At 36.7% G+C, this 57671-nt stretch carries 59 protein-coding genes and 1 pseudogene (2 of these 60 cut by a window edge); 22 read left to right on the top strand and 38 right to left on the bottom strand.

Annotated features, from left to right (window positions below; all coding sequences use genetic code 11):
- The 5 genes from ACS604_RS06515 to accC all read left to right on the top strand — a co-directional run.
- Positions 1-332, top strand: the 3' end of a protein-coding gene (locus tag ACS604_RS06515; RefSeq protein ID WP_474770859.1) for a TonB-dependent receptor. It extends 1939 nt beyond the left edge of the window; only the last 332 of its 2271 coding nucleotides appear in the window; its start codon lies off the left edge, out of view; it ends in the stop codon at positions 330-332.
- A 263-nt stretch (positions 333-595) separates the two neighbouring features.
- Positions 596-1921, top strand: coding sequence for a Y-family DNA polymerase (locus ACS604_RS06510; protein WP_474770857.1), 1326 nt, complete (start codon positions 596-598; stop codon positions 1919-1921).
- Between the two features lie 235 nt (positions 1922-2156).
- Positions 2157-2612, top strand: a complete 456-nt coding sequence (aroQ, locus tag ACS604_RS06505; RefSeq protein WP_004791768.1) for a type II 3-dehydroquinate dehydratase — start codon at positions 2157-2159, stop codon at positions 2610-2612.
- Positions 2613-2629: 17 nt separating this feature from the next.
- Positions 2630-3049: an acetyl-CoA carboxylase biotin carboxyl carrier protein gene (locus tag ACS604_RS06500; protein ID WP_004791766.1), complete on the top strand. Its 420-nt coding sequence runs from the start codon at positions 2630-2632 to the stop codon at positions 3047-3049.
- A 17-nt stretch (positions 3050-3066) separates the two neighbouring features.
- Complete coding sequence (gene accC, locus ACS604_RS06495) at positions 3067-4437, top strand: acetyl-CoA carboxylase biotin carboxylase subunit (protein ID WP_004791764.1); 1371 nt, start codon at positions 3067-3069, stop codon at positions 4435-4437.
- Between the two features lie 47 nt (positions 4438-4484).
- On the opposite strand, the gene ACS604_RS06490 is transcribed toward accC, so the two are convergent.
- The 7 genes from ACS604_RS06490 to ACS604_RS06460 all read right to left on the bottom strand — a co-directional run bounded on the left by ACS604_RS06490 (position 4485) and on the right by ACS604_RS06460 (position 12530).
- Positions 4485-4988 (bottom strand): hypothetical protein, encoded by a 504-nt coding sequence (locus tag ACS604_RS06490; RefSeq protein ID WP_004791762.1) that lies wholly within the window; start codon positions 4986-4988, stop codon positions 4485-4487.
- A 155-nt stretch (positions 4989-5143) separates the two neighbouring features.
- The gene (locus tag ACS604_RS06485; RefSeq protein ID WP_474770852.1) at positions 5144-6310 is read right to left on the bottom strand and encodes an MFS transporter; all 1167 of its coding nucleotides are present in this window, start codon (positions 6308-6310) and stop codon (positions 5144-5146) included.
- Between the two features lie 466 nt (positions 6311-6776).
- Complete coding sequence (locus ACS604_RS06480; protein ID WP_174730808.1) at positions 6777-7805, bottom strand: Csu type fimbrial protein; 1029 nt, start codon at positions 7803-7805, stop codon at positions 6777-6779.
- A complete protein-coding gene (locus tag ACS604_RS06475) occupies positions 7796-10204 on the bottom strand; it encodes a fimbria/pilus outer membrane usher protein (RefSeq protein WP_474770990.1) in 2409 nt (802 codons plus the stop codon). Before ACS604_RS06475 ends, ACS604_RS06480 begins: the two co-directional genes overlap by 10 nt.
- Before the next feature lie 40 nt (positions 10205-10244).
- Positions 10245-10952 carry a fimbrial biogenesis chaperone gene (locus ACS604_RS06470; RefSeq protein WP_474770849.1) on the bottom strand — a complete coding sequence of 236 codons (708 nt, stop codon included), beginning with the start codon at positions 10950-10952 and terminating at the stop codon, positions 10245-10247.
- An 83-nt stretch (positions 10953-11035) separates the two neighbouring features.
- Positions 11036-11563: a Csu type fimbrial protein gene (locus tag ACS604_RS06465; protein ID WP_004791753.1), complete on the bottom strand. Its 528-nt coding sequence runs from the start codon at positions 11561-11563 to the stop codon at positions 11036-11038.
- 535 nt (positions 11564-12098) lie between these two features.
- Positions 12099-12530 carry a hypothetical protein gene (locus ACS604_RS06460; protein ID WP_174732958.1) on the bottom strand — a complete coding sequence of 144 codons (432 nt, stop codon included), beginning with the start codon at positions 12528-12530 and terminating at the stop codon, positions 12099-12101.
- Positions 12531-12999: 469 nt separating this feature from the next.
- Here ACS604_RS06460 and ACS604_RS06455 point away from each other — a divergent pair, with 469 nt between their 5' ends.
- The 3 genes from ACS604_RS06455 to ACS604_RS06445 all read left to right on the top strand — a co-directional run bounded on the left by ACS604_RS06455 (position 13000) and on the right by ACS604_RS06445 (position 16497).
- Positions 13000-14673, top strand: coding sequence for an FMN-binding glutamate synthase family protein (locus ACS604_RS06455; RefSeq protein WP_474770846.1), 1674 nt, complete (start codon positions 13000-13002; stop codon positions 14671-14673).
- Positions 14674-14884: 211 nt separating this feature from the next.
- Positions 14885-15940, top strand: a complete 1056-nt coding sequence (locus ACS604_RS06450; protein ID WP_004791748.1) for a linear amide C-N hydrolase — start codon at positions 14885-14887, stop codon at positions 15938-15940.
- Between the two features lie 62 nt (positions 15941-16002).
- Positions 16003-16497, top strand: a complete 495-nt coding sequence (locus tag ACS604_RS06445; RefSeq protein ID WP_174741055.1) for a hypothetical protein — start codon at positions 16003-16005, stop codon at positions 16495-16497.
- A gap of 54 nt (positions 16498-16551) precedes the next feature.
- On the opposite strand, the gene ACS604_RS06440 is transcribed toward ACS604_RS06445, so the two are convergent.
- The 5 genes from ACS604_RS06440 to ACS604_RS06420 form a co-directional block, all read right to left on the bottom strand.
- Positions 16552-17580, bottom strand: a complete 1029-nt coding sequence (locus ACS604_RS06440; RefSeq protein ID WP_004791742.1) for an alpha/beta hydrolase — start codon at positions 17578-17580, stop codon at positions 16552-16554.
- Entirely contained in the window at positions 17580-18701 is a 1122-nt protein-coding gene (locus ACS604_RS06435; protein ID WP_174741053.1) for a YdcF family protein, read from the bottom strand. The genes ACS604_RS06440 and ACS604_RS06435 overlap by 1 nt, the downstream gene beginning before the upstream one ends.
- Positions 18702-18705: 4 nt before the next feature.
- Positions 18706-19740 (bottom strand): UDP-N-acetylmuramate dehydrogenase, encoded by a 1035-nt coding sequence (murB, locus tag ACS604_RS06430; protein ID WP_174745115.1) that lies wholly within the window; start codon positions 19738-19740, stop codon positions 18706-18708.
- 19 nt (positions 19741-19759) lie between these two features.
- Positions 19760-20263 carry a low molecular weight protein-tyrosine-phosphatase gene (locus tag ACS604_RS06425; protein ID WP_005306419.1) on the bottom strand — a complete coding sequence of 168 codons (504 nt, stop codon included), beginning with the start codon at positions 20261-20263 and terminating at the stop codon, positions 19760-19762.
- Between the two features lie 326 nt (positions 20264-20589).
- On the bottom strand, positions 20590-20817 hold the full coding sequence (locus tag ACS604_RS06420) for a tautomerase family protein (RefSeq protein WP_004791732.1): 228 nt from the start codon (positions 20815-20817) through the stop codon (positions 20590-20592).
- Between the two features lie 62 nt (positions 20818-20879).
- Between ACS604_RS06420 and ACS604_RS06415 the strand changes: the two genes are divergently transcribed.
- Positions 20880-21350 carry a winged helix-turn-helix transcriptional regulator gene (locus ACS604_RS06415; protein WP_474770841.1) on the top strand — a complete coding sequence of 157 codons (471 nt, stop codon included), beginning with the start codon at positions 20880-20882 and terminating at the stop codon, positions 21348-21350.
- Between the two features lie 63 nt (positions 21351-21413).
- Here the strand turns inward: ACS604_RS06415 and ACS604_RS06410 are convergent, their stop codons facing one another.
- Positions 21414-21725 (bottom strand): YcgJ family protein, encoded by a 312-nt coding sequence (locus tag ACS604_RS06410; protein WP_474770988.1) that lies wholly within the window; start codon positions 21723-21725, stop codon positions 21414-21416.
- 349 nt (positions 21726-22074) lie between these two features.
- Here ACS604_RS06410 and ACS604_RS06405 point away from each other — a divergent pair, with 349 nt between their 5' ends.
- Together ACS604_RS06405 and ACS604_RS06400 are read left to right on the top strand one after the other, a co-directional pair.
- On the top strand, positions 22075-23232 hold the full coding sequence (locus ACS604_RS06405; protein WP_312823982.1) for an iron-containing alcohol dehydrogenase: 1158 nt from the start codon (positions 22075-22077) through the stop codon (positions 23230-23232).
- A complete protein-coding gene (locus tag ACS604_RS06400; RefSeq protein ID WP_474770837.1) occupies positions 23232-23666 on the top strand; it encodes an acyl-CoA thioesterase in 435 nt (144 codons plus the stop codon). Before ACS604_RS06405 ends, ACS604_RS06400 begins: the two co-directional genes overlap by 1 nt.
- Before the next feature lie 46 nt (positions 23667-23712).
- Here ACS604_RS06400 and ACS604_RS06395 read toward each other — a convergent pair whose 3' ends face one another.
- The 5 genes from ACS604_RS06395 to amvA form a co-directional block, all read right to left on the bottom strand.
- A complete protein-coding gene (locus tag ACS604_RS06395) occupies positions 23713-25941 on the bottom strand; it encodes a phosphocholine-specific phospholipase C (RefSeq protein ID WP_312823978.1) in 2229 nt (742 codons plus the stop codon).
- Between the two features lie 324 nt (positions 25942-26265).
- Complete coding sequence (locus tag ACS604_RS06390; RefSeq protein WP_474770834.1) at positions 26266-28392, bottom strand: DNA polymerase III subunit gamma/tau; 2127 nt, start codon at positions 28390-28392, stop codon at positions 26266-26268.
- A gap of 123 nt (positions 28393-28515) precedes the next feature.
- Positions 28516-29148, bottom strand: coding sequence for a metalloprotease secretion chaperone CpaB (gene cpaB / locus ACS604_RS06385; protein ID WP_174740548.1), 633 nt, complete (start codon positions 29146-29148; stop codon positions 28516-28518).
- 21 nt (positions 29149-29169) lie between these two features.
- On the bottom strand, positions 29170-30951 hold the full coding sequence (gene cpaA, locus ACS604_RS06380) for a metalloendopeptidase CpaA (protein WP_312823972.1): 1782 nt from the start codon (positions 30949-30951) through the stop codon (positions 29170-29172).
- Between the two features lie 267 nt (positions 30952-31218).
- Positions 31219-32697 (bottom strand): multidrug efflux MFS transporter AmvA, encoded by a 1479-nt coding sequence (amvA, locus tag ACS604_RS06375; protein WP_312823970.1) that lies wholly within the window; start codon positions 32695-32697, stop codon positions 31219-31221.
- Positions 32698-32822: 125 nt separating this feature from the next.
- Here amvA and ACS604_RS06370 point away from each other — a divergent pair, with 125 nt between their 5' ends.
- A complete protein-coding gene (locus ACS604_RS06370; RefSeq protein ID WP_474770832.1) occupies positions 32823-33401 on the top strand; it encodes a TetR family transcriptional regulator in 579 nt (192 codons plus the stop codon).
- A 47-nt stretch (positions 33402-33448) separates the two neighbouring features.
- Here the strand turns inward: ACS604_RS06370 and ACS604_RS06365 are convergent, their stop codons facing one another.
- The 3 genes from ACS604_RS06365 to ACS604_RS06355 form a co-directional block, all read right to left on the bottom strand.
- Complete coding sequence (locus tag ACS604_RS06365; RefSeq protein ID WP_474770829.1) at positions 33449-34708, bottom strand: serine hydrolase domain-containing protein; 1260 nt, start codon at positions 34706-34708, stop codon at positions 33449-33451.
- Between the two features lie 71 nt (positions 34709-34779).
- Positions 34780-35634, bottom strand: a complete 855-nt coding sequence (locus ACS604_RS06360; RefSeq protein ID WP_474770826.1) for a MaoC family dehydratase — start codon at positions 35632-35634, stop codon at positions 34780-34782.
- Between the two features lie 74 nt (positions 35635-35708).
- Complete coding sequence (locus ACS604_RS06355; protein ID WP_474770824.1) at positions 35709-37100, bottom strand: 3-oxoacyl-ACP reductase; 1392 nt, start codon at positions 37098-37100, stop codon at positions 35709-35711.
- A gap of 235 nt (positions 37101-37335) precedes the next feature.
- On the opposite strand from ACS604_RS06355, the gene ACS604_RS06350 reads away from it, so the two are divergent.
- Positions 37336-38907 (top strand): acetyl-CoA C-acetyltransferase, encoded by a 1572-nt coding sequence (locus tag ACS604_RS06350; RefSeq protein WP_474770822.1) that lies wholly within the window; start codon positions 37336-37338, stop codon positions 38905-38907.
- Positions 38908-38972: 65 nt separating this feature from the next.
- On the opposite strand, the gene aceI is transcribed toward ACS604_RS06350, so the two are convergent.
- A complete protein-coding gene (gene aceI / locus ACS604_RS06345; protein ID WP_005073799.1) occupies positions 38973-39407 on the bottom strand; it encodes a chlorhexidine efflux PACE transporter AceI in 435 nt (144 codons plus the stop codon).
- A 90-nt stretch (positions 39408-39497) separates the two neighbouring features.
- Here aceI and aceR point away from each other — a divergent pair, with 90 nt between their 5' ends.
- The 3 genes from aceR to leuE all read left to right on the top strand — a co-directional run bounded on the left by aceR (position 39498) and on the right by leuE (position 42236).
- Positions 39498-40391 carry an HTH-type transcriptional regulator AceR gene (gene aceR / locus ACS604_RS06340; RefSeq protein WP_004791696.1) on the top strand — a complete coding sequence of 298 codons (894 nt, stop codon included), beginning with the start codon at positions 39498-39500 and terminating at the stop codon, positions 40389-40391.
- Positions 40392-40522: 131 nt separating this feature from the next.
- Entirely contained in the window at positions 40523-41512 is a 990-nt protein-coding gene (gene tal, locus ACS604_RS06335; RefSeq protein WP_238612943.1) for a transaldolase, read from the top strand.
- A 73-nt stretch (positions 41513-41585) separates the two neighbouring features.
- Complete coding sequence (gene leuE / locus ACS604_RS06330; protein ID WP_174739738.1) at positions 41586-42236, top strand: leucine efflux protein LeuE; 651 nt, start codon at positions 41586-41588, stop codon at positions 42234-42236.
- 49 nt (positions 42237-42285) lie between these two features.
- Here the strand turns inward: leuE and ACS604_RS06325 are convergent, their stop codons facing one another.
- On the bottom strand, positions 42286-42759 hold the full coding sequence (locus tag ACS604_RS06325; protein ID WP_474770819.1) for an Lrp/AsnC family transcriptional regulator: 474 nt from the start codon (positions 42757-42759) through the stop codon (positions 42286-42288).
- 186 nt (positions 42760-42945) lie between these two features.
- Between ACS604_RS06325 and ACS604_RS06320 the strand changes: the two genes are divergently transcribed.
- Positions 42946-44121 carry a benzoate/H(+) symporter BenE family transporter gene (locus tag ACS604_RS06320; RefSeq protein WP_474770816.1) on the top strand — a complete coding sequence of 392 codons (1176 nt, stop codon included), beginning with the start codon at positions 42946-42948 and terminating at the stop codon, positions 44119-44121.
- A gap of 56 nt (positions 44122-44177) precedes the next feature.
- On the opposite strand, the gene ACS604_RS06315 is transcribed toward ACS604_RS06320, so the two are convergent.
- From ACS604_RS06315 to ACS604_RS06305, 3 genes are all read right to left on the bottom strand, one after another.
- Positions 44178-44621: an RDD family protein gene (locus tag ACS604_RS06315; protein ID WP_174739733.1), complete on the bottom strand. Its 444-nt coding sequence runs from the start codon at positions 44619-44621 to the stop codon at positions 44178-44180.
- A gap of 261 nt (positions 44622-44882) precedes the next feature.
- A complete protein-coding gene (locus tag ACS604_RS06310) occupies positions 44883-45056 on the bottom strand; it encodes a hypothetical protein (RefSeq protein ID WP_312823948.1) in 174 nt (57 codons plus the stop codon).
- 175 nt (positions 45057-45231) lie between these two features.
- Complete coding sequence (locus ACS604_RS06305) at positions 45232-45459, bottom strand: hypothetical protein (RefSeq protein WP_312823946.1); 228 nt, start codon at positions 45457-45459, stop codon at positions 45232-45234.
- 290 nt (positions 45460-45749) lie between these two features.
- Between ACS604_RS06305 and ACS604_RS06300 the strand changes: the two genes are divergently transcribed.
- Positions 45750-46193: a universal stress protein gene (locus ACS604_RS06300; protein ID WP_004791681.1), complete on the top strand. Its 444-nt coding sequence runs from the start codon at positions 45750-45752 to the stop codon at positions 46191-46193.
- A 261-nt stretch (positions 46194-46454) separates the two neighbouring features.
- Positions 46455-48041, top strand: coding sequence for an ATP-binding cassette domain-containing protein (locus tag ACS604_RS06295; RefSeq protein ID WP_174732565.1), 1587 nt, complete (start codon positions 46455-46457; stop codon positions 48039-48041).
- Positions 48042-48106: 65 nt separating this feature from the next.
- Here the strand turns inward: ACS604_RS06295 and ACS604_RS06290 are convergent, their stop codons facing one another.
- The 3 genes and pseudogenes from ACS604_RS06290 to ACS604_RS06280 all read right to left on the bottom strand — a co-directional run bounded on the left by ACS604_RS06290 (position 48107) and on the right by ACS604_RS06280 (position 49817).
- Complete coding sequence (locus tag ACS604_RS06290) at positions 48107-48535, bottom strand: DNA breaking-rejoining protein (RefSeq protein ID WP_151963069.1); 429 nt, start codon at positions 48533-48535, stop codon at positions 48107-48109.
- Positions 48536-48557: 22 nt separating this feature from the next.
- Positions 48558-48656 (bottom strand): annotated as a pseudogene (locus tag ACS604_RS06285) (hypothetical protein); the annotation flags it as partial.
- Positions 48657-48704: 48 nt separating this feature from the next.
- Complete coding sequence (locus ACS604_RS06280; RefSeq protein WP_174732789.1) at positions 48705-49817, bottom strand: OmpW/AlkL family protein; 1113 nt, start codon at positions 49815-49817, stop codon at positions 48705-48707.
- A 382-nt stretch (positions 49818-50199) separates the two neighbouring features.
- Between ACS604_RS06280 and ACS604_RS06275 the strand changes: the two genes are divergently transcribed.
- The gene (locus tag ACS604_RS06275; protein ID WP_443273182.1) at positions 50200-50706 is read left to right on the top strand and encodes a GNAT family N-acetyltransferase; all 507 of its coding nucleotides are present in this window, start codon (positions 50200-50202) and stop codon (positions 50704-50706) included.
- Positions 50707-50793: 87 nt separating this feature from the next.
- Here ACS604_RS06275 and ACS604_RS06270 read toward each other — a convergent pair whose 3' ends face one another.
- From ACS604_RS06270 to ACS604_RS06250, 5 genes are all read right to left on the bottom strand, one after another.
- The gene (locus ACS604_RS06270; protein ID WP_107880893.1) at positions 50794-51156 is read right to left on the bottom strand and encodes a NirD/YgiW/YdeI family stress tolerance protein; all 363 of its coding nucleotides are present in this window, start codon (positions 51154-51156) and stop codon (positions 50794-50796) included.
- Positions 51157-51266: 110 nt separating this feature from the next.
- Positions 51267-51698, bottom strand: a complete 432-nt coding sequence (gene alaE / locus ACS604_RS06265; protein ID WP_474770811.1) for an L-alanine exporter AlaE — start codon at positions 51696-51698, stop codon at positions 51267-51269.
- An 87-nt stretch (positions 51699-51785) separates the two neighbouring features.
- Positions 51786-52073 carry a hypothetical protein gene (locus ACS604_RS06260; protein ID WP_049836941.1) on the bottom strand — a complete coding sequence of 96 codons (288 nt, stop codon included), beginning with the start codon at positions 52071-52073 and terminating at the stop codon, positions 51786-51788.
- Between the two features lie 269 nt (positions 52074-52342).
- Positions 52343-52474, bottom strand: coding sequence for a hypothetical protein (locus tag ACS604_RS06255; protein WP_004643213.1), 132 nt, complete (start codon positions 52472-52474; stop codon positions 52343-52345).
- A gap of 152 nt (positions 52475-52626) precedes the next feature.
- Entirely contained in the window at positions 52627-53496 is an 870-nt protein-coding gene (locus ACS604_RS06250) for a LysR family transcriptional regulator (RefSeq protein ID WP_474770807.1), read from the bottom strand.
- Between the two features lie 225 nt (positions 53497-53721).
- Here ACS604_RS06250 and ACS604_RS06245 point away from each other — a divergent pair, with 225 nt between their 5' ends.
- Positions 53722-54576, top strand: coding sequence for a DMT family transporter (locus ACS604_RS06245; protein ID WP_151963071.1), 855 nt, complete (start codon positions 53722-53724; stop codon positions 54574-54576).
- Positions 54577-54629: 53 nt separating this feature from the next.
- On the opposite strand, the gene ACS604_RS06240 is transcribed toward ACS604_RS06245, so the two are convergent.
- The 4 genes from ACS604_RS06240 to ACS604_RS06225 all read right to left on the bottom strand — a co-directional run bounded on the left by ACS604_RS06240 (position 54630) and on the right by ACS604_RS06225 (position 57489).
- A complete protein-coding gene (locus tag ACS604_RS06240; protein ID WP_004791659.1) occupies positions 54630-54893 on the bottom strand; it encodes a hypothetical protein in 264 nt (87 codons plus the stop codon).
- A 161-nt stretch (positions 54894-55054) separates the two neighbouring features.
- A complete protein-coding gene (locus ACS604_RS06235; RefSeq protein WP_174731725.1) occupies positions 55055-56161 on the bottom strand; it encodes a minor capsid protein in 1107 nt (368 codons plus the stop codon).
- 159 nt (positions 56162-56320) lie between these two features.
- Positions 56321-56563 carry a hypothetical protein gene (locus ACS604_RS06230; protein ID WP_174731728.1) on the bottom strand — a complete coding sequence of 81 codons (243 nt, stop codon included), beginning with the start codon at positions 56561-56563 and terminating at the stop codon, positions 56321-56323.
- A gap of 611 nt (positions 56564-57174) precedes the next feature.
- Positions 57175-57489 carry a winged helix-turn-helix transcriptional regulator gene (locus ACS604_RS06225; protein WP_174731731.1) on the bottom strand — a complete coding sequence of 105 codons (315 nt, stop codon included), beginning with the start codon at positions 57487-57489 and terminating at the stop codon, positions 57175-57177.
- Between the two features lie 110 nt (positions 57490-57599).
- Here ACS604_RS06225 and ACS604_RS06220 point away from each other — a divergent pair, with 110 nt between their 5' ends.
- Positions 57600-57671: the 5' end (the start) of a carboxymuconolactone decarboxylase family protein gene (locus ACS604_RS06220; protein ID WP_174731734.1), read on the top strand. The gene runs 345 nt beyond the window's last position; 72 of the gene's 417 nt are visible here — the first part of the coding sequence; the start codon lies at positions 57600-57602; its stop codon lies beyond the right edge, outside the window.

Below are 57671 nucleotides of genomic sequence, written 5' to 3'. Positions count from 1 at the left end.
GTATTCCACCATTAAAACTAACAGCTTATGTTTCTTATAGCCCAACTGAAACTTGGACCAACCGCCTACAAGCAACTTACTTCGGCTCAGAAGATTACCGCTTAAATGGTGTAAATGGTTTTGGTCGCTACGATGTAAAAACGTATACAACAGCTGATTTAATCAGTAGTTTTGCACTTAACAAAAAAGACACTGTGACGATTGGTTTAGAGAACATGTTTAACCGTAAATACTATCCTCTTTATAGCCAATTATTAAGATCGGGTGATAACACTAGCCATTTGGTGGCAAATGGTGCAACACTTAAAGTGACTTATAGTCACAAGTGGTAATCAAAGCTGACATAGAATGATTCACAAAAAAGGAGATCAGCGCGATCTCCTTTTTTAATAAAAAAATAAAGTTTTATTTTCTTTGCTTTATTAGCTAAAAGTCGGCTGTCGGAACTCCCCTAGCTTTCCCCTAGAAATTTTGTTAACTTGATTTCGTTACATATTCAAAATACAGTTTTCTAACCAACATTCCTCACTAGATTGTTAATGAAAGCTAATACTAATATGTAGTTTTACCAATATTTTTAATGGGGCAAGTCAGAATGGACATCTCCCACCGCGAAATTTACGCGCTTGTAGACATTAATAACTGTTATGTCAGTTGTGAGCGACTATTTGACCCCAAACTTATTGGCGTGCCCGTTGTCGTGCTTTCTAATAACGATGGATGTGTTGTATCACGCAGTGAGGAAGCAAAAAACATGGGTATCAAAATGGGTATTCCATGGTACCAAATCGAAGAAGAAGCTCTCCAAGCAGGCGTACATGTCTATTCAAGTAACTACACTTTATATGCTGAGATGTCTCGTCGCTTTTTTTCGGTTTTAGGTGAATTCTTCTCACCCGATGATTTAGAAGCTTATTCTATTGATGAATGCTTTATCCGTTTAACCCCTTATCTTCAAACTCTAGATATTCATTCTCATTGTGCCAAAGCGGTAGAAACCCTAGAAAAATGGTTAAGCTTACCTTGCTGTATTGGCATCGGATATTCAAAAACTCAGGCCAAGTTAGCCAATCACTACGCTAAAAAAATTAAAAGCTTTAATGGAATTTGTAATTTCACTACCTTAGATCCCCTACTGCTTGAAGACCTCATGCAACAAACTTCCGTCAAAGAAGTGTGGGGAATTGGCTACCAATTGGTCAAACAATTACGAAGCTATGAAATTTATTCATGCCTAGACTTAACTTTTGCCAATGAACACCATCTCGCAAAAGCTTTCTCTGTGGTTATGGCACGTACTATTCGTGAGCTAAAAGGCCAATCCTGTATCCAACTCGATGATCCTGCCATCGTCACAAAACGAATTTTAGCATCACGAAGTTTCGCTCAAGCTTTATCCAGCATTGAGATTATTAAACAAGCGCTCATCTTTCATCTCAATCGCGCTCATCGGCGCTTAATGAAACAAGAACAGCTGTGTGCCTGTATTCAGGTCATGCTTTATGAAAAAACAGATAAACCACCTTATAAAAAAGCATCATCTCAAGCGATAGGTTTAACGTATGCAACAGATGACCTATGCATATTAACTAAAGCAGCCATGCAACAAATTGATGTTTTATATAAAGAAAATAAAAAGTACATTAAGATTGGAGTATTATTTTGTGGTTTGCACGCCCGTCAACATCACATTGATGACTTATGGCAACCTCTTGAGTTAATTCAGCAAAGACAACAACTCATGAAAACACTAAGTACAGTTCGTAATCGATTCGGCAGTCACTATCTACAAGTCGGTTATCATTCCAGTAGTCCATCTTGGCATATGAAACAATGTCACCGTTCAAAAAACTATCTAACTCGATGGAATGAGCTACTTGTAATTGGAGAGAATTCTACAGCCGTTACACAAAATACATGAACTGTTTTTGTCAATTCAGTTTAAAATGAGCTTCATTAAATTACTTGAAATTTTGTCATTTTTTAACATTGCTAAATCATCGCAAAATTTACAATATATAAGCCGAATTTGGTATACCCTTTCTGCGACAATTAAAACAAATTATAAAAAAATTGTAGAAACATATGCCATAATAAGCAAACTTTGCAGACATCTTGCAAAGAATATTTGCAACTTTAGAGCTGGAGCAATCTGAATGAGTTCGACCATTTTGGTGATTCATGGACCGAATTTGAATTTGCTGGGAAAACGCGAACCAGAAGTATATGGTCATCTTACCCTAGGTGATATTAACCAACAACTCGTTATCCAAGCTCAAAACGCATCAATTACATTAGATACTTTTCAAAGCAATTGGGAAGGTGCCATTGTTGACCGTATTCATCAGGCACAAACCGAAGGCGTAAAACTTATTATTATTAATCCTGCGGCCCTCACCCATACTTCCGTTGCTCTACGCGATGCCCTACTCGGCGTTGCCATTCCATTTATTGAAGTACATTTGTCGAATGTCCATGCAAGAGAAGCATTTAGACATCATTCATATTTATCCGATAAAGCAATTGGCGTGATCTGTGGTCTTGGTGCAAAAGGTTATAGTTTTGCACTCGATTACGCTATTGAAAAAATTCAACCATCTAACCCAAACTAGTTTAGGAATAGTCGCCCATGGATATCCGCAAAATTAAGAAACTCATCGATTTAATGATTGAGTCTGACTTGCAAGCGATTGAAGTTAAAGAAGGTGATCAATCAATCGCTTTAACTCGCCGTAGTCCAGTCGTTGCTGCGGCTGGTGTAGCACTTCCGGCAGCTCCTGTTGCAGCAGCACCAGTTGCAAAAACACCACGAGGAGCAGTTGAAACTTCTCCAATGGTTGGTGTGTTCTACGCTGCTCCAAGCCCAGGCGAAGCACCATTTGTTAAAGTAGGTCAAACTGTATCTGCTGGTGAAACTTTGGGTATTATTGAAGCAATGAAAATCATGAACCCAATTGAAGCAACTCAAAGTGGCGTGGTTGAAGAAATTTTAGTGAAAAATGGCGATGTAATCCAATTCGGTCAACCTTTATTCCGTTATCGCGCGTAATTACCTCGGGGACGTCTATGTTGCAAAAAGTTTTAATTGCAAACCGTGGTGAAATCGCTTTACGAATTACCCGGGCTTGCAAAACATTAGGAATCAAGACTGTTGGTATCTATTCAGATGCTGATAAAGATTTGATGCATTTACGTTTTGTTGATGAAGCAGTATGTATTGGTCCCGGTGCAAGTAGTGATAGCTATTTAAATATCCCGGCAATTATTACTGCTGCAGAAATTACCGGTGCCGATGCTATTCATCCCGGCTACGGTTTTCTTTCAGAAAATGCTGAATTTGCTGAAATTGTAGAAAGTTCAGGTTTTACTTTTATTGGTCCACGTCCAGAACACATTCGCCTTATGGGGAACAAAGTTTCTGCGATTGTTGCCATGAAAAAAGCTGGTGTACCTACTGTACCTGGTTGTGACCATGCTGTAACCATCCACAATGCCCTTGCAGAAGCTAAAGAAATCGGCTTCCCGCTTATTGTTAAAGCGGCATCAGGTGGCGGTGGACGTGGTATGCGTATTGTTGAGCGTGTAGATACACTACTTGAATCAGTTCAAGCAGCTCAGCGCGATGCAGAAATGTGGTTTGGTGACGATACCGTTTACATGGAACGCTTCTTACAGAAACCTCGCCATGTTGAAGTGCAAGTTCTTGGTGATGGTAATGGTCATGCGATTCATTTATATGACCGCGACTGTTCATTACAACGTCGTCACCAAAAAGTGTTAGAAGAAGCACCTGCTCCAAATCTACCAGAGCAAGCTCGAGCTGATATCTTAGAAGCATGTGTTCATGCATGTCAGTTAATGCAATACCGTGGCGCTGGTACGTTTGAATTTCTATTTGAAGATGGTGAATTCTTCTTTATCGAAATGAACACTCGTGTTCAAGTAGAGCACCCTGTTACTGAAATGGTTACTGGTGTTGATATTATTGAACAACAGTTGCGTATTGCAGGCGGCCTAGGACTAGAGCTTCAACAAGAAGATATCAAAGTTAATGGTCATGCAATCGAATGTCGTATCAATGCTGAAGATCCAACAACTTTCTTACCTTCACCAGGTAAAATTGAAAGTTTCTATGCGCCAGGCGGTGCTGGTATTCGTTTAGATTCTCATATCTACCCAGAATATAGCATTCCACCTTACTATGACTCTATGATTGCTAAATTGATTTCTCATGGTAAAGACCGTGAAACTTCACTTGCTCGTATGCGTCAAGCGTTAGATGAAATGATCCTTACAGGAATTAAAACTAACATTCCTCTGCATAAAGATCTCATTTTGCAAGATAAGAGCTTCTGTTCTCAAGCAATGGACATCCATTACCTTGAAAAGCACTTGTTAAAGCAATTGGAAGAAAAGAAGAAAGCTGAAACTGCATAATAAAAAAAGCCTCTTATACGTAAGAGGCTTTTTTTATATCCATTAGTTTATGGTAGGACTCTACGTAAAGTCGCAAAACACTGCTCACCCTTAGCGGTTGAACAGAAGTTGATAGTATGGTCATTTTTCCACTGTACAAAATACTGAGAAACATCACCTGTTTGATCTTGTTTCTGACCCGAACAATCTACTTTATTATTATCAAATTTAATTTGCATCACTAAAGCAGCTAACTGCTCTTTAGGGTCATCAGATGGTTGATATTCATATAAACCGTATGACCACTCTTGACCACTTTTGATCACTACATCATTACTACTACGGAAGTTATAATATTCCACACATTTCTTATTATTTGGAATTTCCATTCCCCATAATCCCATAATTTCAGGACGCGTAACAATACGTATAGCATTAGGATTACTTGCAGTCCGAACGGGTTGTTCGGCTGGCTGTTGAGTAGCCGTTTCTGCCACAGCTAAACCAGAACAAGCCCACAATAATCCAATAATATAAATATTTTTCATAGATTTATTAATCATTAAACGCATGAAGTTAAGTTAGCATATTTTTTGACAAAATCACTGTTCCATAACCATATAAAAACAATATTTTTCAACTGTAACGTGCCACAACAAGTCATCAAACAATTTAATATTTACTTGCTTTTTTCAATATAAACTCTTTGTTTTAGATTATCTCAAGCTTAGGCAGCTGAAGAATCGACTTGTTTCGGAAGCCACATTACAAAGCACAAACCTAACAGTACAACCACGCTGGCACACATAAAAATGAGTTCACCAGAAAGAATTTTCCAGAAATGCCCAGCCAGCACACTACCAAAAGCTACACCGAGTCCCCACATGGTACTGTAAAGAGCTTGTCCACGCCCTTGCTGTCCAGCAGAGAAGTTTTGAAAAATAACTCTCATTGCAATTAAGTGAAATAAACCAAAACTAAAAGCGTGCAAACACTGTGCAAAAAGCTGACCAACAAAGTAATGTGAAAATAGTGCAACTAACATCCAACGTATGCTCGTCACTAGCAAACACACAATGACTAAACTACGCCACAAAAAACGTTGAAAAATCTTTGAGGCAATTGAAAACATAAAAATTTCAGCAAAAACCCCTATTGCCCATAAAAATCCAATTTCAGTCGTACTGAAATTCAAAGATTTTAGAAAGTTACTATAAAAACTATAAAAAGGTGCATGTGAAAAAAGTAAAATAAATTCAATTGTGAAAAATGCAGCTACTGTCGGGCGCTTTAATACAGGAAGTAAAGACTCTAACTTTTTCTGTGAGGCAGGTGCACCATCTGGTTCCCGAATGGTAAAAGACCAAATAAATGCCAATGAAGCAATAATTAATAATAAAATTGGAAGCATCGAAATAGGTACTATTTCCAGAAGCGCACCAATAACAAATACACCGACAATAAATCCAACAGATCCCCACTTACGAATTTTGCCATAAAGTTTAGCTTTTTGATCACCCAACCAAAATAAAGTAACCCCTTCAAATTGAGCTAAAATAGCATTTTGGAAGAAGCTAAAAATAAGCATGAGTAAAGCTATGGATTGAAACGTATTTGGCACTATAAAAATAGCTAACCATATACATGATTCCATCCAAGTGGCCAGCCGCACTAACAGCATTCGCTTACCAGATTTGTCGGCAACCCATCCCCATACTAAAGGCGCAAAAAAACGAGTTACAATCGCAATTGATGATAAAACACCAATTTCTTGATAATTAAACCCTTGATCTTGAAGATATAAATTCCAATAAGGCATAAACGTACCAACAATGGAATAGTAAAAAAAGTAGAATCCGCCGAGTCTGGTTTGGATTGTAAGTGGTTGGAACAAGTTGTAAACCTTAGTAGTTTCAATAGGTTAAAATTAGAGATAATTGTATATTCAAAGCATCCCAACCCCACAATTTTAACACTTTGTTTTCCAATACAAATAACTAAATTATTAATAGCTTACTTCGCCTTTAAAAGCTTTTTTTATTGATAAGAAAGACTAAATGAATATAAGACAACTGTAATTTAATTTGTACAATCTGTTAACTTGTGTAAAAATACATTTAATATTCATAAGGTATTTATTCATCAGATGTTTTTTCTTATTTTTTTAATTTGCCTTTTTCTGTTTTTACTTATTCTAAAACAACATTACCGTTGATTACCTTTTTACATCTATCTTTCCTTTAAAAGCTTTTACACCCTCTTCAAATTAGAACAATTAAAAAATCAAATCTAAACCTCATGACTATTCGCATGAGCAACTCAATATAAAAACAGACTCAACATCAAATTCTAACAGATTATTAATAAGTTACTGTAACAACTATCGTATCTGAGTACTTACCAGGTGTCGTTGAAATAGTTGTACCCTGCGGAATTTTCCCATAAACATTTGTACTTTGGGCACTGCCTGAGCCTGTTTTAGAAACACCTCCAGAACCTCCCACCGTGTTTACACCACCAGTAGTGTCCCATACCGTACTATAGTTAGAATCTTTATATAATTGATAAGGAATATACTCACTACTGCCATTTGTCATACGTCTAAAACCACCAACAATACGGTTATTTCCATCGCCCAAATAAATACTGTATGGCGTACTATTATTACAAGTGGTGTTCACTACTCCTTGAGCTGTGTAATCACGACTCGTCGTACCAATATCATTAATATTGCCAAAATCCACATTTGATGTGGAATCTAATTGGCACAAACTCGGTACAATATAATTAGCAGTGATAGTGGTATTACCTGAATCCCACCCCCCCCCACTATTCCCCTCACAAACACTGCTCGAATTTGCTTGCATGTCCCAGAATAGTTGAATGGAGCCTGTATAAGTTCCTATTGGATAGGCGGTTAAGGAACCCGATCTCGCTGGAACTTTAATACTTACTGAGTAACTAATAATATTACTTGGTGCAACCGTTGTAACTGGACCATACCAAACATTTGAAGTTTGATTCGTGGTAGAAGAGCCAGCCCCACCTACAGTTGCCGTAACAGTATAAGGTAAGGTCACACTATTATTCGCAGTGGTTGCCCCTGTAAATACAGTCTTCATACACATGTATTGTGATATTTGAGCAGTACTTCCCACATTCGTACAGCGAATGGTTCCCGTATAGGTAATAGTAGCATCACTATTAATAGTGGCAGCCGTATAGGTATACGTACCATTAGTGGTTCCAGTTACCGCACAAGCAGCATGTGCAGAGCTAAAAAATGCATATAATATAAAAAACAAAACAGGTGCTAAAATATACTTTATGGCCAATGAAAACTTTTCATTCTTCATCCAAAAACTATGACTCGCAGTAGTTATCGACATATATAAGGCCCCATTTTTTTAGCACTGTATTGCTTATTTTCATACGCAAAATTAACTTGGCATGAGCCATGATCCAAAAGATCGACTTCAAGTTTGTTTTGCTTTAAGAGGTTTGGAATAAATACTTCACCGTCATAGCCAACTACACCATTTTGTTGCCCATTAATGCGAACCGTATAACCTGGTAATAACGGTGAATTATTTTGGTCAACAAGCTTCACTAATCCAGAAATGACCCGATGAGCACCGAAGTCAATCAAAGCTCCTTGGCGGTAACCTACGAATGCTGTTTGGTTAGTGGATTTAACATCCCACTCTAAAGGTAAATATGATGGATCTAGATAGATATGATGAAGCTGATAAGGTCTTAAATTTGCAATTAAGAATCGACCAGTTCCATCAGTTGCTCCTAAATTTACCCCGCCATTTAAAATTTGGCTTTGTGGCCCAGCATTGGTCACGACTGCGTAGCCATCACCAATTTCATTAGCCGCAAAAATTCGCCCTGCTGCCGCAACCAATGATCCTGTCGCAGAAAGTGCAACTTGGTCGTTATCCCCAATTCGATTGTATCGACCTGTCAGGTAAGCTGCACGAGCACGATAAGAAGCATAGACCGATGCATTGTTTTGATTCACATCTTGATCACGCTCAACATAACCTCCCCATCCAAATGCACCGATTTGTGGATCGCTAAATCCATTTATTTCTTGTCTATACGTTGTTTTACCACTTTCATTAGAAATACTTGTAATTGCATTGACTCGGCTAGATGGGGTATAGCGCAGCGCAAAGTAAATGCCATAGTTTTTTTGGTGTTCATAATCTTTATACGCTGATGCATAAAAGCCCCAGTTTTTGTTCAGGCTTCCACTTAAATTGGCAGACACTAATTTATTAGAGTTGTCGCTATATTTGATCTGGTTATAGCCCAGATAAGCACCATAGCCTGCGTAAAAATTATAGTTAATGCCTGCCCTAAAAATCTCATCTGCCAGCGCACTGTAACTTAAATAATTTTTTGGTTCATCATCGGATTGATTATCTTTTAAATATCGAATTTGAGACACACGGGCAAGGTCAAAGTAATTATCAAATACCTTACGGTAGCTGGTATTAAATGAAATATTTTTACTAATACGCCCTTCTAATCCAAGCAAAGCAGAATAACCGTTTTCATCTTTATACTGGCTCGCTGCAATATCAGCATTAATTACCCCAAAACCAAACAGGTTCTTGGCAAAACCAGTGCCTAGATTTGATAAACCATCTGTTGAAGCCTCTGCACCACCACTTAAGGTCAGTGAGTTGCTGTAACCATATCGAATCGCACCCGAAGCAAAAGTGGCATCATCATAATCGTTTGAATACAGTCCGTAGTTATAGCGTGGAACGCCGACATCTACTGAAAATTCATTAATACCTTTTGCCAGAATTTTTGATGAAAAATAGTAAGCCTGTTTGGTAATGCTCTGCTGACCCGTTGCATCAGTGGTCACAAGTGTGACTTCATTACCTGAAATAAACGGGAGCTGTTTAATGTCAAATGGACCTGATGGCACAAGGCCTGAATAAATCTTTTGTTGGTTAACGTATAAATCTAAAGTTGAAGGAAGTGCGGCTGAGCCAGAAAATTGTGGCAGTGCTGAAGTGACAATATCACCTCGTTGAGTATAAGCACTCGACCATTGAAAACCCGCCAAACGTACACTGCTACCCCAGTCAGAACTATTGGAAATAAAATCCCCTAAGGTATATATCCTGATCTTTTCTGGGTCTACGTACTGCCACTTACTTTCTAAGCGCACCCATTTTTCATGGCTATAACTCGTTTCATTACTACCGTTGTATAAAACACCTGAAGAAAAGTTACCAATTGCGCTGTTAAAGATCCCTTCTGCCGAACCTGAGAAAACATTCTCGTCATTGGTTACGGTGTTATATAAACTATAGTTCAGAATAGCCGCATTTAAGGGCTTCATTTTCAGCAAATAAGGACTGGTGATCTGCTGACCATTTAAGTCAACTGAATAATCCGTCAGCATGTTCGATGGAACTTGTAAATTTAGAGCCTGTTCATTCTCTAGATATTTGAACCGGATTCCTTTTAGTTCATCAATACACACCCATTGATTATCAGGAGTCTGCTCATCCATTTTCACCCTTAAAACTTTCAAGTCACGAGAACGGATATACAGTTTTCTATCTTGATCTTGGCGCACCGAGATCAAATCTGTTGAAATACTCGAATTAATAGAAATCTTTAAGAAAAGCTGTGTGTATGCCTTATCAGAAATGAATACCTGATGAGAAGAACTTGTAACTTCCGGAATACTTGGTAAAGCAGCATTGGTGCTATCTTGCAATGATTCAGCAAAAGCATGAATCGGCAAGTACATAACACATAAGGCACTTACGAGATATTTCATGTGTGCCTCTTTAAAGAGATGTTTGCTTACCGTTAATATTCAATGAAATATTATATTTATGATCCGTTTGAAATTTAAAATCAGGACTGATATTAAAATTTCTTGCTTTGCCAGCAAGAATATAACCATTCACTGTATTTACTTTAATTGCATAACTTTTATTTGCTGTTGTATCAACAAGAGTTAGATTGCTTAAAAGTGCATGTCGATTTCCAACATTATTAATTATAAGAGAGGAATTATTTTGCTCTTGCTGAATTGACCAAGTAAGTTTAGTCATTGCGTCCTTATTGACTACAAATAGGGGCAATGAAGAACGTAGTAGTACGTTAACCCCCTGATCTACTTTACGGTTATCAATCGGTTTTGGTAGCTCATCAATAATTATACGATAGGTTTGTTCACCAGAAACTGGTACTGGATTAATTCTAACTACACGTAAGTTATAAGAATCATTAGGTTGTAATTTTAAAAATGGTGGACTAATCGCGATCTCATCTGTAGGTATTAATTGATCTTGCCCAGCATTTTGGCGCCATTCAAATACACGTACCTGCAAATCACTACTTTCATTTGACTGATTATACAAACTAATTGAGGACGCAGCTTGATCACTTAATATTTCAACACTTACAGGCGAAAGACGAATTGATGCAGCATTCAGCATACTAGGCAAAAATAATAATAAACTTGTAGTAACAAAGATATTTTTTCTCATGATTTGCCCAGAACGACTTTTCTCAAATTAGGCTAGCTCTCTAAATCAAGAGCTAGCAATGACACAATAAAACTTATTAAAAATTAATAAGTTACTGTTACAGTCACAGTATCAACATAGCTACCAGCACTTGGTAAAGTTGAGCCAGCTGGAATACGACCATAGACGTTAACTGTTTGTGGTGCACCAGTACCAGTACCGCTATAAGCAGTAGTTGCAATACCAATCGCTGTTGCACGGTTAGTGTCAGAGAAAAGGTTGTAAGGAATATATTCGTTGCTAGTTGCACCACCAATCATACGACGTTGAGTCGTTTGAGCATTTTTGCCAGCATCGAAAGCCAAAGTCCATGGCACAGTGTTGTTACATAAAACTTTAATTGCAGTACCACCTGTCGTTGTGGTGTCTGCGTCTACATTGCTTGCAAGAGAACTTAAAGTACCAAAATCTAAAACTGCGTTAGCTGTTGTACCTGTAGCTGAAGTATTCAATACACAGCTATTTGTAATTGTTGCTTTAACGGTCAAAGTACCTGTTGCAGTTGCAGCATTTGCGGCATTGATAGACATTAAACCCAAAGTAATTACTGATAAAATGAGAGAATTTTTCATGGTTAAAAACCTTTTTACATTACGCCAATAAAATTAATAGATGTAAAAACTAGCCTTCCCCATCACAATCACTAGCTTTTCTGATTGTTTTTTCAAAGCGTTATTTTTTTACTCTACTTACGGCGCATAATACAAAAAAACAACAAAAACACTAATATAAGTTTCATTCTAAATATCAATTAACAATTCAACTTCTGATGAATTTCTCAATTATAAAAATTTTTAGGGTTTAGCGCGCTTTTTATGTCGATTTTCGATAATTTCATCTAGCTTTTGTTAGTTTTACTAAAAAAATTATAGATTTTCATTAGTTAAAGTTTACCATCACTTTTAGTATTTTATATTTTTTTAATTTTTGGTAAAAAAAATTATGGACAAAAAGTAAGCTACTGATTGTTCTATATATTTTAAATGAATAACAAAAGAATATTTTATGAATAAGAAGTCTAAGTAACTTATAGATATTTTTAGGATTTTTCAATAATTTTCAGCAATTGCACACTATTTCCTTCTACGAGAAGGAGGGCGTGTTAGCTTAACTATTTCTAAAAATTAAATGAAAAATCAAACCAAGAAATCCACCGACCATAGCAAAACCTAACTGTATATAGGCTTTACCATACCAAGCTAATTCCCTAAATTGATAATCTGCACTTTGCGACCCAATGACTAAAATATTTTTAATGTCCCAGCTATGGAATCCTTTAGGTCTTTCTGCAAAAAAATCTAGAATAGGTGTAAACCCAAAAACAAATAAAATACCAAGTAATGGATAAACGATAGATCCAGGAAAGATAGGATTATTCTTTCTTTCCATCGAGTCAAATATTATAGTTGCAGCAACTAATATACTTTGTACTAAAGCAACTATTTTGAAAGTATCTAGATCAAAACCGAGATAAAACATTAAAGTTAAGAGAATAACCTCTGTGAGAAAAACAGAGCAGATTAATAGCTTCCAATTCATTTCAGTCCTTAAATGATTTTTTAGAATCTTATATAGTTGTAGTAATGTCTATTAAAAATAATTATTTCAATTTATTTATACTAGCAAAAAATAATTAAATAGCACAACATTAATTAAATCAAAAAATATACAAACAAAAAAAGTTATTATTAATTAAATCTAAAGTTAAATTTAATTACCCCTTTTAATAAAAACATTTAATAGAAATAGTTCTTATTACAACTACAACTAAAAATTTATAAAATATATCAACTTAATAATTAAGTATTTGATAATTTATTTAATCCCCTAAACCTCCCAAATAGATATTATTAATCGCTTAAATATTTTCTTTAAAAATCTATTTCTAAATTGAGTGAACCACGGCTGTACTGTTCGCTTTATCTTGAGACTAACAATTCCACACTTGTAGTTTCACTTGCTTCTTGGCAAGGTATGTACCAGTAAAACATTAGGAATTTGTTCCAATATGGCGAGTCCAGCACAAATCATTCGACATAAATTTCTCAATACATTCTTTTCGCGCCATTCTCTCTGGTTCTTATGTATTTTTACTGCACTGAGCATTACATGGTTTCGAACCGTATACACCCCTCATAGTATCTATTATTTTATTTCAGATACTCTCCTTAACGGGTTATGGGTGCTTACGGGTGCGCTAAGTTTAGTAGGCCTTTATGATGTTTTGCAGAATAAACATTCAATTCTAAGAAACTACCCAATTATGGGGCATTTCCGTTTTTTATTTGAAGATATACGCCCAGAAATTCGCCAATACTTTATTGAAGCGGACCAAGATGCTCTACCTTTTTCTCGTATGCAAAGAAGTCTAGTTTATCAGCGTGCTAAAAATGAAAATGCAGATAAACCATTTGGTTCAATCATTGACGTTTATCAAGAGAATTATCGATTCATTGTCCATTCAATAAGCCCTTGTCCACCAGCAGATCCAAAGAGCTTTCGTATTCAGGTGGGTAATGCACAATGCCTTCAACCGTATAGTGCATCAATTATGAACATCTCTGCCATGAGCTTTGGTAGTTTAAGTGCCAACGCAATTCGTGCGTTAAATAAAGGTGCGCAGTTAGGTGGTTTCTATCATGATACTGGCGAAGGTAGTTTAAGCCCTTATCATCTGGAAAATGGCGGTGATATTGTTTGGCAAATTGCCAGCGGTTATTTTGGCTGTCGTACTTTAGATGGGAAATTTGACGAGCAAAAGTTTGCCAAGCAATCTCAATTACCACAGATCAAGATGATTGAGCTGAAGCTTTCCCAAGGCGCAAAACCAGGCCATGGTGGTATTTTACCTAAACATAAAATTACCGCAGAAATTGCACAAATCCGTGGGGTTTCTCGCGATCATGACTGTATTTCTCCTGCAAAGCATTCTAGTTTTTCTACTCCTATTGAAATGATGCATTTCTTACAGAAATTGCGCACATTATCTGGCGGTAAACCAGTTGGTTTTAAACTATGTATTGGTCAACCTTGGCAATTCATGAGTATTGTTAAAGCAATGCTAGAAACAAAAATTGTTCCTGACTTTATAGTCGTTGATGGATCTGAAGGTGGTACAGGCGCAGCACCGATTGAGTTTAGCGACAATATTGGTACTCCATTACGTGAAGGCCTACGTTTTGTTCATAACACCCTTGTGGGTGCAGGACTAAGAGATCAAGTTAAGATTGGTGCGAGTGGTAAAATCATTAGTGCCTTCGATATTGCCAGTACTTTTGCGCTAGGTGCAGATTGGGTTAATTCAGCACGTGGTTTCATGTTTGCTGTTGGATGTATTCAGGCACAAAGCTGTCACACTAACCAGTGTCCTGTAGGTGTTGCAACCCAAGATAAAGACCGTCAAAAAGCAATTGATGTACCCACTAAATCAGAACGTGTATTTAATTTTCATAAAAATACATTGCATGCATTATCAGAAATGATTGCTGCAGCCGGTTTACGTCATCCTTCGGATATTAAAGCCCACCATTTGGCTCAGCGAGTAAATGACCGTGAAATTAAGAACTATGCTCAATTGCATTTTTTCTTAAAAGAAGGCGAGCTTTTACAGTCTGAACTTAATAATGACGATGATAATTTTTATTATCGGATGTGGAATATGGCGGATGCTAATCACTTTTAATTTATATTAACTTGATATGTTGAGCATTACATTTATAGTGTGATGCTCTTCTATATTTGAAATTAATATGTGAGTTTTTCTTAAATTTCATTACCCTTTTAATTTGTCTTTAATAGATTTTTCACCTAATATAAAAGTATAAATAACGTACACAATTTAATTTTATTTAATAAAAATTTTTTTAATGCTTATAACAAAAAGGTATCTCATCATGTTGAAAAAAACATTCATCTCTTCTTTTGTCGCACTAGCAGTAGGTTTAAGTAGCTATGCTGTTGCTTGTACACGTGCCGTATATTTAGGTAATAACCAACATATTATTACTGCTCGCTCAATGGACTGGAAAGTTGATACGGGTACAAATTTGTGGATTATGCCGAGTGGAGTCTCTCGTGATGGAAGTGCCGGATCTAAATCAATTAAATGGACGTCTAAATATGGAAGTGTAATTGCCACAGGCTATGAAGTTTCCACAACAGATGGAATGAATGAAGCTGGATTAGTTGCTAATGTCTTATGGTTAGTTGAATCTGAGTATCCCGATGTAAAAAAATCTAATAAACCGCTACTCAGCATTGCTGCTTGGGCACAATATGTACTCGATAACTTCGCAACTGTTGATGAGGCTGTTAGAGTTCTTGAGAAAGAACCGTACACAATAGTTACAGATAGCGTTCCTGGTGAATCAAGACTCACTACCCTACATTTATCTATTTCTGATAAAACAGGTGATAGTGCAATTATTGAATATATTGACGGAAAGCAGGTTATTCACCATAGCCGCAGCTATCAGGTCATGACTAACTCGCCTACTTTCGATAAGCAACTCGCCCTTGCCGAATATTGGAAACAAATTGGTGGAACAATCATGCTCCCCGGTACAAATCGAGCATCTGATCGCTTTGCGCGCGCGTCTTTTTACATTAATGCAATTCCTAAAAATGATGATAGTAAACAAGCTCAAGCCTCTGTATTTAGTGTCATTCGAAATGCGTCTGTTCCTTATGGACTAAATACTCAAGAAGAACCGAATATCTCTTCAACTCGCTGGCGAACTGTGGCCGATCATAAACAGATGCTTTACTTTTTCGAGTCAGCACTATCACCAAATGTATTTTGGGTTGATTTGAAAAAGATTAATTTTAAAGATGGTAAAACACGTAGACTAGATTTAGGCCCCGATCAAAGCCATATATATGCAGGTGATGCCACTTCTTCTTTTAAAATTGCAAAACCATTTGTATTTTTAAGTCCATCTATGCGTTAATTTATGTCAAAATTTACTACACTTAACATAAATAATATTAAGCATACTCTCTTGGAATTTATATGATGAAGAAATCTCTACTCTTATTGGGTTCATGTCTACTTACAGCAGCTTGTAGCACCACACAGGTTAGTACAACAGCTCCTAAAGAGGTAAAGACAGCGGGTCAGCTAAACTGCTCACCAACTGAACTATGCCCAAGCTTACTCGTGAAATGGAACGAGAATCAAAAAAATCAGCTTCGTGTAGATGTTCATTTAAGTAGTAGTTATAACTTTTATGATATTAACTCATTAACATTTGATATTGATGGCAAAAAATTTAATTATGAACCAGCTCAAGCCACTGAAAAAACAAATGTGAGCCGATTAGTTCCTAAACACTCAACAACTTACTTTGTCATTCCAAGTAAATTCTTGCAAGAGTTTAAAAATGCTCAAAATGTAAATGTGTTGATAAAAACTGATAAAGGAACGATTGAACGCAATATGTATAGTCCACAAAAACAATCTTCCGTGTATACAAACTTTATGCAGCTTTATCAAAACTCAAAATAAAGTACAAAGATTAAGTCATGCATCTATCCATTTTTTGGATAGATGCATTATTTTTTAATAATAAAAATGTTTTGGCTTCGCATGTAAAAATGCTGGAATCAATCCCGTTAAAGCTGCACGTATATCCGCACGTTCATTAATTAATTGATGAGACCCTTCTTCTAGCATTAATAACGTTTGCAGCCTAAATTTACGACGAATAAATTCAATGTTGTAACGCCAATCAACTGTCTGATCGAGAGCACCTTGTGCAAGCCAGACGGGAATACGACAAGCTGGCCGCTCTTCCATTTCTTGCATCCATTTAGACATTGCCAGAATCCAATCCATGCCCATCATTCGAGGCTGCAAAGGATCTTTTAAACGAATGAAACGTAAAAATTCAGGATTATGATTATTACGTCTAAAGTGTCTTGGTACTTGGCGCTTAATACGGCGAATAATGCCCAATCCAACTGGGTTATGCCACCATGCTGTTTTTGCAGGACGAATCAAAGGAGAAAGTAGCAAAACTCTATCTACAATCGGATCTTGGCGTTTTTCAGCATATTCCAATAAGTGATGCATCCAAATTGCACCACCCGTACTTTGACCAATTCCTACCCAAGGTTTTGGTAACTGATCTGCATGTTTTACATATTGATAAACAGCCATTAAAACTTGTTGATAGTGATCAAAATTTTGAATACTTGCTGGTGAGCCATTGCTTAAACCATGCCCTGGTAAGTCATAGGTAATGACACTAAAGCCTTGTTCAAGAATTTCACGAATAATGGGCTGATAAATACCACTATGCTCAAGATAGCCATGTAATAAGCAGACAGTACCTTGTATTTTTTCTACTTTAGGCTTGAAAACTTGCACATGTAATCGGAACAAAGGCATTTGAACATAGCCCTGCCAATGATCACATTCAAGTAAATGCAAACCATATAACTTACGGTAAGCTAGTAAATCTCGAGACGGTTCTTCTAAGGTATTTAAATTAAGTGGACTTAAAACCTGTGGCGTAAGATCACGGTTAGGAACCGGCAAATCTAATTGTTTTAATACGGCAGGATTGAGAAATGGGATATCTGACATTAAGGTACCTCTCGACAATCGCTTGAGCCAAACAACATGTCGCGAATTGTCGCAAGTAATTCATAATTTGCACGACGGCTATGATCGTAATTTTGCACACTTGGTTGCCAGCGTGTCAGTGGTGTTGGCATTGGAGCCACCACAGGTATTGTTTCTATACCATTTAAAGCAAATAATCGGCGAGTACGTGGCATATGGTATTCATCTGTAACCAACATGACCGTCGGTGCTCCACCCTTTTTCTGAAGCAATAGAGAACTAAATCTTGTATTCTCACAAGTATTCATACTACGTTTTTCTAGTAACTTTGCATCAACGCCGCGCTCTTTTAACCAAGCTTGCATATAAGGTGCTTCAACACCGCTCAGTACAATAGGAAGCTGATTTTGTTTTTCAACTTCTAAAGTTTTTTCCAGTCTCAAGCGTGTATAACCATTAACTACAATATCTTTTCCATTTTTATCAAGCGTCAAACCACCACCTAATACAACAATTGCATAAGGCTGTGATAACTTTTTAGATGAGGCTGGTAAAGGGTTTTTACGAACATACTCGATTTTCTGTTCAGGCTCGCTAACAGCTTTCTGGTGTTCTGGCACTACAGGTTTTCTTGCTAAAAACTCGGTATATTGCTCTGTAAGGGCCTTATTTTCTGAACTATTAATAAAGAGTGCCTCATCAATAGGGCTACTTGCTTCATCAGCAGCATCAATTTCTGAGTTTTTCACGACTAAAGGAACCGTTACAGAAGCGGCCGCCTCTGAATCTTGTTCCTTTTCTTCCAAAAGAATAATTTGCTGCAAAGCCTTATAGTTTTCTTGAAGATAAGTCAGATCTGTTGTCTTTTTTTCACGTAAAGCTTTTTCAGTCAGCTTTAAATACGCTTGACGAGCAATCCATAGATTTGAACCCGGCTCTAAATTATCATGTTCACTTAATGCAGCCTGTCTCTGACTTTCAGCGGCAACTTGATTCACATCAACCGGTACAAAATAATTAAGTCCAGCTACAATTAATTTTGAATAAAACGGCGAATATAAAAAAACCACGAAACAGCCTAATAGTACAAATAGCACGGTGACTACTTGTACTAAACGTACCATTAAGTGTACTTTTGGCATAAAACTATTCCGTATGATTTTCAATTAAACCTAAACTGTTATAAAGCACAGGCTCTGGTTCTAACATAATATGGAAACGCTGATCAACATCATGTTGTACAGCCTGATAAGTTTTCTTTACATCAGTAAGAGATGCATTGGCATAATTCACCAAAACTAATGCCTGTTTATGAAACATCCCCACCATATCGAGTTGCTTCCCTTTCCACCCCGCCTGATCAATTAACCATCCTGCTGCAATTTTAACGTTTCCACTGGCTTGAGGATAATGTGGAATTGTTGAGAATTGTGTGATTAGACGTTCAAATTCTTGAGGATTAACAATCGGGTTTTTAAAGAAACTACCTACATTTGGATACTCTTTTGGATCAGGGAGTTTACTTTGGCGAATATGGATCACTTGATTTTGTAAGTTCTCAGCAGTCTGATTATCACCAACTGCTTGCTTCAAATCACCATAGTTAAGTTTTAAATTTGGCTGTTTAAGTAATTTAAAAGTGACATGTGTGATGATGTAACGGTTCGGATCATCTTTAAAAATACTATGGCGGTAAGCGAAATGGCATTCTGCGGCTAAAATAGTTTGAGTTTCTTTTAATTTACGGTCATACACTTGTACCGACTCAATAAACTCACCAACCTCTACCCCATAAGCACCAATGTTTTGTACAGGTGAAGCACCTACTAAGCCTGGAATAAGCGCTAGATTCTGCAAACCAAACCAATTTTGCTGAGTGCTATATAAAACAAAATCGTGCCAGACTTGACCTGCACCTACTTTAACCCGAACGAAATCATGATCTTCAGATAATACTTCAATTCCTTGAATATCAAGATGAATCACTAAGGCATTGATCTGCTGCGGCAACAACATGTTACTACCGCCCGATAACACAAGTACATTTAAATGATGCTGCTTAGCAAAATCCAAAGCTTCTTCAATATCCTGAATATTACCGACTTTTGTGTAATGTGAGGCTGTTGCATCTAAACTTAATGTATTGAATGGCTTAAGCTGTACCTGATTCTGAATTTGCATTGTGTTGAAAAACCTATTCTTAAACATTCAATTGTTTTTTTAAAATATTAATCCACGCCAAACTACTAGACTCGCATTGGTCAAGTACGCGCTCGAAGCCATCAGCACCACCATAATAAGGATCAGGTAAAGCTTGTTGTAGATATTGAGGATCATGCTCACTCATTAAAGCTACTTTTGCACGAATTTGATGAGTACCAAACTGAGAAACCGCACTTTGTAGCATGTCATGAATATCATCAAAGTTTTGGTGATCCATTGCCAAAATCAAATCAAACTCTAAAAAGTCTTGTGTTGAAAGCTGCCTTGCACGTAAAGACGACAAGTCATAACCTCTTTTTTTAGCGTGCAACTGACTACGCTGATCAGGTGCTTTATTTGGATGATAATTACTCGTTCCAGCTGAATCGACAATGACATTAAGTTGATGTGCATCACAATAATGTCTGAAAACCACTTCGGCCGTGGGAGAACGGCAAATGTTTCCTAAACAGACGCATAACACCTTATATTGTGTTTCCATTAGAAACTACTTCCAAGCATTTGAATTAAATAGAAATAAATATGGAGCATGTAAAACCCTGACAGAACTATAAATTATTGTCAGAATCGAATTGACCATTGTGACGTGTTGCATTTTGTCAAAACTCACAGGGCTTGAAAAGGAAAATAATGTTTATCAATAGATTAAAAGTTGATAAATCAGTCGACAAAGTAGCTGACCTTCTAATTTTGAATAAAATAATAAAGCCCTCCGAAGAGAGCTTTTACATCTTAAAACAGGTTAGCAACTACTTAATGTACAACTTATGATTTTCTAATACAGCTTTAGTAAAAGACCTAAAATAATCATTTAACGTTGCTAATCAACTCAATCATTTCCTTCGTTGGCCTTAAGCTACCTAATTGCCACTGTTCAGGCGGATATTCATCAATTCGTATCCAGACATGCTCTTGAAAAGCTGGATTTCCCTTTCCTTCTATCTCGACAAATAAATCTGTTATTCGTTTGAAAAGCTCGGCTTTACTATCTTTATCTAGTAAACCCTCTATAGTTTGTATATTTATAAATGGCATAAGACTACCTGAATTAAGTCTAGGTCTAAATTATAGACTCATGTTAATTGGAGCTTCCTAGAATGTCAAATATTATTCCAGATCAAAGATTTTCAGTAGATGTATGTGGAATCTTCAAAATTGCTGAGATATTGAACGATAGTTGGACGATCCTATTGTTGAGAGAAGCTTTTTACGGCGTAACGAAATTTAATGATTTTCTTGAAAATACAGGTATATCGAAGCAAATTTTATCTAATCGTCTAAAACACCTCATTCAATTAGAAATATTTGAACTATCAATTTATAAGGAAGTGGGTGTACGAGAGCGTAAAGAATACTTACTCACCAAAAAAGGTAAAAGCTTAAATATTGTTTTGATTGCCATGCTTGAATCTGGTAGTAATTTTATTGAAGCAGATAAAGATGTTGTGAAAGTTTTTAAGAAGAATTCAGATGATCAACTCAAATTAAAGCTTGTTGATTCATCTAATCAAATCATAGATCTTAATAATCTGGAACTAAAACTCATTCCTCGCAGAAATAAGGAATAACTTTTTATTTAGATATAAAAAAGCCCAAATATTATGGGCTTTTAAACAACATGAAGACAAAAATTATTTATTTTTAAAAAGTTTATCAGTCATAGGTCTATCAATCTTGCTACGGTACCCATTCTCAAAGTATCGATCGACATGGCATAATTTTGTCTTGGTATCACAGAACACACCATTTGAGAGTGTAAATGCTGAAGTATCAAAATCGCCTTGAGAGAATGCTCTGTTGGCTTTGTAAGTTCCTAAGTATTTGGCTGTAAGTTTTTTAGATACACCCTTTTTGTCAGCACAAATATATTTGTCACAAATTACACCCTTTTTAGGTGAATAGACGCTAGAGCTAGTTTTAGCCATTACTGCGGAGCTCAGCATGAAGCAAGTACATCCAATAACACTAAGTAAAGTTTTAGAAATTTTCACTTTTTGAACCGAATAAAATTATAAATTGTTAAGACATTATATGAATTAGCAGCCTTCAGGAAAATCTACTGAACAGTATAAATAACAAAAAGCCCACCTTTTGATGATCTTTTAAATTACTTGCATGATCTCCGTCTATCGTCTGACTCTGACCACATGAAAGTAGTGACTATCTCATATAACACTCAACATAATTGCCCCAGAACTACTTTATTTTAAAGTGTCTTATGCTAATTTATTTGAAGATTGAATCTTATAGAACCATTCGACAATAATTTTCAAAAATAAGGAAATAATGTATATGAGCCATTTTCAATTTCAAACCGTTCCAAATATCATCTCTGGCTTAGGCTCTATACAAGAATTACAAAATATTTTGTCTTCAAAAGCTTACCGTAAACTATTGCTAGTCACAGATGCAGGTATGGTCAAAAATCAATTACACCTGCCCATTCTTCAAATTTTAGATAACCTCAATATTGAATATGTCATTTACGCTGATGTTCAGGCTGACCCACCTGAACAAGTCGTTTTAGATGCAGCCAATTATGCGAAACAGCAAAATGTAGATGCCATTATTGGGTTTGGTGGTGGTAGTTCTCTAGATGTTGCAAAAGTTATTGCTTTACTCGCTCACCCTAACCAGACCCAAAATTTGCAAGACATGTATGGCGTAAATCAGGTAACCACAGCTCGCCTTCCGCTTATCCTAATTCCAACGACAGCTGGTACAGGTTCTGAAGTAACACCAATTTCAATTGTCACCACAGGTGAGACGACAAAAATGGGAATCGTTTCTCCGGTACTATATGCTGACACTGCAATTCTTGATGCAAATTTTACTCAAAACCTTCCTGCTCATATTACCGCTGCAACAGGTATTGATGCGATGGTACATGCTATTGAAGCATATACCTCTAAACATAAAAAAAATATTTATACGGATATTTTAGCCAAGCATGCTTTGAAATTGTTAAACCATAACTTACCGAAAGTTCTTAAAGATGGTAACGATTTAGAAGCGCGTCAAAACATGCTGTTCGGTTCAATGCTCGCGGGACAAGCATTTGCGAACTCGCCAGTTGCTGCTGTGCATGCTTTAGCTTATCCACTAGGTGGACATTTTCACTTATCACATGGGCATACCAATGCCTTAGTGTTGGTTGAAGTATTAAAGTTTAATGCACCAAATGCAAAAAAATATTATGCAGAGCTTATGCAATGGCTAGATCCATATAGTAATGGCAGCACTGATGGTTTATGCGATCTGTTTATTGACCACATGCAGAACCACTTAGACCGTAGTGGCTTGACCTTAAAACTTAGAGATTTGGGTATTGACGAGTCCAGCTTACCTCGACTTGCTGAAGATGCCATGTTGCAAACCCGTTTACTACAAAATAATCCACGTGACATGACAGAAGCCGCTGCTTTGGCAATTTATCAGGCGATTCATTGATGACTAAACCCATTTTAAAAACTCGTGATCAATTTAAGTTCTTTTTAGACATTCAAACTCGTTGGGCAGATAACGATATTTATGGTCATGTGAATAATGTGACTTATTATAGCTATTTTGATACGGCAGCCAATGCATTACTGATTCAAAAAACAGGTTTTGATATTCATGAAGCAAAATCAATTGGGTTAGTCGTCGATTCAGCTTGTAGCTTTTTACAAGAGTTATCATTTCCAGAAATTATTCAGGTAGGTGTGGCGATTGGTAAAATCGGTACGACTTCACTACGTTATGAATTGGCAATCTTTAAACAAGGTCAAGATCAAGCCTCAGCTCAAGGACATTTTGTACATGTGTTTGTAGATCGCGAAACGCGTAAGACTGTGCCAATTTCTGAGTCAGTTCGTGAAACTTTAAAAAGTTATTTATTATAAAAAATGGGTAAAAAGAAAATAATTTGTTCTTTTTGCCCACCTAAACTTACATCATTGCGGGATCACTAAAAGAGTCTTCACCCGTTTCAACTCGGCCCGCAAAACGTCGGTAATAATACGGATCATTCTGACTCGTAACTTCAAAATCATACCAATGGCCCACGTCAGCCAAAGCCCAATGTTGCTTAACGACTTGACCCGCTTTTACGGTAAGTTGTAAAGGCGCATCTTGTCGATAGGCACAAGGTTTTACCGTCAATATTGCATCCTTGGTACTATCATTCATTAGTTCTACGTACACATCACCGTTGGCAATGTCATAGCACACTCGAATTTCAGGTTTAACACCACTATCAACAATACGTTGAGTATCTCCTTTGAAGTGACGATGGTAGCCATTTGGACCAAGTACCCATAGGTCATAACGACCTAGGTTATCTTTTAAAGCATCCCATTCGTCATCTAGAGCCTTATTCGGCTCTACAATATAACGCTTTGGAATACGGTCTAAATTGAACTTGTCATAAACATGAAAAACTGCTGCTTGCTGACCTGTATTAGAGAAAATCAATTGCACTTTACCATCGGCTTTACAGCGCGCGCTGGTGTGCAGCTCGTAAGGTAGCGCACGCGACAGACGTATGCCACTCTGTTGAATCGGGAACTTAATATCCGTTGGTACAGGAACAGCTGGCAAAGCTTCTTGGTTTTCTCTTAGCTCATCTGCCTGCAAACGTGTCTGTTTACCGTTGAGCTGAGGTAAAACATCTGCATTTGGTGTTTTAAAGTTAAATGCACTGGTTAAATCACCACACACTGCACGGCGGTATGGACTAATATTCGGCTCTTTTACACCAAAACGTTTTTCTAAAAACATGAGCACAGAAGTATGGTCAAACACTTGCGAATTCACCCAACCACCACGGCTCCATGGTGAAATCACATATAACGGAACACGAGGGCCCGGACCATAAACTCGTCCATCAGGTGTAGGTTGAGAATGACTCCCCTCAGGCGCTGCGTGGTCAAAATACTCATCCTGCATATCAGCACTACTTAATGTCGTTTTGCCTGCGTACTGGCCATTTTTGAGTCGAGATGGCGCTGATGGTGACGGTACGTGGTCAAAGTAACCATCATTTTCATCGAAATTGATAATGAGTGCTGTTTTACTCCAAACCTCTGGCACAGCAGTTAATGCATCAATAATTTCTTGAATAAACCAAGCCCCTTGAACTGGGCTTGAAGGGTCTGGATGTTCACAGTAAATCGATGGCGCATTAATCCAAGACACTTGAGGTAATTTCCCTTCACGAATGTCGCGTTTAAAAGCATCGAGATATTCTTCTGGTTTATTGCCCGGCAATGTATTTGCAATACCTTTATAAAGTGGATTTTTAGAATTATCCGTTGCAGCATCATAGGCTTTATATGGTAGTTTTTGTCCCGTATCTGCATATGGTTTATTTGGTTCACCACCGCTTGCAACTGGATAACCAGATGCAATATTTGCCTTTCTAAACGTACGAAATGCTCCAAGCATGTTATCGCCCCATTCATCTGGCATATTTTGATAACAAATCCAGCTTACCCCTGCTTCTTCTAAACGTTCGGCATAAGTTTTCCACGTGTAACCGCGATCTGCCGTGGCAGGGTTACCATCAATCCAGTCCCATTCATTATTTACAAATGAACGCTTGGTTGGTGTCGCCCCATTGGTACCAGTTAAATGAAAAGAGCGGTTTGCATCCGTTCCAGTGTGCATAGAGCAATGGTAGGCATCACAAATCGTAAAGGCATTCGCAAGTGCAAACTGATATGGAATTTCTTTTTCTTTAAAATAACCCATGGATATATCAGTTTTATGGGCTGGCCAATTCGCCATACGCCCATTATCCCAAGCCAGCTGACTGTCATTCCATGTATGCGGCGTACCATCTGCACGCTGCGCATTATTGGCTGTACCATCTAAGTGAAAAGGCGTTAAAACTTGCCCATTACTTCTAAGCTGCTCCCAAACACGGCGACCACTTGGCAGAGGAATTGTAAAACGATCAGCAAAACCTCGAACACCTTTTAACGTTCCAAAGTAATGATCAAAAGATCGGTTTTCCTGCATTAAAATAATAACGTGTTCGACATCCTGGATGGTGCCAGTTTTATTGTTTGCAGGAATTGCTAAAGCTTTTTGAATACTAGATGGGAATGCTGCCAATGCCGCAGCACCAAAACCCATATTTAAAGAATAATTTAAAAATTTACGACGTGTAATCATGATCAGATTCTTTTTATTATTTAAGTTTATGGAGCACAGCGCATTACAGGCTTTTTACCTGTTTCTGGTGCATTCGAGTTATCATTTGATGAGTCGTTACAACCACTCAGCAGAATCGCGCTGATTAATAAGAAATATGAGTATTTAAAAGAAGTTATTCCAGTGCATTGCCTTTTCATTGCTGTATACAATCCATTTAAAATCTAAAATGGCTAACATAGAAAAGTACAATGACAGTGACATGACCCAAATATTTCAATCCAATGAAGAATATGAAAACTCTATTATTTTCATATTCTGCACCAGATCAAAAATCAGATGAATTTAAGGCTTTAATTGAATATTTTGTAGTTCGCCATCAAAAGTTTCTATGAGACTCTTAATGACAGGTTGTTGCTGTAATAGCTCAGCAGCTCTGTGAAACGCTTTTTCTTTACGCGCACTTTGAATGGTATATGGTGTAGATGTATTCAAAGCACCATATTCAACTGTAAATTGAGTATTCGGCCATTGCTCATTTAATGCATCAATGAGGCCTTGCTGTAACTGGGTCAGCATATTTTCATATTCTTGAGGAATATGGAAAATAGTATTGCCACCAATTTCACCAGTCATCACACCATGCTGCGCAAGTTCTTGAACAGCTGGAGAAAGCTGACTATTTCTAAACCAATACTCCCACTTTTCAAGTGTCCATTCACCTTCTAAAACTTGAGGAGCCAGCTTCAAAATATCTTGAGGCATCAGCTGCTCGTTATCAGTTCCGCTAGGCTCTTTCACAACTGCAACTGTTTCTGTTTCAACCATTACTTCAGCTTGCACAAATGACTGTTGTTCAATAACAGGTTCAGAAACAAGATCAGGCGTATCTTGGGCCAACGAAAACTCAGCGTTAGGCGTTTCAAATAAACCCACAGGCTCAGCAGTGAAAGCTGGTTCAGGTTCATTATTTTTAGTTTGGACTTCTGCCTGAACTTGTACTAACTTTTGTTCTGGTACAGGAATGAAATCTTCTTCCAGAACACTAACAGTCTCGTGAACAACTGCTGACTCAAGTCCAATCAACTCATGATGATTTGGGTCAAATACCATTAAATCCTGATTAGACTGAGGTTCAGGTTCAGGTTCAGGTTCAGGTTCAGGTTCAGGTTCAGGTTCAGGTTCAGGTTCAGGTTCAGGTTCAGGTTCAGGTTCAGGTTCAGGTTCAGGTTCAGGTTCAGGTTCAACCATAGCGAGTTGACTAATAACTTCAACAGGCTGAACAGCATTTACAGGAGCAATCTTTTGAACTTTTTCTTGGACTTGGCGATTCACCACCGCTTGTCCATTTTGCTGAACAGGCTCTGATACTAAAATTTCATTTGGCGCTAAAGGACGGAATGCCAATAAGCGTAAAACGCACATTTCAAAACCTTGCTCTTGCGTTACGGCAAGTTGCAAGTCTGAACGACCTTTACAGGCAATTTGGTAATAAAGCTGCAAATCTTGAGCAGAAATCAGCTTAGACAGTTGCATGATTTTGCGATTGATTTCATCGCTATATTTCAAACTCAAATCAGGTAAATATTGCAAAATTGCCAATTCATGCAATGTCGAAATCAACTGATCAAGCACAAGTGAAACATCTAGCGCTTGATGTCTAAATTGTAATAAAAGCTGACTAACTTTCTCACGTTGATTCTGATGAATCGCTAGAATCAAATCATAAATAATCGTACGGTCAATCAAGCCAAGCATTTCTTTAACATCTTGATGATGTACCGAACCCTGCCCGTAAGCAATCGCTTGGTCAGTTAAAGATAATGCATCACGCAATGAACCTTGAGCAGATTCAGCAATTTGCCAAATTGCATCTTGATCAGCAGCAATCTGTTCTTTTTCAAGAATAGTGCCAAGGTGCTTGGTAATTTCATCGACAGCTAAAGGTCGTAGAGTAAATTGCAAACAACGTGAAATGACCGTAATCGGTAGCTTTTGTGGGTCAGTCGTAGCAAACAGAAACTTAACGTGTTCTGGTGGTTCTTCTAGTGTTTTTAATAACGCATTAAAAGAATGCGTAGAAAGCATATGTACTTCGTCAATCAGGTAAACTTTAAAACGACCTTGCGTTGGCGCATAAGGAACGTTGTCTAAAAGTTCACGTGTATCTTCTACTTTTGTTCTTGAAGCAGCATCGATTTCGATCAGGTCAATAAAACGGCCTTCATTTACTGCTTTACAGGTTGCACAGACTTCACATGGTGTAGAAGTCACACCCGTTTCGCAGTTCAAACACTTGGCTAAAATACGTGCAATTGTAGTTTTACCTACACCACGCGTTCCTGTAAATAAATAAGCATGGTGAAGACGACCGCGTTCCAATGCACTACTTAATGCACGAGAAACATGGTTTTGTCCCACTAACTCATTGAAATTACGTGGACGGTATTTTCTAGCAAGTACTTGATACATGTATGCTCCTTTTTACAGGCATAAGCATACTTTGTTTTTAAAAGAGTGTGAACGCATAAAGCTCATATCCGTACAGATAAACTGCGAACTGACTTCTTTTCTCTACTAGAACCATTTATTTGTCTAAGGATGATCATGATGTAGCTCTTGATCAGTTACACCTTCATCCATGGTTTGCACTAGCCCCACACCATCCTTAATTTCAGCCGAATAATTTCCTTTCTCGGTAAAAATCTGCATGATCGTATAGTGATCTTTTTGACTTTGAGTAATAGTAAAGAAATTCTGATTTGGATCGCCCTGATCAAATTTTCCAGTCCACCGAACAATATCTTGGTCAACAGGTTCGATCTCTACAATTTCCCCTGTGCGATTAATGCCATATTCCAACATTTGGAACTTAACAGTGTCACCCACTTTTTTAAGTTCAATCACATTTGGATCATATTTAATGACCATACCTTTAGCATTTTTAAGCAGCGGAAAATTAACATTCGAAGGTAATTGATCCTTTTCTATTTCATTAAAAACAATCTGTTGCCTAGACAACTTTTCCTTTTCTGACGGACTCAAATTCAGCATATTTTGACGAGCAAATTCATTTTGGCGATCTGCGACTTTTGTCCCAGACTCTTGCCGACTTTCTAAAGGCGACGTTAAAGCAGAAGAGCTTTGCTGTGAAAAAGCAAACCAGATTAAAACTGCTAACGCCATGCAAGCGATAGCAGTTCCTATTAATAATTTATTTTTCTTCATTATTTACGGCTAAAATAGAAATTAGTTATATAGAGAAATTTTCTGCGCATTCAAGTTAATGACACTGACAGCATCTATCTTCCCTTCTTCACCTAAACGTACACCATATTTAGGGTTATACAGATACGGACTCGAATAGAAATTAATATTATTACCACCCATTGCAGTACTTCCTAACGGATGGGCAAAACCTGAACCAATGTTGGTTGAACCATTATGGTACAGACCAAGATTATGCCCGACTTCATGACGCATGGCCGCGAAAGAACAACCTGCAATATCATTTGCACCAATCATGTTATATGCAGAAGCATTGATCCAAGCCCAACCACAACCGCCATCACCTAGTTCATTACCTTGATAATAAACACCGTCTGCCAATACACGTTTACGCTCATTTTGTACCGTCGTGTCATCTCGTCCAGTAGAAATTGCTTCTTTCAAAGTACTAGCAGGGATTTTATAAGTTAAATAGCCAACATCTCTTAAGTAAAAACGTGCATTTGAATTTTCAGCGGTTAAGTTTGTTAGATTTACGCCTTCAATCATTCTAAGTTTTGCAGCGCTCTCTCCTAAAATTGAATTTACTTCTGGGCTAGAAACTAACAACATATCAATTGTATAACTATCTACTGTCCAGCCTTGAGCTGTGTAAATAAAACGGCGATTTTCACCATTTTTAATTGCAGTAGACAAGCCATTAGCAGCATTAATATAAGTGTCTGCCGATGCATTAGACACAATAACCACCTTATCCCCAACTTGAGCTTTAGCGGGTAGTTGCAAGGTCGGCTGCCAATTTGATGTAGACAGCTTCACCTTTAAAGTGGGCTGAGTCATATTCGGTAAAGTTGCAGGGATTGTTGCCGATGAATCAATCACCTTTGTTGGTGAAGAGATCAGCTGCCAATATCCTTTATCACTTACATACATAAACTCATATTGATCGCCTGTTTTAAGCGTTAAGGTCGCTTGGCTATTAATATTTGTATTATTAATTTTTGCAGACCAAGTCGCTGTAGACTTGATAATAATTCTATCTCGATCACTTGCAGTGGTAGGTAGAGTGAAATTCGAAACCCAGTTTCCATCTCCAAATGAAACTTCCGTTAGCGGACTACTTACCGTGGCTAAAGATGTTCCAATTTGCTGAACATTTAGCTTATGAGGCTTTATATATTCTGGCACCCATTTTCCTAAAGCAGAATAATATTTAAACCAATATTCAGAGCCATTTTTTAATGTAAAACTGCTCGGGAATAGTAAATTTGTTTTATCAATCTCCGAACTTGCACTTGCTGTAGAAACAACTTGTACGGTTGTTCCATCACGTACGTCACTCGGTAATGCAATGGTTTGTGCCCATTTGTCATTTTGAATGAGTACTTTTTGTATCGATGCAGTTGTTAATGGAACGACTTCATAAGTCGCACCATTGGTAGGACTTACGGTCGCTAACTGAGCGATCCATTTATTTTGACTGCTATTAAAGATGAATTGATAAACATCTCCGCTATTTATTTTTAATACTTCTAACGGAATATTCGTATTAGAAGTATCTAAATAACTACTATAGGCGGCACTAGAACGAATTGTAATCTTGTCCGAATTATTAGCGCTTGCCGGTAAAGAGAGATTTTTGACCCAATTCCCATTTGCTAAAGAAAATTCTAAATCTGAATAACCAGATGGAATCGATCCACTATTATTATTCTGATTTGGTGAAAGTACAGTTGCGGCATATACAAGCGAAGATGCAACAATTGCTCCAATAATGAGTGATGTTTTTAATTTAAAATTCACAGCGGCCTCTTTTATTTGTTTTTAGATTTTTCGTGTAGCAGATTAACAAACCATTTTTTTACAGTCAATTTTTGATCAATTCATTTTTTATTAAATTTCAATTACATGAACACTGAATCATTTTGAAATAAAAACATGAAACCTATTAAAAAATAGTTTTTTTATGAGAATTAAATAACCAATTTTCGATATGAAGAAAATATTGAAAAAGATATTTAAGGATAAAAAGAAAAATAGTCTCTCTTTTTATCCTTTATTTTGAGTTTCTTAATTTACTTTCTTTGGAAAGCTAAACCAGACAAATACAGTTAAAAGGAAGAAACAAATGGCGGAGATTGTAAGCACCCAACTATGCGCATAGCTAAAAGCTTGCTGAGCAACTGCAATTAATTGCCCTCCCAAAGGGCTCTCAAGGTTAGAAGCTAATTGCATGGTTTCACCAATCGAGATACTCGCTTTTTCAATTAAGTTCGACGGAAGCTCTGCTGGCAAAATAATTGAGCGGCTATAAAACCAAGACAACATTAACCCGAAAATAGCGACACCTAAACCAGCGCCAAGTTCATAGGCCATACCTTCAATCGCACCTGCTGCACTTGCCTTTTGAGGTGGGACGGATGACATAATCGCAGCAGTTGAAGCCAGTAAGGCAATTTCAATGCTGAAGCCTAAAAAGATCATGCACGTCCACGCTAAGAAGTGATCGGTCGAGAAGTTAAGCTGGGCAAGCCCCCATAGACTAAATCCACTTATTAAAATACCAACAGTAGATACAAGTCTAAGCCCCCATTTATTTAAACAGATTCCAGCTAATGGGCCACCTAAACTAATCGCGATCATGAATGGAATAATAAACATGGCTGCCTGTAAGGGAGAAAACCCATGCACAAACTGCAACTCTTGAGACAAGAGTAATTCAAACCCAACCAAGGCAACCATGGAAACCACAGCCATGACAATACTGGTAGAAATGACTGGATGTTTGAATAACTCCAGATCAATCATTGGCGTGGTCGTTCTTTTTTGACTTCGAATGAAGTGGATTAAAGTACTTATACCAACCACAAACATCACAACCGTGAGCACCGAAAAGTTATACATTGCCGATTTGATTGAATAGATCAGGCTTAAAATGGCTACAACCAAAATTAAAGCTTGCCCTAAGTTAATTGGCTGATCAGTTTTCTCTTGTTGTTTAGGAATGATCATCGCGATCATGACAAGAACTACTAAAATAATCGGAATGTTAATGAGGAATACTGCTCCCCAATGGAAATGTTCTAGTACAAAACCACCAACCAATGGACCAAAAGCTGCTCCACCACCACCCACTGTAGACCAAAGACCAAGTGCAAAATTTCTCTGCTTCTCTTCGGTAAAAGCATTACGGATGCCTGATAAAGTGGCAGGAATAAGCATCGCTGCCCCTAGACCTAAAACAGCACGGGAAGCAATTAAGGCGTAAGCTGTTGGAGAAAAAGCCGCGGCTAATGAACCGACTCCAAAAATTGCAGTTCCAATAAATAATAATTTTTTAAAGCCAATACGATCACCAAGTGCACCCATCGGTAAAATCAAACCCGCCATAATCAGTGAATAAATATCTATGACCCATAAAAGCTGATTGGCAGTTAAATTTAATGCTGCACTTAAAGATGGTGTTGCAACATGCATCACCGTTGCATCAATCGTAACTGGTAAATATATAAGGACGATAATTGTCAGGATTAACCATTTTTTTTGCATAACGCTCTTCAATATCCAAAACTTGGACATGTGTTCAAATCATGGTTATTATATACACAATTGGACACTTGTCCAACTTTTAAATTTAATGTAATTTGTGTCGAATTCAGTCAGGTGAAACAAACATGGCCTATCTTAATCGCGATCAACGCAGAGAAATGATTCTGCAAGCCGCCATGCAAGTTGCTTTGGCTGAAGGTTTTGCAGCCATGACAGTACGTCGAATCGCAACAGAAGCACAAACCTCTACCGGACAAGTTCACCACCACTTTTCTTCAGCATCTCATTTAAAAGCTGAAGCCTTTTTAAAGCTGATGGAACAGCTTGATGAAATTGAACAAACTCTCCAAACAACCAGCCAATTTCAAAGAATCTTCATTTTATTGGGTGCAGAAAACATCGATAGACTTCAGCCTTATTTACGATTATGGAATGAAGCTGAACTCTTAATTGAACAAGATATTGAAATACGAAAAGCTTATAACCTTGCTATGCAGAGTTGGCATGAAACGATTGTGCAGGCCATTGAATATGGCAAACAAGAAGGTGAATTTAAAAACATATCCAACTCAACAGACATTGCGTGGCGACTCATTGCGTTTGTCTGCGGATTAGAAGGTATTTATCAACTTGGTTTACACGGTTTAGCTGAAGAAGACTTCAAGCGTCATACCGAAGCAATTATTCGTCTAGAATTATTATAAATATTGAAGCTGGCATTAATTAAAATACCAGCTTTACAACACTAAAATTAGAACCAACCTTTACGGCCTTTTAAAATTTGGTCAGTGCAACGTAAGGCTTCTTGAGTAAGCCCCCACAAACGGTAATCACCCGTGATTGAACCAATTTGAAAGTTATGAGTATAGGCAAAACTCAGGTCGCGCTCAGGATCGCACCACGCCCCTGAACCATTGTAACCAATATGTCCAAAGCCATTTTTAGCGCGTTTACCCATGGTAATAATGCGATGATATCCTAAGCGCCAATTCATCGGAATTGGCATGACACGATCACGTGCATAACTTTGAATGGTACTGAGCTCTTTAAATACTTCTAGGCGAATAAGTTGCTGTCCATCCCACTCACCGTGATTTGCCAGCATCGCATAAATTTTAGCAAGACTATTTGCAGTAAACGTACCGTTCGCCGCCGGAATGACTGCTTGCAATCCCTCATCACTAAAGAAACTAAAATGCTTCATTCCTTTTGGAATCATGGCATCCTGAAAGTCTTGTGGGTCCTGTCCAGTCCACGTAATCATTTTCTCAGAAAGTGAACTTTTACGCGGCTGAGGTTTGTTAGTTTTTTCAACTTGGGGAACCGCTGTTTTTTCAGGTTTTGGTTGAATAATTAAACGTGCTACACGGTCTAGCTCACTTGCAGGCGTACCAAAATAAGCGCCGTCTAACTGCAAAGGCTCAACTAGATATTTTTGCATGAGCAGATCTAAAGATTGACCAGTTGCTTTTTCAAGTACTCCACCGACAAGCCAGCCAAATGTTAAAGCTTGATACGCATTGCCCTCTCCGGCAAGGAATCTAGGCTTAGTCGCTGCAATCACATTTAACATATGAGACCAGTCGAGCATTTCTCTTGCACTTTCGATAATATTTCGAACATCAAACATACCACTTTGATGACTTAGCACATGGCGTAAAGTCATTTGCTCTTTACCATTTTGAGCAAACTCAGGCCAATAAGTCGCAATCGGTTTGTCGTATTCTAAAAAACCTTCACTTACTAAAATATGCGCTAAAGTTGCAAGTACACCCTTACCTGTAGAGTAGCAAACTGCCAAAGTTTCAGGTTGCCAAGCTTCATTTTGTGATTTTAGACCGGTGTAGATATCTACAACTTTCTGGCCTCTAAAATAAACCGCTAATGCAGCTCCACCTTGTCCTGTTCTAGCATCTTGAAGACGGCTAAATTGGTGGGCTAAATCAATAAAACGTTCATCTAAAATACCGTGATAGTTATGGGTATCGGCCAATAAAATTTCTTTAATCACATGAAGTTCCTTGCATTTTTTGTTATTTTGCTCAAAAGCAGCCCAAACATCTGTTCAGGCTGCTGATATTTTTATAATGATTTTACAGTTCCTGCAACATGCGGTTTTTGTGATTTGGCATTACGAATCAAGAAATCAGTCTTTTTATCTGCATTTGCAGTTAAAAACTCAACTTTTGACGGTAAGAACATTGGTAGCTTAAACCATACATCTGCTTCATAAGCATTTGGTAATTCAAGGTTCGCTAGTGCTTTAGCTTTGCTCCACATGCCATGTGCAATTGCTTGCTTAAAGCCAAATGCTTTTGCTGTAATAGCATGAATATGAATTAAGTTAAAATCACCAGACACTTTCGCATAACGGCGGCCTGTGTTTTCTAAAATATTCCACTCAGCCTTTGGAACATAAGCTGGTGCTTGTTCTTCTTTGGCTTTCTCACCTACTCTTTTCTCAACTTTTTGGCGAGATAAATAAGTCGTTAAGCCTTCCATTACCACTTCATTGCCAACTTTAGCCGTGGTAATAAAGTCAAACTGAACACCTTTATCATGCGGTTTTAGTTCCCCAAATTTGCATGACAAGGTTAGTTTTTCAGTTACACCAATTGGTCTGGTTTGTTTAATCTGGTTACGGATATGAACTAAACCTAAAATTGGAAATGGAAATGCTTCTGCTGTCATCATGTGCATTTGCAAACTTTGAGAAAGCACAGCCAAATAAATTGCGGGTACAAAGCCATTATTTTGAAAGCCACATACTTCGTTATAAGCTTTAAGATGACTCTGATCAATTTCTAGACTATCTACCACATATTCAACTTGCGGTAAGATTTTTGGACCTTTCGGCTTTTTAAAAATTAAACCTTGTACCACTTTTGGGTAAGCTAATGCCGCTTTTGGTAACTGGCTAAAATGACGAGTATTCATACCTAACCTTTTATAATTTATAGATTCTTGAATAAAAAAGGGATGCACAAGCACCCCTTTTTAGCTAAAAGTGCTTAAGCGCCCAACAAGCTTTGACCACACACACGTACAACGTTGCCGTTTACGCCTGTAGAAGCAGTTGATGCAAACCATGCAATCGTTTCTGCTACATCAACAGGTAAACCACCTTGTTGCATTGAGTTCATACGGCGACCAGCTTCACGAATTGCAAATGGAATCGCAGCAGTCATTTGTGTTTCAATAAAGCCAGGTGCTACTGCGTTAATGGTAATACCATTTTTTAAGATAGGTGCAGTAAATTTAACTAGACCAATCACACCAGCTTTAGATGCAGCATAGTTGGTTTGACCAAGGTTACCAGCAATACCACTAATTGATGATACACAAACAATGCGGCCATTTGCATTTAGACCATCGTTTTCTAATAAGTAGTCATTTACGCGTTCAGCAGCAGACAAGTTAATGTTAATTACCAACTCCCAAAGCTCTGGCTTCATGTTTGCCAAAGTTTTGTCACGAGTAATACCTGCGTTATGAACGATAATATCTAAACCGCCTTGTTTAGCCGCAGCAGTTTTAATTTTTTCACCTGCATCAGCAGCAGTAATGTCAATTGCCAATGTAGAACCACCAATATCAGTAGCTACACGGTCAAGGTCAGCTTGTTGTTGTGGTACATCTAAACAAATAACATGAGCGCCATCACGTGCAAGCACATGTGCAATTGCCTCACCAATACCACGGCTTGCACCAGTTACTAACGCCGTTTTACCAGCAAGCGGTTTTGCCCAATCAACATCAACCACATCTGCTTTAGACACACGAATTACTTGACCAGACACATAAGCTGAACGTGGAGAAAGCAAGAAACGTAAAGTTGATTCAAGGTTTGCAGCAGCACCTTCGTCTACATAAACAACTTGAGCAGTAATACCCTTTTTAAACTCTTTACCTACAGATTTGATAAAGCCTTCAAGTGCACGCTGAGCAATCGCCTGTTTTACAGTTTTTGCAGTTTCAGGCGTTGTACCAATCACAATTACACGACCAGAAGTTGCAACTTGACGTGCAATCGGATTAAAGAATTTATAAAGTTCGTTTAACTGTTCTGAGTTTTGAATACCAGAAGCATCAAATACGACTGCTTTGAATTTTGATTCTTTGTCGCCTGCATTAAATGGGCGTAAATTTAAACCAACTTTTGCAGCTTCTTGCTGTAATGCAACATTATTGCCTACATAGCTGTCAGCATGAATATTGCTAAGTACTTGTGCAATCGCACCAGACAATACACTTGATGGCGCTGCGCCAACCAATACTGCACCATTCACTACTGGCTGAGCACTTTCAAAACGCTCTAATGCAACTGGCGATGGTAAACCCAGATTTTTAACAACAAATTTACCAATAGGAGATTGTGTAAATGCTTGGTATTGATCAGTCATGATTATTATCTCTCAAAGAAATGAATTTTCTACGACAGGCTTCATTATGTTATGAGATGAATAGCAACAATATGAAATCAGTCGTTCATTAGAGTTACTCCAAATCATACTTGAGTTCATCTTTGGATGTCTTGACCTGAATGCTATCTACAATGTCATTCTAGTCAATACAGGTCTATTTGAATTGTGTTAATGTAGCTTATAAGAATATCGTTAATATGCTTGGAAAAGCCTTATGAGCAAGACAACTCAAGAAAATCCAGCAGTCGAGAATTCTGCTGAGGAAAAAGTGTCAAATACATCAAAGCCGGCTTCTAACACGGCTAAGCGTAACAGCACAACTCCTAAAGCAGCAACTAATACTCCAAAAACGACACGTACTCGTTCAACGACTGCACCTGCACGTAGCCCTCGTAATAAGAGCGCTGCTACAGCAACCTCATCTACATCTTCTAATAATGTAGTTGCAGCACCAAAAGCAACAAAAACCAAAACTTCTGTTCAACAGGATAAAACCATGAGCCAAAACACTGTTCGCCGCGTTGCAATTATTGGTGGCAACCGTATTCCATTTGCACGTTCAAATACTGCTTATTTTAAAGCGTCTAATTCTGACATGCTGACAGCAGCATTGAATGGTTTGGTTGAGCGCTTTAACTTACAAGGTAAGCGTATTGGTGAAGTCGTTGCGGGTGCTGTTTTAAAACATAGCCGTGACTTCAACATGACTCGTGAAGTTGTATTGAGCACAGATCTTGCTCCTGAAACTCCTGCTTATGACATTCAAATTGCTTGTGGTACAGGTTTACAAGCTGCTTTTGTTGTTGCAAACAAAATTGCACTTGGTCAAATCGATGTAGGTATTGCAGGTGGTGTAGACACAACTTCTGACGCGCCGATTGCTGTAGGTGATGGTTTACGTAAAGTTTTACTTGAGCTCAATGTTGCTAAGACTGGTAAAGATCGTCTTAAAGCATTAACAAAAATTGATTTTAAAAAACTACTTGATGCACCAAGCAATGGTGAACCACGTACTGGCCTTTCAATGGGTGAGCATCAAGCAATCACTGCATTAGAATGGGGTATTACTCGCGAAGCGCAAGACGAATTAGCTGCAAGCAGCCATCAAAAACTTGCTGCTGCTTATGAACGTGGTTTCTTTGATGACTTAATGACTCCATTCTTAGGTCTTAATCGTGACAACAACTTACGTGCAGACAGCACAGTTGAAAAACTTGCTAAATTGAAACCAGTTTTCGGTAAAGGCGAAACTGCGACAATGACAGCAGGTAACTCAACTCCGTTAACTGATGGTGCTTCTGTTGTCTTGCTTGCTTCTGAAGAATGGGCAAAAGAAAATGGCCATGAAGTTTTAGCTTACCTTTCTTTCTCTGAAACAGCAGCTGTTGACTTCATTGGTAAAAATGGTCCTAAAGAAGGCTTATTGATGGCTCCTGCTTATGCAGTACCTCGTATGCTTAAGCGTGCAAACCTTAAACTTCAAGATTTTGATTTCTACGAAATTCATGAAGCATTCGCATCTCAAGTGTTGTCTACATTGAAAGCTTGGGAAGATGAAAAATTCTGTAAAGAACGTCTTGGTTTAGATGCACCTTTAGGTTCAATTGATCGCTCTAAACTGAACGTAAATGGTTCATCTTTAGGTGCAGGCCATCCATTTGCTGCAACTGGTGGCCGTATTTTAGCAACTGCTGCTAAATTGATTAATCAAAAAGGTTCAGGCCGTGCATTAATCTCGATCTGTACAGCAGGTGGTGAAGGCGTTGTAGCAATCGTAGAGAAATAATTTTACGATTCACCTTTAAAAAAAAGCACCCTGATGGGTGCTTTTTTAGTTTAACAACTTAATTTTTAATGAAGTGATGCTGCTTTAGCATCTGGGAAAAACTTATCTTCGATATGGTCATAACACCACTGGAAAATAAAGGTATAAACCAAAATACATAAGGTTAAACCAATATCTAAAATAAGTGCATCAATGACACTCATCTGAAGCATATATGCAATCATCGGTACTGTTGCAATCAACAAGCCGCCTTCAAAACCAATGGCATGTAAAATCCGAACAGGGATCGTTCTTTCCCAATTATATTTATGCTCTACTTTTTCGAAATAGTGGTTAAAAATCATATTCCAGAAAACTGAAACAACTGCCATAAACACACCGAGTGTTCCGGTTACATCCATTGGCATATCAAAAATAAAACTTAATGCAATCGCAATGATGACCAATAAAATTCCTTCATAACTGATTGCATGAATGAGCCTTCTCTTGGAAATCAACATTTTTAAATACTCAATAATAACTTGGATAATGTGCATTTTATTTTTATAATATTGATTAATCCAATCAGGTTCTTTCAGTTTTTTTGACAGATGAATATTAATCAAGAACAACTACTCATGTTTCAGGCCGTGATTGAAACAGGCTCTTTTTCAGCAGCAGCGCGAAAACTGGGTAAAGTCCCCTCTGCTGTAAGCATGTCTATTGCCAACTTAGAAATTGATCTAAACCTGACTTTATTTGACCGTAAAGGCCGTGAACCCGTCCCTACTGACGAAGCACGGGTATTATACGAAAAGACATCTCAACTTTTAATTGAGATGAATCAATGGAAACAACACGCTCACGCGTTAAGTACAGGGTTAGAAGCCAATTTAACTCTTGTGATTGTCTCTGAACTTTTACACACCAATTGGACCGACTATATTTGTCTTTTAGAGAGCCGCTTTCCAGACCTACAAATTAATATTGTGTCTGCCCCTCAAGAAGATGCACTTCAAATGCTATTAGATGGCTCTGCCCAACTTGCACTGATGTTTGAACGCGAACACCTAGATAACAGAGAACAATTTGTAGAACTTAAACGTGAAGCTTTAATTCCGGTAATTTCAAATAGCCATCCCCTCGCAAGCCAAAATCAGGTTTCTTATGAACAAATCCTTACTACACGACAAATTGTAGTTGCAAGCCGAGATGAGACTTTAAAACCTGAATTGCTATTTTCGAAACATTACTGGCGTACAGACAACCACCACTCTGCTTGTTTAATGATTTTACGCAATCTAGGTTGGGGTGTTCTTCCTCAAGAAATGTTTAAAGAAAACCCTGAATTAAAAAACAAGCTTAAAGTATTGGATTTATTAGATTTCACTCCAAGATTTGAATATTACGTCGACTTAGTATGGAGCCGTGAAAGTGAACTTGGTGCGGCTGCCAGATTCCTAATTGAATATATCCGTAAGCAACGAATGCAACAGACACCTTAAAATTATTTCAATTGAGATGCAGAACCTAAACGTTTTTCTTTGAAATATAACAATTGATATATCGACAGCATGAATAGACTTTGTGCTATAAAAGAAAACATAAGATTTATTACTGAAGATGTTGAATATCAATGACTCATACAGCACTTGACCAATTAAAAACATTAACGACCGTTGTTGCCGATAGTAGTGACCTTGATGCAATTCGTAAATTTCGTCCATTAGACGCGACGACAAACCCTTCGTTGATTACGGCAGCAGCAGAACAACCTGAAAGTAAAGAGCTGATTGAAGATGCTTATTATCAAGCCAAAGAAGAAGGCTATAGCAACGATGAGTTAATCGAAAGAACGATTGATATTTTGACTGTAAAATTTGGCGTAGAAATTTTAAAACTCATTGAAGGTCGTGTTTCTACAGAAGTTGATGCTGCACTTTCATACAACACTGAAGCAACCATTAAAAAAGCACATGAATTATGTGAACTTTACAAAGGTTATGGTATTGATCAGTCACGTATTCTGATTAAAATCGCGTCAACTTGGGAAGGTATTCAAGCTGCTAAAGTACTTGAAGCTGAAGGGATTGCTTGTAACCTCACTCTCCTTTTCGGTTTGCATCAAGCTCAAGCTTGTGCAGATGCAAAAGTTACTTTAATTTCTCCGTTTGTAGGCCGTATTTTAGACTGGTACAAAAAGGCCGAAGGTGTAGACGCTTACCCAATCGAAAAAGACCCAGGTGTGGTTTCAGTTAAGAAAATCTACACTTACTACAAACAGCAAAATATTCCTACTCAAGTGATGGGTGCGAGCTTCCGTAGCATTGATCAAGTGCTTGGTCTTGCAGGATGCGATTTGCTAACGATCTCTCCTGGTCTACTTACTCAGCTTGAACAAGATACGCGTACAGTTGATGCAGCTCTTGATGCGACTAAATCAAAACAAGCAGAGGCTATTGTTAGACCAGCTCAAAATGAACAAAGTTTTAAAGATGAACTTAATCATGACTTAATGGCATTCCAACTTTTACAAGGTGGCGTTGATGGCTTTATTAAAGCCCGTGACCAATTAAGTTTTTTATTACGTCAATCTTTTGGAATTGATGCGGAAATTAAACCTTAAAAAACTGCACTTTTCATACAAAATCACCGATTTTTGTTATCATGGCAAAAATCGGTTTTTTATTGGGTTTCTCGTGTTCGGCATAACAGATCTAACAACATATATTATTGGTACATTCCTAATTGTGTTATTGCCAGGACCCAACTCTCTTTATGTGATGTCAATTGCTTCACGTTACGGAATTAAAACTGGATATATGGGCGCATTGGGTATTTTTACCGGCGATCTCATTTTAATGTTGTGTACCGTACTAGGAGCTGCGTCTCTACTTAAAGCATTTCCATGGGTATTTGTTATTCTTAAATTAACAGGTGCACTTTACCTATCTTATTTAGGCTTTAAACTCTTACAAGGCAGTATTCAACGCTGGAAACAACGTAATCAACCACAACCAGAAATGGCTGATTTACCTGCTTTAGATAAAATTCATCCTTATAAAACAGCACTCAGTATTAGTTTACTTAATCCTAAAGCGATTTTATTTTTCCTATCTTTCTTTGTTCAATTTGTTGAACCCGACTATGCCTATCCCGCTCTAAGCTTTTTAATTTTAGCGGTTATTTTACAGGTGATTAGTTTTAGCTATTTAACAGCATTAATCTTCTCTGGAATTAAACTTTCAGCATTTTTTAAACAAAACCATAAAATTGCAGCCAGTAGTATTTTTTTAGTCGGAATTCTATTCTTCGGATTCGGTCTAAAACTAGCAACCTCAACAATCTAATCATCTTTACCTATCCGTTTGCACTATAAAGTTAAAACAAGATGAGCTGTTAAAATGCCAGCATGCCATCTGTTTTAACTTCATTGAGCACAAAAAATGTTCTGACCTGTCTTACTCCAGGTAAGGCAATAATCTTTTCACTATGGAATCGGTTAAACGCAGCTAAATCTTTAACACGAATTTTTAGAAAATAATCGACCTCTCCCGCCACCAGATAACACTCTAGAACATTTTCCAAATCACCTGATGCTTGTTCAAATGCCTGAAAGCTATCAGGCGTGGAGCGATCTAAAACCACACCAACGAGTACTACTGTATCACGTTGCACCAAGCTCGGATTGATCCGAGCGCGTACATCTAAAATTGCTCCAATCTTAAAAAGACGCTGTGTGTGATTCCAACAAGATGAAGTACTTATGCCTACAAGCTTAGCTAATTCGGCATTACTTAAGCGCCCATTTTCTTGTAATGCACGCATAATTTTCAATTCGAGTGGTGATAAATTCTCAGCCTGCTCTTCCATAAAACAATATTCCAAATTTAGTGTTATTTATGGAAGAAATAATATCATTATTCAAAATTTTAAAAATATTATTTCCATTTTAGGTTAAAAATAGAAAGCACCTTCTTTAAAAAAATTGTTAGATTTACCTTGCTGAAAACAAAGGCAGAAACATATTAATTTTTCAGGGATTTAGAACATTTAGTTATGCAAAAGATTCTTCAAGATTTTTCAATTCCAGCCGTATTTGCTGGATTTATTACTTTTTTAATAGGTATTAGTGTTTCGGCCATTTTAGTCATTCAAGCTGCTCAAGCTTTAGGTGCTTCACCTGAACAAATTACCTCATGGTTTTGGGCTTTAGGTTTGGGTCTTGGTTTATCAGGACTTATTCTTTCGTGGAAATTTAAATACCCTGTAGCAACTGCATGGTCAACTGCTGGTCTCGCTTTAATTATTGCAACTGGCGGTGGATATAGCATAAATGAAGCAATTGGTGCTTTTTTAGTGGTTGGTGTACTGACAGCGATTTTAGGTTTTTCTGGAATTTTTCAAAAAGCACTTTCATATATTCCGCAAAGCTTAACTAGTGCCATGCTTGCAGGCGTTTTACTCAAATTTGGTATTTCACTTTTCGCCAGTTTACAAAATGATTGGGCATTCGTTTTATCTTTGCTCGTCATTTATATCATTACAAAAAGATTATGGCCGCGTTATAGCATCGTGTTCACAGCTCTTGCTGGTGTTGTGCTCTGCCCTGTGTTTTTAGACTTTCATATGCCTACACTTCACTGGTCTTTGGCTAAACCTGTTTGGATTAGTCCTGTCTTTAGCTGGTCGGCTCTTTTAGGATTAGCATTACCTCTTTTTGTGATTAGTATGGCTTCGCAGTATTTACCCGGTATTGCCATGATTAAAAGTTATGGCTATAAACCACATGTTAACCAACTCATTGGCTGGACAGGTTTAACCCAAGTTTTGCTTGCACCTTTTGGTTGTTACAGCGTCAATATTGCTGCGATTAGTGCAGCTGTATGCCTTGACGATCAAGTTCATCCTGACCCAAGTAAACGTTATATTGCTGGCATGAGTTCTGGTTTTTTCTATGCATTGATGGGACTATTTGCAGCAACACTCACAAGCTTACTCATGTCTTTTCCCCATATCTTTATTGTAGCTTTAGCTGGTATCGCATTACTTGGCACCATTAGCCATAACATTGCACTTGCATTTGGCCCTGTTGAAGACCGTGAAGCTGCATTATTTACCTTCTTATGCAGTGCTTCGGGCATTCAATTTTTTGGTATTGGCTCAGCCTTTTGGGGACTTATTGTCGGTCTTATTGTGTTTTTAGTACTTAAATTTAAGGTCAAAAAAAGTTAATAAAAAAGCGTTCATAGCTCCTTTTTCAATGCCATGAACGCTTTTCAATCTTATTTTTATAGCTCTCTTACTACCACTGATTTTGCCATTTTGTCATGCCAGCCTTGTTTTTTAGCATCAAATGCGACCCAAAAAAGACCAATACCAAACACTAAAATTGACGGAATATAGCCAACATATCGAATAATACTCTGCGTGACTGTTAGCTTATTACCTGTTTTTTCATCTAAAACTTTTAATCGCATCAATCGTTTACCTGGAGTACCGGCAAAATACAGCCAACATAAAACTGAATACAATAAAGGAAATGCATAGTTCACGATCAAATCGAACCAATAATTTTGTGGCTTAGTACTTAAACCTGTGGCAAAGACTAAGTCGTAATCCCCTTGATAAAAAATCCATGCTGCAGGAATAATAGCCAAAAAAAGAATAAGAGTATCAATGATCATTGCACCAAATCTTAACCAGAACCCTGCATACTCATACTTATAAGTCATGCTCACCTCGCTTTGTTATTGTTTAATAGCTAAAAACGCTTTTACAATTTTACTTTTATCCTAAATGAAACTTTTTTATTTTTAAATACTTAAATAAATTTAAAATATTCTACTTTTATATTTTATTGTAATAATGCTGATCAAAAAAACGTTATTGCATCAATATTCATCAAAAAACTAATATTTTTAGAACTGAATTTTTTCATTTCAGTTCTATTGGAACAATTTTATAGGAAATTAAAATATAAAATCATATTATATTTATTTCCAAAATAAAATATCTAATTTAAACTCTTTTTTTAATAATAATGCTGCAAATAATAGAGCTAAACCAATAACAATTAAAAAAACACTTAAAGTGACTATTGCATAAACAATAGCTACACTGCCTAATATAGCTAAAACATAAAATATAATTACACTGAATGTCGGCATTTCAATTTATTCCACTACTTAAAATAAAAGCAATTTATTCTATCGAGTTTATAAACGATTGCTGTTTTCAAATGTTGGCTACACTATTAATTTGTATCATCATACAATAATCATGTTATTAAATATATTTAGTGTTACTTTGCTTTAATAACAAGTGATGAAATTCACATAATTTTTAATTAATTTCAAAATAATGTTTTTCAGTGATGAGCTTAATTTTTAGATTTTTATATAAGCGTTCTTTTGAATCTTCAAGTGAAGGGACAACTTTTTCTGCAAATTTATCTTCGGTCATCAGTCTGGCATAAGTTTTATAGCCGATAACTAACTTTTCGGGTTCTTTGCCTGTTTGACGGAACTCTTCAATAAGTTTATTAACTTTCTTTGCTGTTAAATCAGCCATTTTCCTCTCTCTCCCCTTAATTCACTATTTTGTTATACGGTTTCTATATGACAGAAATATGAATAGTAATTTTTTGTAATTTTCATGTAAATATTGTCGATTATTTAGCAATGCCACCTAAACGCCATCACAATCAATAAAAAAATAAACACAAACATATGATTTAAAATAAATTTATTTAATTTCTCTTTCCTACGACTGAATAGATGCTTACCGTGAATGAAATATGTTAATCTTTAATTAATAAATGCTTCATACATATAACAACTGTAAATAAGAGGAATAACATTATGAATTACCAACATATTATTGTACCAGTCGATGGTTCGGAAATTTCTTTAGCGGCAGCAAGACAAGCAGCTCATATTGCAAAAGCTTTTGGGAGCAAATTGACCGCTATTAGCTTAGTTGCGGTAGATCCTTTTAGCGGTGTAGATTTTTATTACATCTCACCTGTTGTAAAAGATTATTTTGTTGAAGCACGAGCAAATGCAGAAAAAACACTCGCAACTGTAAAAGCTTTATGTGCCGAAGAAGGTATTGATGCCGAAACTCAAATCATCCAAGGTGAAATTTCTTCAGATGGTATTTTAAAAGCTGTAGAAGGCTTAGGTTCCGATTTGATTGTGATTGGTTCTCATGGTCGCAAAGGCTTCCAAAAACTTATTTTGGGTAGTTTTGCTCAAGATGTTTTAAACAGTACAAAAATTCAGGTATTGGTTGTAAAAGAATAAACTTTTTAGATGCAAAAAAACCCAATCCAACGATTGGGTTTTTTAACAAAATAGATTGCATAAATTTTACACTAATCAAAAATCCAGCTAGAATAGTTTCTTATTCTTCCAATTTCGTGAGTCACACCAATGAAGTAAGTCTTTTTTCTCATCAATTTTTCTTTTTTTGATGTGCAAAATAGACTATTTTTTTGTGATTTAACGTCTCTGCTTAAAACTACTTTTCCTATTTTGTACATCCTGTATTTATGAGGTTTTTTTATGACTCAGCAGGCATGTGTAATATCACAACTCTCTTTAGAATTTCCATCTAAAGTCATGTTTCAACAACTAAATTTTAATCTTGAATCGCATCAATTATCTGCTTTAATTGGCCGTAATGGTCAAGGCAAATCTTTGCTTATGCAAATGTTAAATCAGACGCTTAAATCAGATTCAATTCTGACATCTGGGCAAATATCTTGGCATGTAAAGCATGTATATTTACCTCAGTTGCATCGTTTAGCAGCACAGACCATTGCCGAAGCATTAGATATCTTAGATGTTTATCATGCTTTTAAAAGAGTTGAACAAGGTGTTGCTAACTTCGATGATTATGATTTGTTAGACGGTAAATGGGATCTGCCAACCTTATGGAATAATTTATTGGAGTCTGCGGGTTTACCAACAGATTTAGACTTTCCAGTGAAAAATCTAAGCGAAGGTCAAAAAACCAAATTGGCATTAAGCTGTTTATTTCTAAAATCAGATCACTACTTGCTACTTGATGAACCTAGTAATCATCTAGATCAGCAATCTAGAAAATGGTTAATTGATCATTTGAGGAAACACCCAGCAGGTGCGCTTATCATTAGTCATGATCGTAGTTTACTGAATGAAGTAGACCATATTTATCATTTGAATGAACATGGGTTACATCACACAACGGGAAACTATGAAAAATTTTATGGCCAGTACCAAATTCATGTTGCAGCTTTAGAGCAATCTGTTCAACAAGGCCAACGCGACGTTAAACACATGAAGCAAAAGCAGCATGAAGTATTAATGAAAGCTCAAAAACGTGAACGTGCTGGCAATAAGTTAAGAGAATCAAATTCTCAAGCCAAAATTTTGCTCGACTTTAAAAAGGAACAAGCAGGCCAAAGTATTGCTGCTATACAGTCTCAGCACCAACGACAAATTTCGAACAGTCAAAATGATTTAACAGACAAAAAAATGCGTCTTGAAACCGTCAAGCCACAACAGTTTGTCTTCCCCACTTTTCACAAGAAATCTGGAGAAATTCTTCGCATTAAAAAACTTAAACTGAAATATGGAACGCAAAAACCCATAGATTTAGCGGTACAGGCAGCCGAAAAAATTCACGTAACCGGTCAAAATGGTATTGGTAAATCGACACTACTCAAAGCAATTCAAGCTCAAAACAAACAGCCATGTGACAGCATTCACTTATTTGTAGAGTGCTTTTATCTGGACCAAAACTTTAGCTTTTTATGTGATGAAATGACGGTGATTGAAAATCTAACCCACATGAATAGTGAGCTTTCAGAACTAGAATGGCGAAATCTATTAGGTCAACTTCGAATTCGAGGTGATAAAGGTACACAACTTTTATCTCAGCTCAGTGGTGGTGAAAAACTCAAAGTAGCCTTATTGGCGCTTAGCCAGATACATCCTACCCCTGAACTCTTGTTATTAGATGAACCAGAAAATCATTTAGATATTGAATCTAGAGAACTATTAGCTACCGCTATTCAAAGCTATGAAGGCGCTGTATTACTCATTTCACATGATCAAACTTTTGTTGAAAGTTGTGCTATTCATGAGTCTTTTTCTTTAGCCGATTAATCTTTATTGATGTCTTTTTCAAATTTACTAGTTCTCTTTTGAGAACTAGTAAATTCTAGCAACCATTATTTTTTTACTTTATTTAATATTTCAATTTCTAAATTATATGTCACAGTTTTATTTTTACGAGCACTATTTCGCATTTGATAAACTTGAACAATATAATCTCCATCAACTGGTAAAGTAAGTTCACCTTTAGATCCTACAGTTGAACCAATTAATAATGCCTTATCCTTGCCGGGCTTTTTACCTGGGGCAAAAATATTAACATAGGCTAAATTACCAAGACTATTAATATTGAATTTCAATATTTGACCATTCTTTGCATAAACTCTATATCTCACATCATCATAACTATGAAATTTTCCAGTTAATGTGGTATGAGTAGAACCTTGTAAAAAATTAACTTTTTGCTCAACATTTTTAGCTAAAACTGTGAATGATGCAGTTGAAATTAGCGTAGATAACAATAAAGTTTTAATGATTTTTTTCAATTTATAATCCTCAAAAATATTTTTAAATTATTATATTAAAATATTTTTTATAGAATTTTACTTTATGTATGAGTTTAACAAGTAATAGTTATTTTTTATAATTAGTAACAAATAAGGTATCTCAAAGTTTAAATATGATTAACTCCGAGATACCCTTTTTTAAAAAATATTAGAATCGATAACCTACCCCTAAATAGGTAATCAGTGGGTCAATATCAACTTTTGTTGTGGCATGTATTAAGCGAGTCCCCGTATTTTGATTGATGACATCAATTTGGGCATTGTTACTTAACTTTGCATAAGACACAGAAGCTACCGTATACCATGAATCATTAAAATCATAGGTAAAACCAGCGGTAAAAATAGGCGCTATCGAATCATCTGCATCGACATTAACGACCATTTTTCCACTCGATTCTTTTCGGTCTAAAGCCGCTCCAGCTTTGCCATCCAACACGTTTTGGATCATATGGCCTGCAGACACTAAATCAGAACGAATGCCATCGTTGAGTTTAATATCATTAAAATGAGCATACATTAAACCCACTCCAACATACGGTCTAAACTTATTTACCCCACTTTTACCAAACTGATATTGTGCTTCTATGGTTGGCGTCCATGCTCGAATAGTTGCAGCTTTAGATTTATTGCCTAGGTTGGTAATAGGAATCGCCTGACCTAAAGTAAAGCCATCAGGGAAAAGGTATTTCACTAAGTCATTAGGAGACATTGCGATTCCACTTAACGGTGCTAGGATCTCTCCTTTTCCTTTAACATCAACTTTAGGTGGAATTCCGCCAATAAATTGTAAAGACACATTGTCATTCAGATAATAGTTAAATGTTAAACCTAATGTGTCTACATCATCGACTTCTAGTCCCGCATCTTGCTGTTGCCAGTTTTCCAATCCCTCAATTCGTGCTGTACCAGCAACTTCAGCTAGAATATTACCCTTACCATCGGTAAGTTGCTCTTGGATTTCGGGTTGGGCTAGAAACTCTGTAAGGGTTTCTTTTAAATTCCAAACCTCTCCACCCATATCAGTCATAGTGGCATTGGGATCAATAGAGTTTAAAAAACTTGTTGTTGAAATAGTGCCGACTTTAGCTTCTGTTCCATTTTTAACTGCGGTATTAATATTAAATGGATTAGCTTTACCCTGTGGCATTACATGTAGCCAACCAGCAGAGACAGAGAATCTTTTAAATTCCTGCGCATAACTCATGCTTGTGATTACAGATAATGAACTCAATATTGCTATTTTTATTACTCTTTTTTTCATTTTTATTCCATCCTAGAAATATATTGCTGATTTTGCAATATAGATATGGAATATAGCCAAGTTGCCTTTTTTATCAATAAGTATAATTTTTAAACAAAATTGATTTAGATAAATTTATCAATTTATCTCTTTAATTACATGAAATAGTTATCCAATTTTTCTGACGAATGACATAATTAAAATTAAAAACAATTTAACGAACGGTAAAATAACTAAATAGAATTAGTCTTATTTGACTAGCTGTTATGCTTGAGTTATTTAAATTAGAATCTAACTAGACTTTTAATTTTCGTTTATAGACATTTCAATAAAAACCTACGAAGAGAGCTTATCTAAAGAAGTTACCTCGTATAGCTAATCAATAAATCTGGAAGAATTTTTAATGAATATTATTATTCGTGATGAACAAAATGAGGATATCGAAGCGATCGAAAACCTAACTAAAGCAGCTTTTCAAAATGCTGAGCACACGAGTCATACCGAACATTTTATTGTTAATAGTTTAAGAAACCACGGTCAACTCACTATTTCTCTGGTGGCAGTTGAAGACGGTTCTATTATCGGGCATGTTGCTATTTCTCCAGTTCAAATAAGTTCAGGGGAAATAGGTTGGTATGGTTTAGGCCCTATTTCAGTTCATCCAGATAAACAAGGGCTGGGTATTGGTTCCCTTCTGATGAATAAATCACTAGAAAAATTAAAAAACTTAGGTGCAAAAGGATGTGTTTTATTAGGTGATCCCAACTATTACAGCCGCTTTGGTTTTAAAAACTATCCTGAGCTAATTTTACCTGATGTACCGAGTGAGTATTTCCAAGCCTTAAGCTTCTCAGGTCATTTTGCTAAAGGCTATGTAAACTATCATGAGGCATTTAATGCAACGCAATAATAAAAATTATTATCTTTCAAAAGAAAACTCCTAAAATAGGAGTTTTCTTTTTTTACTTTGAACAATATTGATATAAATAATCTAGTTTTATTTAATACGCTCAATCTTAAAAACTTCAATATCGGTAGGCTTAACTCGATGTGTATCTACCTCTCCTACAATACGCACTTTATCCCCAGCTTTTAGTTGTAGAGGCTTCCACAAGTCATCATCAATATCAATTACAATCGAACCGGTAGCATCTTTAAACTCGAAATGATCACCAGCAATATGCTTTACGATCGTACCCGTCAAAGTTACTCCAGATTCATCAGCCAAAGTTTTTGCTTTAGATACTGTGACTACATTTTTTGTCGCTTCTTTTATTAATGTAGCATCGGGTTTAGCTAATACCGCATTACTGCCCAATAAAGCCAACCCAGTGAAAGTTGCTAAGAATATTTTTTTCATTACCATGACCTAATTTTTAATGTTCTTAGTTATATAAACAAATTCTTTTAAAGTTATAGATTTAGCTTTTGTGGCTTTTTGTATCTTATAAGAGAGTTTCTTTAATCATGTCATGTAGAAGCACCAAATAATTTACGGCAAAAATTTAGAAAGACTCCATAAGGTCTTCCAGAAACGCTAATAATTAAAAGAATAGAACTGACAGCCGTAACTATCTGCACTAAAGTTGCTCCATTAAAAGCAAGTATCAAAATATAAAGTGGAATCTGGAATGTTAAATTAGCGAATGTGTCTAGCAAAAAGCTTTGTACAGCTGTTTTATGTCTTGCCCATATTTTTTTAAAAATCCAATCGCGATAAAACCCATATGGTCGACCAATCAGTAGAGAAACAGGTATTGCGGTAGCATGTATTTTAAATGTTTGTTCAAGTGTCAGACCCGTAATTACTAGTTCAACAAAAGTACCTATGGCTAACGAAAATAGAACCATTGCAAATGTATCTGCAAAGAATTTCTTTAGGTTCTCTTTTGCAACAACCATTTATAGCCTTTAGTTTTGTCATGAATTTACTTAAGAAAGCATGTTTCTTAAGTAAATTAAACCCAGCATTAAAATATAACTTAATTGTTAAGCTACAAGTTGGCCTAAATTCAATAAAATATTTATGGCTTCTGTCTCATCCTCTGTTTGCCCAACAATCATTCTGTCATATGAAATTCCACCAATCTCAATATAAATTTTTGGATGAGGAAGCTGAGGGATATAAACTTTGAGCGGTTGATAAAGAGCAAGAAGATAACCAAATGAATCATAAGGATAATGATCATCTTTTAATGTCTTCTTTATCACCATATAAGTGTTCAGAATATCTAGAATAAAACCATATTCATTTTCAGAATGAAATTTAGCGTCCATACCTACCTCCTTGATTAATTAATATTTTTATAATCAAATTTAAAGGTTAAATTTCTGATCTGATGGTGTAACCAATTCACTTTAAATATAGAGTTATATTTAAAGTGATTCCTGTTGAATTAAATATATTTAAAACCAAGTATATTAGTCAACATATTTTGAACAGTGCCATTAAAAATAAATATTTCGAGTTACAAATCACATTTTAAGATTAAAATAAAAAGATATAAAAAAACCCATCTTACGATGGGTTTCGAAATTCATCTGGATTATGAATCTTTGTCCATTGAATGAGGAGTAGTCGTTTTATCTTGCTGCTTTGTATCGTTTTCACCTTGGCAAGCACTCACACTTAAAGAAATAATGGCAGCTAAACCCAAGGTAGCCATAATTTTTGTCATATTTCACCTCATGAATTATTCAGATAGTGAGTTAATAAATACTTTTTATTAGTTTTACGATCAGCATAGGTTTCTAGGCTTTTTTGTAGATTTAACGCAAAAATGTAAAGCGCTTTAGTTTCACCTTTGAATGTCAACTTAAAATTTGGTCATTAAACATTAACTGAGTGTCTGAGCGTTTTAATGAGTAATTCATATAGGTGGTCTACAGCTTTTGACTCTAAAGAAGACCTACTCCGATAAACAGCAGCCTCCATCGGCTCTAATGGCCCAAGTCCATGATCTGCACCTAATATGGTTAAATGCTCAGGTGCACTGCATTGTGTGAACACAGCGATTGCTAAACCGCTTTCAACTGCTGCAATCTGACCAGCTAAACTTGAACTGTTGTACACCACACGGTAACGGCGCCCTTGTAATGCCAAAGAATGAATAGCACTCTTTTTGGCTTGGCTGGTACTTTCGTAAACTGCAATTGGAAGCGGATCTTCTCGCCAGAGTTCAAATTGTGGAGAACCAACCCATACCATTGGTTCATGAAATAACAGTGTTCCTTGACGAGCGTTATCTCTTGAAATTAATGCCAAGTCTATATCACCACTTTCTACTCGTGGAATTAAAGAAGTCGACTGCTCGCAGATCAATTCAATTTCAACACCTCCGTAACGTGGTGCAAAACGTTTAAGTACGGGCGTTAAATATTTAGCAGCATAGTCATCAGGTACCCCAAGACGTATACGGCCCTTTAATTCATCTCCGTGAAATGCCATTTGAGCTTCAGCATGTAAGTCGAGAATTCGGCGTGCATAACCTAAAAGTAGTTGTCCTTGTGAGGTTAATTCAATTTGCCGATGTGTTCGTATTAGAAGTTGGCAATGGAGAGCTTCTTCTAGCTTTTTCAGTTGCATGCTAACCGCAGACTGTGAGCGATATAACTCAGGTGCTGCATTCGACAATGAGCCTGTATCAACGACTGTGACAAAACACTTTAACCAATCAATCTGTAAGTTTTTTGTATTCATTACGATTTATCTATTCGATTTTCAAATAGTATATAAAAGAATTATGCGCTTTTCTTTATCTATTCTCTCTCCCATACTGAAATTAGAAGAAGTTAAAACAATTCATTTTTCTAAAAGAAGCTATCCGTGAATTGGTTAATGTCTGAATAACACGTTAATAGCGACACCTACTCACAATTTCATCACTTCGTATTTCTTAGGTATTACGCACTAGGAGGAGGTTTTATGCGCCTAAATAAACAAATGCTTGCATCACAAAGTGCGACATCTATTTTTGTTTTACTTTGGGGAAGTGCCGCAATTTTTACTCGTTGGGGACTCGATAATGCCTCACCCATAGCCTTACTAATTTTACGGTTTTCTACTGCTTTAATTGCTCTGTCGCTACTAGCTATTTTTAGAAAACGACTTTTACCCAAGCAGGGAACCCGAAAGCAAGTTTTATTAACTGGATTACTCATGATCGCAGGTTATTCAATCTGCTATTTTAAAGCCATGGCTTATGGGGTCACGCCTGGTTTGATGGCCACAATTATGGGAATACAACCCATTTTAACACTTTGCCTTTTAGAAAAGAGTTTACAAAAAGAAAGGCTTTTCGGTTTACTCATTGCTTTAGCTGGACTCATTCTTTTAGTCTGGAAAAGCCTGACGATGTCGTTTATTGCGCCAATCGGCATATTCTTTGCCTTGGCTGCCCTCATCTGTATAACCTTTGGGGCTATCATGCAAAAGAACATTCAGCAGGCCCCGACAGATGTCTTACCACTACAATATGTAGTTAGCCTTGTAGTTTGCTTATTGATAGTTCCTTTTGAACATTTTGAAATAACGTGGAATTCACAACTGATTATTTCGGTCTTATTTCTTGGAATTTTAATTTCTGTAGTTGCGCAGCTTTTACTTTATCGACTTTTAAGTCAGGGCAATATTGTCAACGTGACAAGCCTGTTCTATTTGGTTCCCATTGTTACTGCGCTCTTAGATTTTCTAATTTTAAAAAATACATTACCTCTGGCAGGTTTAATTGGAATGATTGCAATTTTACTAGGCTTATTGCTTGTATTTAAAAAGAAATAACTCATACAAATAATATAGAACCCTCAACTGAGGGTCTTATTTTGAGTAAAAATTTAATCTAAGTTTTTCCAGTCTGTACCAATTTGAGCTAATGCTGGAAGCTCATCACTATTAAAAACATTAGAATTACGATCAATTGCAAATCGATAAATGGGCATAGAATCAGCTTCAGTTTTCTTAAAGAAACTGAAGTTTTCATTAAGATGATAATTCCCCCCTTCTATTGATTTTGTTGCTGTTCCTGAGGGTATATGAGTATAACTTTCACACTCTACTTCAACATTATTTCCGGCAAGATCTTGGTAGGAAAATTTCATGTTTTAATCCTTTCTAAATTTTTATGATTGAGAAAAACTTAACATGCTATCTGGCTAGATTATTGAAACTTTTTTAACTAATTGTTTAAGTGTGTATATTTGGTTAAAAATAAAAAAGTTATTCAAGATAAAAATCCTATTTGAAATGCTTCTGCTCTCACTCACAAATCCAAAAATTTTAGAGCCCGCTCATCAAGTTCTTTAAGTTCCTCAAGCGTATATAAGCGCCCCTCTGGGTCAAAAAACTTATCAAAATCGAATTGCCCTTCTTTATATAATTGATATCGTTTAGGCCCTAACCATTCTTTTTGAAAGAAATCATCTGTCAGTTTAAAAAACTCTTTAAAAGAAGTATTTGCATCTAGATGACCAATTAATTGTTCGCGCTCGTCTTTAGGAATATCTTTAAATTTTCTTTCATCCATAATGAAAGCTCGACTGCCAACGAGCTGACCATCCTCAAGAGTTGGAACTAAAATGCTGCGGCAATGCGGATGTAAAGGAGGAACTTTTTTTGCCGGATCGTTAAGCTGCCATACCGAACCATCAAGTGAAGCGCATGTTTTCGATGTCCTTCCATCAAGAACACTTACAAATCTGACATATTCAAACTTTAATTGTTTATAACTATTTAAATATGCCTGATTAGATATATGGCTTCGAATTGTACGTACAGTTCGTTCAATATCTGTTTTAGTACTATTGAGTAGCCCATCTTCATATTTAAGACGTTTAGTTCCATGAATACGCTGAATAATTTGTAGGGTTGTAGCACCAATATTAAGCCCATCTCGAATCGCATATTCAACTCTTTGACGAGCTAGCTCAGCAATTTTAGAGAGTAGTTCATCTACTAATGCTCCACCCGCTAAAGGAACACGTTTAGCAGCTTTATAGAGTTGCTCGCCTTTTAACTCTTTATGTTGGCCACCAAAAATTTTTGACATATATCTGGCTTCATAGAAAGCCAATGCCACAGCAGAAATTGTAAAAGTGTCAGTGAGAGCTTCATTAATCAAATTAAACCACTGAGAAATTAGCGCACGTATCTCTCTTAAATCGGCTGTTGAATAAATTCCACCAGCCAATGCTGCTTTTTCCTTTTCATTTAGCTCATCTAATAAGTTAGCCAACTTATCAAGCATGGTAACCGTTTCAGAATTAAATAAATTGAGAAGTTCGTTGACCGATCTTGATGATGCTCGATATAGATAGGCCTGATGTTGAGTCAAAATATCAAAAAGTGTTTTTTGATGAAGATTAGCCATAAAAATTTACCTCTACAGAAGTGCTTTTTTATTGTTTTGCTATTTATATTTCCAGTATCACTAGATTAAGTTATGACTAACAAGCACACCTACGTAAAGTTATTTAGCTAAATGCTCATCCTTGTAATGCGTTTTTTATAAACGTACCTTAAACCTCATCTAAATAGGATCTTTCTTGCTGAGTAAAACAGCATTACTCGGAATACTTTTAAGTATTTTCTTTTGTTGTTTCAGCCATTCTTTAGAAAATTTTTTATCAGATTGTTCCGAAAAGTTATCTTTAGGCTTGTTATAGGAAGCATCACGCATATTTTCAGATCGTACACACGGCCAATTGTTTAATTGGGGTGTCAACACAGCATTACTTACCAATGAAAGCTCTTCTAATCTAATCAAATTCATCTCTACTTCCTTACTTCCCTCTAGCGTCCTCACTCTTCAATTGATTCATACAAAGCTTTATTTTGAATAATCTATAGACGGCTATTGTTTATTCCCTAAACCGATCCAATTAGGGCTACACACAAATAACATGCCTTCAAAAATGCAAAGTGCAAATTTTGTGTATTGATTTATCAAACATGTAAGTTGCTATAGGAATGAATAAATTGAGTTTAAATAGAGTGATGAAGATATTTAGAATGTTTTCTTCTTTGTTGCTTCAATTTCAGATATACTGAACTTAGTATGAGATGAGCCTTATATAGTTCATTGCTAGATCAATGAACGACTAAGCCCTTCGCTTTCGAGCAAGGGCTTTTTTAATGCCTAAAATTTGAGAAAACTTATACTTATATGAACTGTCTGGTCGGCCATCGGTTTGCCTTTATAGATCAGGTCTGTTAGATTGGTCTTGTTCATCAACTCCTATTGTCGATGAATACTGAAGCCTGATTCGTAGCATCAGGCTTTTTTAATGCCTAAAATTTGTATAAATGATCCTGCCCAAATGATGACATGTGATCTCGGTACGATCCGAAACAACGTAAATCAAACTATAAAATAAACCAGCCTTATCTTACTTTTAGCCAAGTGCCTACTTCTTTTAGTACATCAACTAAACTGTTTAATTTCTTGCCATCTTCGGTTAGTGAGTACTCAACTTTAACAGGAACTTCCGCAAAAACTTCTCTGTTAATAAACCCTTCTTCTTCAAGAAAACGCAATTCTAAAGTTAACATTCTTTGTGAAATATTAGGTATTGCGCGTCTGAGTTCATTAAAGCGCATAGGTCTTTCGATGAGAAATGAAATAATTAACATTCTCCAGCGACCACCCAATACTGTCATTGCCTCTTCTACAGAACAGCCAGAAATATTATCTTTCATTGTTTAATTAGGTATAAAAAATATACCTATATAACAAAATAGTGCCTAATTTACAATCTATACCTAGTGGTAAATAATAGTTTTTTATCACGAAAAGACTGACCTTTATTATGGAATATAAAGAAGTTGCTAAAAAAACGATTAATCATTTGTACTCAGCACATGCATCTATTCGTAGCTCA

The sequence above is a fragment of the Acinetobacter sp. Li1LvA2 genome (assembly GCF_056156705.1).
This window is presented reverse-complemented; position numbering and strand designations above follow the sequence as displayed.

Bases quoted from the DNA above. Each gene is read 5' to 3' on its own strand.
- ACS604_RS06455 (WP_474770846.1), top strand. From the start codon at position 13,000: ATGGCGAGTCCAGCACAAATCATTCGACATAAATTTCTCAATACATTC.
- ACS604_RS06230 (WP_174731728.1), bottom strand. From the start codon at position 56,563: ATGAATTTGATTAGATTAGAAGAGCTTTCATTGGTAAGTAATGCTGTG.
- ACS604_RS06270 (WP_107880893.1), bottom strand. From the start codon at position 51,156: ATGAAAAAAATATTCTTAGCAACTTTCACTGGGTTGGCTTTATTGGGC.
- ACS604_RS06395 (WP_312823978.1), bottom strand. From the start codon at position 25,941: ATGATTACACGTCGTAAATTTTTAAATTATTCTTTAAATATGGGTTTT.
- ACS604_RS06280 (WP_174732789.1), bottom strand. From the start codon at position 49,817: ATGAAAAAAAGAGTAATAAAAATAGCAATATTGAGTTCATTATCTGTA.
- ACS604_RS06320 (WP_474770816.1), top strand. From the start codon at position 42,946: ATGCAAAAGATTCTTCAAGATTTTTCAATTCCAGCCGTATTTGCTGGA.
- ACS604_RS06435 (WP_174741053.1), bottom strand. From the start codon at position 18,701: ATGCCAAAAGTACACTTAATGGTACGTTTAGTACAAGTAGTCACCGTG.
- ACS604_RS06415 (WP_474770841.1), top strand. From the start codon at position 20,880: ATGTCAAATATTATTCCAGATCAAAGATTTTCAGTAGATGTATGTGGA.
- alaE (WP_474770811.1), bottom strand. From the start codon at position 51,698: ATGGTTGTTGCAAAAGAGAACCTAAAGAAATTCTTTGCAGATACATTT.
- ACS604_RS06440 (WP_004791742.1), bottom strand. From the start codon at position 17,580: ATGTCAGATATCCCATTTCTCAATCCTGCCGTATTAAAACAATTAGAT.
- murB (WP_174745115.1), bottom strand. From the start codon at position 19,740: ATGCAAATTCAGAATCAGGTACAGCTTAAGCCATTCAATACATTAAGT.
- ACS604_RS06500 (WP_004791766.1), top strand. From the start codon at position 2,630: ATGGATATCCGCAAAATTAAGAAACTCATCGATTTAATGATTGAGTCT.
- ACS604_RS06325 (WP_474770819.1), bottom strand. From the start codon at position 42,759: ATGGAAGAGCAGGCTGAGAATTTATCACCACTCGAATTGAAAATTATG.
- ACS604_RS06400 (WP_474770837.1), top strand. From the start codon at position 23,232: ATGACTAAACCCATTTTAAAAACTCGTGATCAATTTAAGTTCTTTTTA.
- ACS604_RS06390 (WP_474770834.1), bottom strand. From the start codon at position 28,392: ATGTATCAAGTACTTGCTAGAAAATACCGTCCACGTAATTTCAATGAG.
- ACS604_RS06470 (WP_474770849.1), bottom strand. From the start codon at position 10,952: ATGAGAAAAAATATCTTTGTTACTACAAGTTTATTATTATTTTTGCCT.
- ACS604_RS06235 (WP_174731725.1), bottom strand. From the start codon at position 56,161: ATGGCTAATCTTCATCAAAAAACACTTTTTGATATTTTGACTCAACAT.
- ACS604_RS06275 (WP_443273182.1), top strand. From the start codon at position 50,200: ATGAATATTATTATTCGTGATGAACAAAATGAGGATATCGAAGCGATC.
- ACS604_RS06225 (WP_174731731.1), bottom strand. From the start codon at position 57,489: ATGAAAGATAATATTTCTGGCTGTTCTGTAGAAGAGGCAATGACAGTA.
- ACS604_RS06260 (WP_049836941.1), bottom strand. From the start codon at position 52,073: ATGGACGCTAAATTTCATTCTGAAAATGAATATGGTTTTATTCTAGAT.
- ACS604_RS06250 (WP_474770807.1), bottom strand. From the start codon at position 53,496: ATGAATACAAAAAACTTACAGATTGATTGGTTAAAGTGTTTTGTCACA.
- tal (WP_238612943.1), top strand. From the start codon at position 40,523: ATGACTCATACAGCACTTGACCAATTAAAAACATTAACGACCGTTGTT.
- ACS604_RS06245 (WP_151963071.1), top strand. From the start codon at position 53,722: ATGCGCCTAAATAAACAAATGCTTGCATCACAAAGTGCGACATCTATT.
- ACS604_RS06315 (WP_174739733.1), bottom strand. From the start codon at position 44,621: ATGACTTATAAGTATGAGTATGCAGGGTTCTGGTTAAGATTTGGTGCA.
- aceR (WP_004791696.1), top strand. From the start codon at position 39,498: ATGAATATTAATCAAGAACAACTACTCATGTTTCAGGCCGTGATTGAA.
- ACS604_RS06465 (WP_004791753.1), bottom strand. From the start codon at position 11,563: ATGAAAAATTCTCTCATTTTATCAGTAATTACTTTGGGTTTAATGTCT.
- ACS604_RS06510 (WP_474770857.1), top strand. From the start codon at position 596: ATGGACATCTCCCACCGCGAAATTTACGCGCTTGTAGACATTAATAAC.
- ACS604_RS06370 (WP_474770832.1), top strand. From the start codon at position 32,823: ATGGCCTATCTTAATCGCGATCAACGCAGAGAAATGATTCTGCAAGCC.
- cpaB (WP_174740548.1), bottom strand. From the start codon at position 29,148: ATGAAGAAAAATAAATTATTAATAGGAACTGCTATCGCTTGCATGGCG.
- ACS604_RS06425 (WP_005306419.1), bottom strand. From the start codon at position 20,263: ATGGAAACACAATATAAGGTGTTATGCGTCTGTTTAGGAAACATTTGC.
- ACS604_RS06310 (WP_312823948.1), bottom strand. From the start codon at position 45,056: ATGCCGACATTCAGTGTAATTATATTTTATGTTTTAGCTATATTAGGC.
- ACS604_RS06300 (WP_004791681.1), top strand. From the start codon at position 45,750: ATGAATTACCAACATATTATTGTACCAGTCGATGGTTCGGAAATTTCT.
- ACS604_RS06450 (WP_004791748.1), top strand. From the start codon at position 14,885: ATGTTGAAAAAAACATTCATCTCTTCTTTTGTCGCACTAGCAGTAGGT.
- ACS604_RS06490 (WP_004791762.1), bottom strand. From the start codon at position 4,988: ATGCGTTTAATGATTAATAAATCTATGAAAAATATTTATATTATTGGA.
- ACS604_RS06355 (WP_474770824.1), bottom strand. From the start codon at position 37,100: ATGACTGATCAATACCAAGCATTTACACAATCTCCTATTGGTAAATTT.
- ACS604_RS06405 (WP_312823982.1), top strand. From the start codon at position 22,075: ATGAGCCATTTTCAATTTCAAACCGTTCCAAATATCATCTCTGGCTTA.
- accC (WP_004791764.1), top strand. From the start codon at position 3,067: ATGTTGCAAAAAGTTTTAATTGCAAACCGTGGTGAAATCGCTTTACGA.
- aceI (WP_005073799.1), bottom strand. From the start codon at position 39,407: ATGTTGATTTCCAAGAGAAGGCTCATTCATGCAATCAGTTATGAAGGA.
- ACS604_RS06480 (WP_174730808.1), bottom strand. From the start codon at position 7,805: ATGTCGATAACTACTGCGAGTCATAGTTTTTGGATGAAGAATGAAAAG.
- ACS604_RS06240 (WP_004791659.1), bottom strand. From the start codon at position 54,893: ATGAAATTTTCCTACCAAGATCTTGCCGGAAATAATGTTGAAGTAGAG.
- amvA (WP_312823970.1), bottom strand. From the start codon at position 32,697: ATGCAAAAAAAATGGTTAATCCTGACAATTATCGTCCTTATATATTTA.
- ACS604_RS06305 (WP_312823946.1), bottom strand. From the start codon at position 45,459: ATGGCTGATTTAACAGCAAAGAAAGTTAATAAACTTATTGAAGAGTTC.
- ACS604_RS06350 (WP_474770822.1), top strand. From the start codon at position 37,336: ATGAGCAAGACAACTCAAGAAAATCCAGCAGTCGAGAATTCTGCTGAG.
- ACS604_RS06295 (WP_174732565.1), top strand. From the start codon at position 46,455: ATGACTCAGCAGGCATGTGTAATATCACAACTCTCTTTAGAATTTCCA.
- aroQ (WP_004791768.1), top strand. From the start codon at position 2,157: ATGAGTTCGACCATTTTGGTGATTCATGGACCGAATTTGAATTTGCTG.
- ACS604_RS06360 (WP_474770826.1), bottom strand. From the start codon at position 35,634: ATGAATACTCGTCATTTTAGCCAGTTACCAAAAGCGGCATTAGCTTAC.
- ACS604_RS06420 (WP_004791732.1), bottom strand. From the start codon at position 20,817: ATGCCATTTATAAATATACAAACTATAGAGGGTTTACTAGATAAAGAT.
- ACS604_RS06460 (WP_174732958.1), bottom strand. From the start codon at position 12,530: ATGAATTGGAAGCTATTAATCTGCTCTGTTTTTCTCACAGAGGTTATT.
- ACS604_RS06475 (WP_474770990.1), bottom strand. From the start codon at position 10,204: ATGTACTTGCCGATTCATGCTTTTGCTGAATCATTGCAAGATAGCACC.
- ACS604_RS06255 (WP_004643213.1), bottom strand. From the start codon at position 52,474: ATGACAAAAATTATGGCTACCTTGGGTTTAGCTGCCATTATTTCTTTA.
- ACS604_RS06445 (WP_174741055.1), top strand. From the start codon at position 16,003: ATGATGAAGAAATCTCTACTCTTATTGGGTTCATGTCTACTTACAGCA.
- ACS604_RS06410 (WP_474770988.1), bottom strand. From the start codon at position 21,725: ATGCTGAGCTCCGCAGTAATGGCTAAAACTAGCTCTAGCGTCTATTCA.